General features: G+C 72.7%; 51 protein-coding genes, 1 tRNA gene and 1 riboswitch (1 of these 53 only partly in view). Of the genes, 16 read left to right on the top strand and 36 right to left on the bottom strand.

The features are described from left to right. Window positions 1-165 precede the first annotated feature (165 nt). Window positions 166-2436: a glycosyl hydrolase family 18 protein gene (locus ACZ3YO_RS07905; RefSeq protein WP_465566249.1), complete on the top strand. Its 2271-nt coding sequence runs from the start codon at window positions 166-168 to the stop codon at window positions 2434-2436. Window positions 2437-2592: 156 nt separating this feature from the next. Here the strand turns inward: ACZ3YO_RS07905 and ACZ3YO_RS07900 are convergent, their stop codons facing one another. From ACZ3YO_RS07900 to ACZ3YO_RS07850, 11 genes are all read right to left on the bottom strand, one after another. Beyond that, window positions 2593-3303 (bottom strand): spermidine synthase family protein, encoded by a 711-nt coding sequence (locus ACZ3YO_RS07900; protein WP_465545136.1) that lies wholly within the window; start codon window positions 3301-3303, stop codon window positions 2593-2595. Between the two features lie 70 nt (window positions 3304-3373). Next, window positions 3374-4429: a YeiH family protein gene (locus tag ACZ3YO_RS07895; RefSeq protein ID WP_465566325.1), complete on the bottom strand. Its 1056-nt coding sequence runs from the start codon at window positions 4427-4429 to the stop codon at window positions 3374-3376. A gap of 13 nt (window positions 4430-4442) precedes the next feature. Then, on the bottom strand, window positions 4443-5009 hold the full coding sequence (locus ACZ3YO_RS07890) for a cysteine dioxygenase family protein (RefSeq protein WP_465566246.1): 567 nt from the start codon (window positions 5007-5009) through the stop codon (window positions 4443-4445). Window positions 5010-5165: 156 nt separating this feature from the next. Next, window positions 5166-6080, bottom strand: coding sequence for a LysR family transcriptional regulator (locus tag ACZ3YO_RS07885; protein WP_405362515.1), 915 nt, complete (start codon window positions 6078-6080; stop codon window positions 5166-5168). Between the two features lie 167 nt (window positions 6081-6247). After that, window positions 6248-7117, bottom strand: a complete 870-nt coding sequence (locus ACZ3YO_RS07880) for an amino acid ABC transporter permease (protein WP_465566242.1) — start codon at window positions 7115-7117, stop codon at window positions 6248-6250. Continuing rightward, window positions 7114-7758: an amino acid ABC transporter permease gene (locus tag ACZ3YO_RS07875; RefSeq protein WP_465545130.1), complete on the bottom strand. Its 645-nt coding sequence runs from the start codon at window positions 7756-7758 to the stop codon at window positions 7114-7116. The genes ACZ3YO_RS07880 and ACZ3YO_RS07875 overlap by 4 nt, the downstream gene beginning before the upstream one ends. A gap of 10 nt (window positions 7759-7768) precedes the next feature. Then, window positions 7769-8656 carry a glutamate ABC transporter substrate-binding protein gene (locus tag ACZ3YO_RS07870; RefSeq protein ID WP_465566238.1) on the bottom strand — a complete coding sequence of 296 codons (888 nt, stop codon included), beginning with the start codon at window positions 8654-8656 and terminating at the stop codon, window positions 7769-7771. A 9-nt stretch (window positions 8657-8665) separates the two neighbouring features. Continuing rightward, window positions 8666-9394 (bottom strand): amino acid ABC transporter ATP-binding protein, encoded by a 729-nt coding sequence (locus tag ACZ3YO_RS07865; protein WP_465566322.1) that lies wholly within the window; start codon window positions 9392-9394, stop codon window positions 8666-8668. A gap of 56 nt (window positions 9395-9450) precedes the next feature. Beyond that, window positions 9451-9696, bottom strand: a complete 246-nt coding sequence (locus ACZ3YO_RS07860) for a LapA family protein (RefSeq protein WP_465566235.1) — start codon at window positions 9694-9696, stop codon at window positions 9451-9453. A gap of 116 nt (window positions 9697-9812) precedes the next feature. Then, window positions 9813-11585, bottom strand: coding sequence for an ABC transporter ATP-binding protein (locus ACZ3YO_RS07855; RefSeq protein WP_465566232.1), 1773 nt, complete (start codon window positions 11583-11585; stop codon window positions 9813-9815). A gap of 157 nt (window positions 11586-11742) precedes the next feature. After that, complete coding sequence (locus ACZ3YO_RS07850) at window positions 11743-13515, bottom strand: ABC transporter transmembrane domain-containing protein (protein ID WP_465566229.1); 1773 nt, start codon at window positions 13513-13515, stop codon at window positions 11743-11745. A 425-nt stretch (window positions 13516-13940) separates the two neighbouring features. Here ACZ3YO_RS07850 and ACZ3YO_RS07845 point away from each other — a divergent pair, with 425 nt between their 5' ends. Then, the gene (locus tag ACZ3YO_RS07845; RefSeq protein WP_465566225.1) at window positions 13941-14804 is read left to right on the top strand and encodes an aldo/keto reductase; all 864 of its coding nucleotides are present in this window, start codon (window positions 13941-13943) and stop codon (window positions 14802-14804) included. Window positions 14805-15071: 267 nt separating this feature from the next. On the opposite strand, the gene ACZ3YO_RS07840 is transcribed toward ACZ3YO_RS07845, so the two are convergent. Then, window positions 15072-15968 (bottom strand): MarR family winged helix-turn-helix transcriptional regulator, encoded by an 897-nt coding sequence (locus ACZ3YO_RS07840; RefSeq protein ID WP_405362509.1) that lies wholly within the window; start codon window positions 15966-15968, stop codon window positions 15072-15074. Between the two features lie 435 nt (window positions 15969-16403). Here ACZ3YO_RS07840 and fabG point away from each other — a divergent pair, with 435 nt between their 5' ends. Further along, window positions 16404-17171 (top strand): 3-oxoacyl-ACP reductase FabG, encoded by a 768-nt coding sequence (fabG, locus tag ACZ3YO_RS07835; RefSeq protein WP_465566223.1) that lies wholly within the window; start codon window positions 16404-16406, stop codon window positions 17169-17171. Window positions 17172-17477: 306 nt separating this feature from the next. On the opposite strand, the gene ACZ3YO_RS07830 is transcribed toward fabG, so the two are convergent. Next, window positions 17478-17666 (bottom strand): I78 family peptidase inhibitor, encoded by a 189-nt coding sequence (locus ACZ3YO_RS07830; RefSeq protein ID WP_396320087.1) that lies wholly within the window; start codon window positions 17664-17666, stop codon window positions 17478-17480. A 101-nt stretch (window positions 17667-17767) separates the two neighbouring features. Here ACZ3YO_RS07830 and ACZ3YO_RS07825 point away from each other — a divergent pair, with 101 nt between their 5' ends. Beyond that, window positions 17768-18040 (top strand): DUF6343 family protein, encoded by a 273-nt coding sequence (locus ACZ3YO_RS07825; protein ID WP_465566221.1) that lies wholly within the window; start codon window positions 17768-17770, stop codon window positions 18038-18040. Window positions 18041-18104: 64 nt separating this feature from the next. On the opposite strand, the gene ACZ3YO_RS07820 is transcribed toward ACZ3YO_RS07825, so the two are convergent. From ACZ3YO_RS07820 to ACZ3YO_RS07750, 15 genes are all read right to left on the bottom strand, one after another. Further along, window positions 18105-19547 (bottom strand): aspartate aminotransferase family protein, encoded by a 1443-nt coding sequence (locus tag ACZ3YO_RS07820; RefSeq protein ID WP_396320085.1) that lies wholly within the window; start codon window positions 19545-19547, stop codon window positions 18105-18107. Beyond that, entirely contained in the window at window positions 19537-21447 is a 1911-nt protein-coding gene (gene dxs / locus ACZ3YO_RS07815) for a 1-deoxy-D-xylulose-5-phosphate synthase (protein ID WP_465566217.1), read from the bottom strand. Before dxs ends, ACZ3YO_RS07820 begins: the two co-directional genes overlap by 11 nt. Window positions 21448-21538: 91 nt before the next feature. Beyond that, window positions 21539-22564 carry an adenosyl-hopene transferase HpnH gene (hpnH, locus tag ACZ3YO_RS07810; RefSeq protein WP_396320083.1) on the bottom strand — a complete coding sequence of 342 codons (1026 nt, stop codon included), beginning with the start codon at window positions 22562-22564 and terminating at the stop codon, window positions 21539-21541. 2 nt (window positions 22565-22566) lie between these two features. Further along, window positions 22567-23259: a 5'-methylthioadenosine/S-adenosylhomocysteine nucleosidase family protein gene (locus tag ACZ3YO_RS07805; RefSeq protein ID WP_465566214.1), complete on the bottom strand. Its 693-nt coding sequence runs from the start codon at window positions 23257-23259 to the stop codon at window positions 22567-22569. Next, window positions 23256-25349 carry a squalene--hopene cyclase gene (gene shc / locus ACZ3YO_RS07800; protein ID WP_465566211.1) on the bottom strand — a complete coding sequence of 698 codons (2094 nt, stop codon included), beginning with the start codon at window positions 25347-25349 and terminating at the stop codon, window positions 23256-23258. The genes ACZ3YO_RS07805 and shc overlap by 4 nt, the downstream gene beginning before the upstream one ends. 7 nt (window positions 25350-25356) lie before the next feature. After that, the gene (locus tag ACZ3YO_RS07795; protein ID WP_465545108.1) at window positions 25357-26445 is read right to left on the bottom strand and encodes a polyprenyl synthetase family protein; all 1089 of its coding nucleotides are present in this window, start codon (window positions 26443-26445) and stop codon (window positions 25357-25359) included. Between the two features lie 125 nt (window positions 26446-26570). Continuing rightward, window positions 26571-28004, bottom strand: coding sequence for a hydroxysqualene dehydroxylase HpnE (gene hpnE / locus ACZ3YO_RS07790; RefSeq protein WP_465566208.1), 1434 nt, complete (start codon window positions 28002-28004; stop codon window positions 26571-26573). A 142-nt stretch (window positions 28005-28146) separates the two neighbouring features. Next, window positions 28147-29004, bottom strand: a complete 858-nt coding sequence (gene hpnD, locus ACZ3YO_RS07785; protein ID WP_396320159.1) for a presqualene diphosphate synthase HpnD — start codon at window positions 29002-29004, stop codon at window positions 28147-28149. A gap of 41 nt (window positions 29005-29045) precedes the next feature. Next, the gene (gene hpnC / locus ACZ3YO_RS07780) at window positions 29046-29999 is read right to left on the bottom strand and encodes a squalene synthase HpnC (RefSeq protein ID WP_465566205.1); all 954 of its coding nucleotides are present in this window, start codon (window positions 29997-29999) and stop codon (window positions 29046-29048) included. A gap of 363 nt (window positions 30000-30362) precedes the next feature. Further along, window positions 30363-31172 carry an ABC transporter ATP-binding protein gene (locus ACZ3YO_RS07775; RefSeq protein WP_396320077.1) on the bottom strand — a complete coding sequence of 270 codons (810 nt, stop codon included), beginning with the start codon at window positions 31170-31172 and terminating at the stop codon, window positions 30363-30365. After that, window positions 31165-32106, bottom strand: a complete 942-nt coding sequence (locus ACZ3YO_RS07770) for an ABC transporter permease (protein WP_465566201.1) — start codon at window positions 32104-32106, stop codon at window positions 31165-31167. The genes ACZ3YO_RS07775 and ACZ3YO_RS07770 overlap by 8 nt, the downstream gene beginning before the upstream one ends. 190 nt (window positions 32107-32296) lie before the next feature. Beyond that, the gene (locus ACZ3YO_RS07765) at window positions 32297-33142 is read right to left on the bottom strand and encodes a glycosyltransferase family 2 protein (RefSeq protein ID WP_465566318.1); all 846 of its coding nucleotides are present in this window, start codon (window positions 33140-33142) and stop codon (window positions 32297-32299) included. 53 nt (window positions 33143-33195) lie between these two features. After that, window positions 33196-33930, bottom strand: coding sequence for a CDP-alcohol phosphatidyltransferase family protein (locus tag ACZ3YO_RS07760; RefSeq protein WP_465566315.1), 735 nt, complete (start codon window positions 33928-33930; stop codon window positions 33196-33198). Window positions 33931-34021: 91 nt separating this feature from the next. Next, window positions 34022-35083, bottom strand: coding sequence for an iron-containing alcohol dehydrogenase family protein (locus tag ACZ3YO_RS07755; protein ID WP_465566198.1), 1062 nt, complete (start codon window positions 35081-35083; stop codon window positions 34022-34024). Then, window positions 35071-35826 carry a phosphocholine cytidylyltransferase family protein gene (locus tag ACZ3YO_RS07750; RefSeq protein WP_396320073.1) on the bottom strand — a complete coding sequence of 252 codons (756 nt, stop codon included), beginning with the start codon at window positions 35824-35826 and terminating at the stop codon, window positions 35071-35073. Before ACZ3YO_RS07750 ends, ACZ3YO_RS07755 begins: the two co-directional genes overlap by 13 nt. Window positions 35827-36301: 475 nt before the next feature. On the opposite strand from ACZ3YO_RS07750, the gene idi reads away from it, so the two are divergent. Beyond that, a complete protein-coding gene (idi, locus tag ACZ3YO_RS07745; protein WP_465566194.1) occupies window positions 36302-36961 on the top strand; it encodes an isopentenyl-diphosphate Delta-isomerase in 660 nt (219 codons plus the stop codon). Window positions 36962-37050: 89 nt separating this feature from the next. Here the strand turns inward: idi and ACZ3YO_RS07740 are convergent, their stop codons facing one another. Beyond that, window positions 37051-37536, bottom strand: a complete 486-nt coding sequence (locus ACZ3YO_RS07740; RefSeq protein ID WP_465566312.1) for an ATP-binding protein — start codon at window positions 37534-37536, stop codon at window positions 37051-37053. A gap of 336 nt (window positions 37537-37872) precedes the next feature. Between ACZ3YO_RS07740 and ACZ3YO_RS07735 the strand changes: the two genes are divergently transcribed. Next, window positions 37873-37957 (top strand) — tRNA-Leu (locus ACZ3YO_RS07735). Window positions 37958-38322: 365 nt separating this feature from the next. Continuing rightward, the gene (locus ACZ3YO_RS07730) at window positions 38323-39981 is read left to right on the top strand and encodes an APC family permease (RefSeq protein WP_465566191.1); all 1659 of its coding nucleotides are present in this window, start codon (window positions 38323-38325) and stop codon (window positions 39979-39981) included. A gap of 208 nt (window positions 39982-40189) precedes the next feature. On the opposite strand, the gene ACZ3YO_RS07725 is transcribed toward ACZ3YO_RS07730, so the two are convergent. Next, a complete protein-coding gene (locus ACZ3YO_RS07725) occupies window positions 40190-40666 on the bottom strand; it encodes a hypothetical protein (protein WP_465566188.1) in 477 nt (158 codons plus the stop codon). A 59-nt stretch (window positions 40667-40725) separates the two neighbouring features. On the opposite strand from ACZ3YO_RS07725, the gene ACZ3YO_RS07720 reads away from it, so the two are divergent. Beyond that, the gene (locus ACZ3YO_RS07720) at window positions 40726-41178 is read left to right on the top strand and encodes a MarR family winged helix-turn-helix transcriptional regulator (protein WP_465566185.1); all 453 of its coding nucleotides are present in this window, start codon (window positions 40726-40728) and stop codon (window positions 41176-41178) included. 202 nt (window positions 41179-41380) lie between these two features. Here the strand turns inward: ACZ3YO_RS07720 and ACZ3YO_RS07715 are convergent, their stop codons facing one another. After that, complete coding sequence (locus tag ACZ3YO_RS07715; RefSeq protein ID WP_465566182.1) at window positions 41381-42370, bottom strand: class I SAM-dependent methyltransferase; 990 nt, start codon at window positions 42368-42370, stop codon at window positions 41381-41383. Between the two features lie 894 nt (window positions 42371-43264). Then, window positions 43265-44722 (bottom strand): glycine hydroxymethyltransferase, encoded by a 1458-nt coding sequence (locus ACZ3YO_RS07710; RefSeq protein WP_465566179.1) that lies wholly within the window; start codon window positions 44720-44722, stop codon window positions 43265-43267. A gap of 21 nt (window positions 44723-44743) precedes the next feature. Continuing rightward, a riboswitch (ZMP/ZTP riboswitch) is annotated at window positions 44744-44841 on the bottom strand. A gap of 294 nt (window positions 44842-45135) precedes the next feature. Here ACZ3YO_RS07710 and ACZ3YO_RS07705 point away from each other — a divergent pair. The 4 genes from ACZ3YO_RS07705 (at window position 45136) to ACZ3YO_RS07690 (ending at window position 51047) form a co-directional block, all read left to right on the top strand. Further along, window positions 45136-46116 (top strand): ABC transporter permease, encoded by a 981-nt coding sequence (locus ACZ3YO_RS07705; protein ID WP_465566176.1) that lies wholly within the window; start codon window positions 45136-45138, stop codon window positions 46114-46116. A 259-nt stretch (window positions 46117-46375) separates the two neighbouring features. Then, window positions 46376-48130, top strand: coding sequence for an ABC transporter substrate-binding protein (locus tag ACZ3YO_RS07700; protein WP_465566173.1), 1755 nt, complete (start codon window positions 46376-46378; stop codon window positions 48128-48130). A 77-nt stretch (window positions 48131-48207) separates the two neighbouring features. Further along, window positions 48208-49200, top strand: coding sequence for an ABC transporter permease (locus ACZ3YO_RS07695; RefSeq protein WP_465566170.1), 993 nt, complete (start codon window positions 48208-48210; stop codon window positions 49198-49200). 29 nt (window positions 49201-49229) lie between these two features. Further along, window positions 49230-51047: a dipeptide ABC transporter ATP-binding protein gene (locus ACZ3YO_RS07690; protein WP_465566167.1), complete on the top strand. Its 1818-nt coding sequence runs from the start codon at window positions 49230-49232 to the stop codon at window positions 51045-51047. Between the two features lie 24 nt (window positions 51048-51071). Here ACZ3YO_RS07690 and ACZ3YO_RS07685 read toward each other — a convergent pair whose 3' ends face one another. After that, window positions 51072-51383, bottom strand: a complete 312-nt coding sequence (locus ACZ3YO_RS07685) for a methyltransferase domain-containing protein (protein WP_465566164.1) — start codon at window positions 51381-51383, stop codon at window positions 51072-51074. A 392-nt stretch (window positions 51384-51775) separates the two neighbouring features. Here ACZ3YO_RS07685 and ACZ3YO_RS07680 point away from each other — a divergent pair, with 392 nt between their 5' ends. Together ACZ3YO_RS07680 and ACZ3YO_RS07675 are read left to right on the top strand one after the other, a co-directional pair. Continuing rightward, window positions 51776-52408, top strand: a complete 633-nt coding sequence (locus tag ACZ3YO_RS07680; RefSeq protein ID WP_465566161.1) for an AAA family ATPase — start codon at window positions 51776-51778, stop codon at window positions 52406-52408. Between the two features lie 219 nt (window positions 52409-52627). Continuing rightward, window positions 52628-53116, top strand: coding sequence for a flavoprotein (locus tag ACZ3YO_RS07675; protein ID WP_465566158.1), 489 nt, complete (start codon window positions 52628-52630; stop codon window positions 53114-53116). A 46-nt stretch (window positions 53117-53162) separates the two neighbouring features. On the opposite strand, the gene ACZ3YO_RS07670 is transcribed toward ACZ3YO_RS07675, so the two are convergent. Continuing rightward, on the bottom strand, window positions 53163-53738 hold the full coding sequence (locus ACZ3YO_RS07670; protein WP_465566156.1) for a TetR/AcrR family transcriptional regulator: 576 nt from the start codon (window positions 53736-53738) through the stop codon (window positions 53163-53165). A gap of 103 nt (window positions 53739-53841) precedes the next feature. Here ACZ3YO_RS07670 and ACZ3YO_RS07665 point away from each other — a divergent pair, with 103 nt between their 5' ends. Beyond that, window positions 53842-54450, top strand: coding sequence for a dihydrofolate reductase family protein (locus ACZ3YO_RS07665; RefSeq protein ID WP_465566153.1), 609 nt, complete (start codon window positions 53842-53844; stop codon window positions 54448-54450). On the opposite strand, the gene ACZ3YO_RS07660 is transcribed toward ACZ3YO_RS07665, so the two are convergent. Next, window positions 54401-55435, bottom strand: coding sequence for an EamA family transporter (locus ACZ3YO_RS07660; protein WP_465566150.1), 1035 nt, complete (start codon window positions 55433-55435; stop codon window positions 54401-54403). The genes ACZ3YO_RS07665 and ACZ3YO_RS07660 overlap by 50 nt on opposite strands. Before the next feature lie 154 nt (window positions 55436-55589). Here ACZ3YO_RS07660 and ACZ3YO_RS07655 point away from each other — a divergent pair, with 154 nt between their 5' ends. Beyond that, complete coding sequence (locus tag ACZ3YO_RS07655) at window positions 55590-56060, top strand: gamma-glutamylcyclotransferase family protein (protein ID WP_465566147.1); 471 nt, start codon at window positions 55590-55592, stop codon at window positions 56058-56060. 95 nt (window positions 56061-56155) lie between these two features. On the opposite strand, the gene ACZ3YO_RS07650 is transcribed toward ACZ3YO_RS07655, so the two are convergent. Continuing rightward, window positions 56156-56728 carry the 3' portion of a catalase gene (locus ACZ3YO_RS07650; RefSeq protein ID WP_465566144.1) on the bottom strand. Its footprint extends 888 nt past the window's final position, so only the last 573 of its 1461 coding nucleotides appear in the window; its start codon lies off the right edge, out of view; its stop codon occupies window positions 56156-56158.

Below are 56728 nucleotides of genomic sequence, written 5' to 3'. Positions count from 1 at the left end.
TCGGGGAACACAGGATCCTCCGCGGCACCCCGACGGCCCGAGGTCTCCCGCTCCGCGCCGCCCCACGGCCGGAGCGCCCGCACGCTGCTCCACGCACCTGACACCTCCCCACAGGTAACGGGGCGACCCGGCATGCCCGGAGGCCCCGGGACAGGAGCCATATCCATGCGCAGACGTCGGATCAAGCTGCCCCTGCTGGCGGCCGGGACACTGCTCGTCCCGCTGCTCGCCGTCTCCCTCCCCAGCACCGCCGCCCACGCCGCCGGGTCCGCCACCGCGACCTTCACCAAGGGCAGCGACTGGGGCAGCGGCTACGAGGGCGGGTACACCATCTCCAACGGCTCCAGCACCGCGGTCAACGGCTGGACGCTGGAGTTCGACCTGCCGTCGGGCAACACGGTCGCCTCGCTCTGGAACGCGACCTACACCACCGCGAGTTCGCACGTCACGGTCAAGAACCCGAGCTGGGCCGCCACCCTTCCGCCCGGAGGCTCGTACAACTTCGGCTTCAACATCGCCTATTCCGGCAGCTACAAGCCGCTGCTCAACTGCAAGCTGAACGGCCGGCCGTGCGACGGCACCGGCGGGGACCAGACCGCGCCGACCGTTCCGGGCGGTCTCACGGCCGGCAACGCCACGCAGACGACCGTCGACCTGTCCTGGACCGCGAGCACCGACAACGTCGGGGTCACCGGCTACGACGTGTTCCAGGGCGCCACCAAGGTCGCCACCACCGGCGGCGGCACCACCGCGCTCACCGTCCAGGGCCTCACCGCCGGCACCGCCTACCAGTTCACCGTCCAGGCCTTCGACGCCGCGGGCAACCGCTCGGCCGCCGCCGGCCCGGTCAGCGTCACCACCAAGCCGCCCGTCGACCCGGACAAGCAGGCGCCGACCCCTCCCGGCACCCCGGGCGTCACCGGGTCGGACGCCAACAGCATCTCGCTGACCTGGGCGGCCAGCACCGACAACGTCGGCGTCACCGCCTACGACGTCTACAACGGCACCGCCCTCGCCGCGACCGTCACCACGCCGTCCGCCACCGTCGGCAACCTGGCGCCGGACACCTCGTACACCTTCACCGTGAAGGCCCGCGACGCGGCCGGCAACGTCTCCCCCGCCTCGGCCCCGGCGACCGGCAAGACCAAGCCCGGCGGCACCAACCCCGGCGCGCTGAAGATCGGCTACTTCACGCAGTGGAGCATCTACGCCCGCGGTTACAGCGTGAAGAAGCTCGACACCTCCGGCTCGGCGGGCCGGCTCACCACGCTCAACTACGCCTTCGCCAACATCCACCCGACCACCAAGCAGTGCTTCATCACCAACAAGGCGGCCGGTCCGGACAACGACCCGAACGCGGGCGACGGCGCCGGTGACGCCTGGGCCGACTTCGGCAAGGGCTGGGACGCCGGCAGCTCGGTGGCCGGCACCACCGACACCTGGGACCAGCCGCTGGCCGGCAACTTCAACCAGCTGAAGCAGCTCAAGTCCAAGTACCCCAACCTCAAGATCCAGATCTCGCTGGGCGGTTGGTCGTACAGCAAGTGGTTCTCCGACGCAGCCGCCACCGACGCCTCCCGCAAGGCGCTGGTCAGCTCCTGCATCGACATGTACATCAAGGGCAACCTGCCGGTCATCGACGGCCGCGGTGGCGCGGGCAGCGCGGCCAACATCTTCGACGGCATCGACCTCGACTGGGAGTGGCCGGCCTCCGGCGGGCACGACGGGAACATCTTCCGGCCCACCGACAAGGCCAACTACACGCTTCTGGCCCAGGAGTTCCGCCGTCAGCTGGACGCGCTCGGTGCCACCACCGGCAAGCACTACACGCTGAGCGCCTTCCTCCCGGCCGACCCGGCGAAGATCACCGCGGGGATCGACGTCCCCGGCCTCTTCGGCGCCTTCGACTTCGCCACCGTCCAGGGCTACGACTACCACGGTGGCTGGGAGATGAGCACCAACCAGCAGTCCGCGCTCAAGCTCGCCGCCGGCGACCCGTCCACCCCGGACCGGCAGTTCAGCTCGGAGATCGCGATCAACGCCTACGTCAACGGCGGCGCCCCCAAGAGCAAGCTCACCCTGGGCATCCCGTTCTACGGACGCGGCTGGACGGGTGTGCCGCGCGGCACCACCAACGGCCTCTTCCAGAGCGCGACCGGCCCCGCGCCGGGCAGCTACGAGGCCGGGTTCGAGGACTACCACAAGCTCAAGGACCTTGCCACAAGCGGCGGTTACACCCTCTACCGCGATCCGGTGGCCGGCTTCGCCTACCTCTACAACGGCTCGGTGTTCTACACCTACGACGACCCGACCGAGATCGCCCGGAAGACCGCCTGGATCAAGTCCCAGGGGCTGGCCGGCGCGATGGTCTGGGCCTTCGACGGTGACACCGGCAACGGCGAGCTGATGGCCGCGGTGGACAACGGCCTGAAGTAGCACGCCGGTTCGGCCGGAAACGGCGCCTGGCCCGTCACCTGCTCAGTCGTCGCGGCGGGCCAGGTGCACCACGTCAACGGCGCCTGGCCCGTCACCCGCTCAGTCGTCGCGGCGGGCCAGGTGCACCACGTCAACGGCGCCTGGCCCGTCACCCGCTCAGTCGTCGCGGCGGGCCAGGTGCACCACGTCCGGCACACCCCGGGCGACCGGGATCTCGTGGGTCACCACGTCCGAGAAGCCCGCCGCGCGCAGCGCCTGCTCGAAGGCCGGGGAGGGCTGCGCGCTCCAGACCGCCAGCACCCCGCCCACCTGCAGCCGGTGCCGGAGCACCGCCAGCCCGTCCGCGCCGTACAGCCCGGCGTTGGAGTCGGTGACCGTCCAGTCCGGGCCGTTGTCGATGTCGAGGCAGAGCGCGTCGTAGCGCTCGCCGTCCGCCCCCGCCAGGTACTCCAGCAGGTCGGTGTGGAGCACCGCCACCCGCTCGTCCTCCAGCGCGCCCGCCGAGAAGGCGGCCAGCGGGCCTGTCCGGTGCCAGTCGATGATCGCGTTCTCGCGCTCGACGATCGCGATCCGCCCCCACCGCCGCTCGGCCACCGCGTACGCCAGCGAGAAACCGACGCCGAGCCCGCCGATCAGCACCGACGGCCGCTCGACCACCACGCCCGTCCGGTCCAGCTCGTCCAGCGCCGCCTGGATCAGCAACCGCTCGGAGCGCCCGTCGGCGGTGTCCATCAGGAAGCAGCCGTTGGCGATGATCTCGAAGTGCCGGCCGCGCTGCCGCAACACCACCTCGCCGAACGGGCCCTCCCGCCGGTCGAGCGTGACGACGGCGTCGTTGCCGTCCCGTGCGGGCAGTGCGGTGGCCATCCGGATTCCTCTGCGTACTCGGGTGTGCGGACTACCCGCCCGACAATAGCGGAGGCCGGCCACGGTCCGGTCATGTCGTGAGCAGCACCCCCGCGTAGCTGACCCCCGCCACCATCACCCAGGAACCGAGGCCGAGCAGCGCGATCCGCCCGCCCGTGCGCATCAGGGTGGGCAGGTGCACGGCGCTGCCGAGGCCGAACAGGGCGGCCGCCAGCAGCAGCTCCTGGGCGTCCCCGGCGAGTGTGAGCGCCCGGTCGGGCAGCACCCCGGTGGAGCGCAGCGCGATCATCACCAGGAACCCGGCCACGAACAGCGGAACGATCGGCGGCCGCTTGCCGGCCGCCGCGGCCGTGCCCTCCGCGCTCTCCGCGCCCTTGCGCGCCCGCCGCACCGCGACGGCGACCCCGGCGACCAGCGGCGCCAGCAGCACCACCCGCATCAGCTTGACCAGCACCGCCTCGCGCAGCGCCCCCGCCCCGCCGGTCTGCGCGGTGGCGACCACCTGCCCGACGTCGTGCACGCTGGCGCCGACCCAGCGCCCGAACTCGGCCTCGCCGAGCCCGAGCGGCTGCTGGAGCAGCGGGAGGACGGCGATCGCGAGGGTCCCGCAAAGGGTGACGAGGGCGACGGAGGCGGCGACGTCCTCCTCCTCGCTGCCGGCGGCCTGGCTGACCGCGCCGATCGCCGAGGCCCCGCAGATCGAGTACCCGGTGGCGACCAGCAGCGGCTGGTCGCCGGGCAGGCCGAGCCGGCGCCCCAGCCACCAGGTTCCGGCGAAGGTGGCCGCGACCACGGCGAGCACCATCGCGACGGTGGCCCAGCCGAGCCCGAGCACGTCGTCCAGGCTGAGCTTGAGGCCGAGCAGCACGATGCCGAGCCGCATCAGCCGCCGCCCGGCGGTGGAGAGGCCGGGCCGGGCGACGCCGCGGACCACCGGCCGCAGCCCGGGCAGGTGGGCGGCGGCGATGCCGAGCACCACGGCGGCGGTGAGCTTGGGCACGGCGGGGACGGCCTGGTGGACGCCGAGCGCGGCGGCCACGCCGAGGGCGGCGAGCAGCAGGCCGGGGGTGTCCCCGCCGAGCGGGGGCAGCAGGCGGGTGCGGACGCGCCGCTCCCGGACGGTCAGTGCCACGGCGCGATCACCGCTGGTCGTCGGCGGGGAGCCGGTAGACGCGCCGGATGCTGGTACCCAGCCGGGCGACGTCGGCGCCGTAGACGTGGATCGAGATGGCGGTGGACGTACAGGCGTTGCGGACCAGGTGGATGTCGCCGGGCGGGGCGAAGGCGGCGACGGTGCCGGCCGGCCCGACCACGTGCTCGGTCTCGACCAGGTGCGCGGTGCGCCCGTCGGAGACCAGCCGGTAGCGGGTCTCGCTCTCCTGGCCGCGATGGACCCCGGCCACGCACCAGGAGACGTGGTCGTGGATCGGAGTCTGCTGGCCGGGCAGCCAGACCAGGGCGACGACCGAGAAGCTGCCGTCGCTCTCGGCGTGCAGGACGTGCTGGCGGTAGCGGTCCGGGTCGCCCTCGCGCTGGGTGTCGGTGAGCAGGTCGTCGTCGCCCAGGTGCGGGGCGAGGCGTTCGCCGACCAGGTAGGCGGTGAGTTCGGGTGGCAGGCCGCGGTCGACGACCGCGCGGATCTCGCCGACCAGGGCCGTCATACGCTCGGTGAGCCGGTCACTGCCGACCGTGGCGGAGGGTGTCATGACAGCAGGTTCGGGCCGGGCGACCTATCACGTCCAACGAGGGTTTGTTAGCTCTACCCCAACGCGGGCTTATCGATCAGTGCGGCTCAGCAGCCACCCGGCAGCCGCTCGACAGCCGTCCCGCTGCCGTCCCGCTGCCTGCCCACAGCCCGCCGCTCAGCAGCCCACCCGCGCCGCGGCCGCCGACCGCAGGTGGTCGAGCACCAGCGCCGTGGCCGGAATCCGGCGGTGCTCGCGCAGCACGTACGCGCAGACCTGCCGGCGCAGGTGCGGCTCGACGGCACGCCCGGTGACCTTGCGGTGGCACATGAAGGAGAGCACCAGCGCGGGCATCAGCGCGATCCCGACCCCGGCGGCGACCAGGCTCTGCACGGCGAGGTTGTCGTCGGTGGAGAAGACGATGTCGGGGGCGAAGCCCTCCTCCGCGCAGACGTGCAGCAGGTTGGCCCGGCAGCGCGGGCAGCCGGCGATCCAGCGCTCGCCGTCCAGGTCCACCAGCCGGACGGCGTGCCGGCGGCCCAGCGGGTGGCCGACCGGCAGCAGGACGGTGAGGAGGTCCTCCATCAGCGGAATCTCGTCCACCCCGTCCGGCACCTCGGTGGTCGCGCCCGGGTAGCGGAAGGCCAGCGCGATGTCGCACTCACCGCGCAGCAGACGCTGCACGGAGTCCGGTGGCTCGGCCTCCAGCAGTTCGACCCGGACGCCGGGGTGCTCGGCGAGCAGCCGCGCCATCGCCTCGGGTATCAGGGTGGCGTTGGCGCTGGGGAAGGCGCAGACCCGGACGCGGCCGGCGCGCAGCCGGGCGAGCGCGGCGAGTTGCTGCTGGGCGGCGGAGAGGCTGCCGAGGATCAGCTCGGCGTGCCGGGAGAGCGCCTCGCCGGCCTCCGTGAGCCGCAGACCGCGCCCGGCCCGGGTGAACAGCGGCACCCCGACGGAGCGCTCCAGCGCCTTCATCTGCTGAGTGATGGCGGGCTGGGTGTAGCCGAGTTCGCGGGCGGCCGCCGAGTAGGAGCCCGCCCGGACGACCTCGTGGAAGGTCCTGATGTGCCGTGAGTCGAATACCGGCTCCACTGCCCCTCCGCCCGCCCGCGCCCGTGCCGTCCGGCAATCATAAGCAGACTTTGGAGGCCGCTGACATTACCCCGAGCGCACCTATGGTTTACGGACGAACCGCCCGCCCCGCCCCTCCCACCGTCGAGCGCCCGCTGCCACTGCTCACTACCCTTGCTGCTTGCTGCTTACCGCTGGACGGACGGCGGCAGCCCCATCACCACCTCGGCCTTGGCCACCGGCGCCCCGCCGCGCACGCTCGGGCTGCGCCTGCTGCGGCGCTCGACCCAGCGGGCCAGCCAGGAGAGCAGCAGGCACATGCCGATGTAGATCGGCGCGATCACCATCACCACCGGGATGAACGGCAGGTCGTAGTCCGGGTTGGTGGCGACCAGCTTGCCCGCGTGCAGGAACTCCTCGTAGGTGATCAGGAAGCCCAGCGAGGTGTCCTTGAGCGCCACCACCAGCTGGCTGATGATGGCCGGCAGCATCGCCCGGTTGGCCTGCGGCACCAGGACGTACGCCATCACCTGGGTCTTGCGCATGCCGAGCGCGTACGCCGCCTCGCGCTGCCCGGCGGGCACCGCCAGCACGCCGGCCCGGAACACCTCGGCCAGCACCGAGCCGTTGTAGAGCACCAGGCCGGCCACCAGCGCCCAGAGCGGCTCCACCTTGAGCGCGACGAAGATGAAGAAGATCATCACCAGCACCGGCATGGCCCGGAAGAACTCCACCACCAGTGTGGAGAGCCGGCGCACCACCCGGTGGTCGGAGAGCCGCCCGGCCGCGAACAGCGCGCCGAAGGGCAGTGCGAACAGCACCGTCCAGCCGAAGGCCTTCAGCGTGTTGGCCAGCCCGCGCAGCAGAAGGTCCTGGACTCCCTGGTACTCGAAGGCCGTCCACTTCTCGTAGGTGAACTGCTGGGTGTGGAACAGCATGTAGACGATCCACCCGATCAGCGCGGCGATCGCCACCAGCACGACCAGGCCGTACGTCCGGTGCCGGGCGAGCGCCCTCGGGCCGGGGATGTCGTAGAGCGCCGAGGATTCCGCCGTCATCGCGCCACCGCCACACGTCGTTCCAGCAGGTTGAAGACGGCGCTGACGGCCAGGGTGATGATCAGGTAGCCGACCGCGATCCAGACGAAGGTCCAGACGATGCCGTACCCCAGCTCGTTGATGGTCCGGTAGGTGCCCAGCAGTTCGGTCACGCTGAACGCGCCGGCGATCGCGGTGTTCTTGGCCAGCGCGATCATCACGCTGCCGATCGGCCCGACCACCGACCGGTACGCCTGCGGCAGCACCACCAGGCCCATCGTCTGGCCGAAGGTCATCCCCAGACTGCGGGCCGCCTCACCCTGGCCGGTCGGCACCGTGTTGACGCCCGATCGCATCGCCTCGCAGACGAACGCCGAGGTGTAGCAGCCGAGCGCGAGCACCGCGAAGACGAAGAACGGCAGGGTGATGTCGAACCGCGGCAGGCCCAGCACCACGATGAAGAACAGCAGCGTCAGCGGGGTGTTGCGCAGCAGCGTCACCCACGCGGCGCCGAAGACCCGCAGCGGCTTCACCGGCGAGACCCGGAAGCTCGCGATCAGCACGCCGAGCACCAGCGCCAGCACGGCGCTCACGACGAACAGCGAGAGGGTGCCGAGGAACCCGTGCCAGTAGGTCGACCAGTTGTCGATCAGCGTCCTCACAGCGGCCCTCTCAGTACCGGTCGATCGGCGGCGGGGTGGGTGCCGTGACCCCGGAGAGGCCGAGGGTGGCGTCGTAGGCCTTCTTCCAGTCGCCGTTCTCCTCGTGGTGCGCCAGGGCGTCGTTCAGCGCGCCGCGCAGCACGGTGTCGTTCTTCGGCGTCCCGATCCCGTACGGCTCCTGGGAGAACAGCGGTCCGACCACCTTGAGCTCGTCGGGCACCTTGGCCGCGTAGCCCATCAGGATCGTGTTGTCCGTGGTCACCGCGGCCACCTGGGAGGTGATCAGGTTGTCCACGCAGGCCGAGTAGCTGTCGTAGCCGATCAGCCTGGCCTGCGGATAGTCCTTCTGGATCCGCTGGTACGGGGTCGAGCCGGCCGCCGAACAGACCTTCCTGCCGCTGAGGTCCTGAGGGCCGTGGATGGCGTTGTCGTTCCTGCGCACCAACAGCGACTGGCCGGCCAGGTAGTACGGGCCGGCGAAGCCGACCAGCTTCCTCCGGTTGTCGTTGATGGTGTACGTGCCGACGTAGTAGTCCACCTGACCGTTCTGCAGCGCGGTCTCACGGTTGGCGGAGGCGATCGTCCTGAACTCGATCTTCTCGGGGGTGAAGCCGAGGTCGGCGGCGACCATCTTGGCGATCTCGATGTCGAAGCCCGAGTACTGCCCGGTCGCCGGGTTCTTCTGCCCCAGGTAGGGCTGGTCCTCCTTGGCGCCGACCACCAGGTGGCCACGACCGCGGGCGGCGTCCAGGGTGGGAGAGCCCGTGATGCCGGTGCCGCTCTCCAGCTGATAGCTGGGCAGCGCGCTGGGCTGCGGGCCCTTCGGCGGCGGGGTGCCGGCCTTGCCGCAGCCGGCCAGCAGCACGGTCAGGACCGCGAGGGTCACGATCTTCTTCACGGCGCGGCCTCAGTGCTTCAGGATCTTCGACAGGAAGTCCCGGGCACGCTCGCTCTCGGGGGCGCCGAAGAAGTCCTCCGGGGCGCGGTCCTCGACGATCCGTCCGTCGGCCATGAAGACCACCCGGTTGGCCGAGGCCCGGGCGAACCCCATCTCGTGGGTGACCACCACCATGGTCATGCCCTCGTGTGCGAGCCGGCGCATGACGTCCAGCACCTCGGTGATCATCTCGGGGTCGAGGGCGGAGGTGGGCTCGTCGAAGAGCAGCGCCTTCGGGTCCATGGCGAGCGCGCGGGCGATCGCCACCCGTTGCTGCTGACCGCCGGAGAGCTGGGCCGGGTACTTGTCGGCGTGCGCGACCAGCCCGACCCGCTCCAGCAGCGCCCGGGACTTCGCGTCGGCCTCCGCCCTGGGCCGTCCGCGGACCTTGATCTGCGCCAGGGAGACGTTCTGCATCACGGTCTTGTGCGCGAAGAGGTTGAAGGACTGGAAGACCATCCCGACCTCGGCGCGCAGCCGGGCCAGCCCCTTGCCCTCCTCGGGCAGCGGCCGGCCGTCGATCGCGATGGTGCCGGACTCGATCGGCTCCAGGCGGTTGATCGCCCGGCAGAGCGTGGACTTGCCCGAACCGGACGGCCCGATCACCACGACGACCTCGCCGCGCCCGACCGTCAGCTCGATGTCCTGCAGCACGTGCAGGTCCCCGAAGTGCTTGTTCACGCCGCGCAGCTCGATCAGCGGCGTGAAGGAGGACGCCCCGCGCGCGGGATCGGGAGCCGCCTCGCGGGCGTCGGTCACTTTCCGCGCCGCCCCTTCATCAGCCAGCCCACTACCCCGCCCGCCAGCAGGGTGGCCAGCAGGGCGATCCAGAGCGGCGCGGTGACGGTGAAGACCCAGAACTGGATCCTGACCTTGTCGAGGTTGGCGAACAGGAACCACACCGCGAGCACGACGAGGACGCCGATCCCGATGTACCGGGTGGGAATGCCACCGATCTCACTGCGCTTGGCCCCGGACGAGCCGTCTGAAATCTTGGTCACACGCGCAGTCTGCGGGCCGATCGGTTGATTTGTGCGGCTCACGCGCCCGGGGTTAACCCGCACGGGGCAAGCCTGCCCCGTGCGGGTTTGCGCCGGTCAGCGGGTGTCGGCCACGGCTACGGCTCGTCCCGCCAGGAGCGCCAGAGGGCGGCGTACGGGCCGCCGGCCGCCACCAGCTCCGGGTGGCTCCCGTACTCGCTGATCCGCCCGCCCTCGACCACCGCGATCACGTCCGCGTCGTGCGCGGTGTGCAGCCGGTGGGCGATGGCGATCACCGTCCGGCCCTCCAGTACCCGGGAGAGCGAACGCTCCAGGTGCCGGGCGGCCCGCGGGTCCAGCAGCGAGGTGGCCTCGTCGAGCACCAGGGTGTGCGGGTCGGCCAGCACCAGCCGGGCCAGGGCCAGCTGCTGCGCCTGCGGCGGGGTGAGGGCGGCGCCGCCCGAACCGACCTCGGTGTCCAGGCCCTCCGCCAGCGCGTCCACCCACTCGCCGGCGTCCACGGCGTCCAGCGCGGCGCGCAGCTGGGTGTCGTCGGCGTCCGGCGCGGCCAGCCGGAGGTTGTCCCGCAGGGTACCGACGAAGACGTGGTGCTCCTGGTTGACCAGCGCGACCTGGGCCCGGACCCGCTCGGCCGGCATCCGCGCCAGCGCCGCCCCGCCGAGCGTCACGGTGCCCCGGCCAGGTGCGTAGATCCCGGCCAGCAACCGGCCCAGGGTGGACTTGCCCGCACCGGACGGCCCGACCAGCGCGACCCGGCTGCCCGGGGCGACGTCCAGGCTGATGCCGTGCAGGACGTCGGCGCCCTCGCGGTAGCCGAACCGGACGTCCTTCGCCTCGACCCGGCGGCCGTCCGGCCGGGCCTCCTCGTCGCTCTCCTGCTCGGGCACCTCGCGGACCCCGACCAGCCGCGCCAGCGAGGCCTGCCCGATCTGCAGTTCGTCGTACCAACGCAGGATCAGGTCGACCGGGCCGGTGAGCGCCTGGGCGTAGAGCACCCCGGTGGTCAGCTGGCCGACGGTGATCCAGCCCCGCAGCGTGAACAGCCCGCCGAGCACCAGCGTGCCGAGCACGGCCAGGGTGTAGACCGCGTCGATGGTCGGGAACCAGACCGAACGCAGCCAGAGGGTGTACCGCTCCCAGGCGAGCCACTCGCCGAGCTTGCGGTCGGTCAGCCGGACCCGCTCGTCGCCGAGGCGCAGCGCCTCGACCGTCCGCCCGGCGTCGACCGTCTCGGCCAGCACGGTGTTCACCGCGGCGTACCCGGCCGACTCGTTCCGGTAGGACTGCGGGGCCCGCCGGAAGTACCAGCGCGAGGTGGCCAGCAGCAGCGGCAGGCCGATCAGCGAGGTGAGCGCGAGCAGCGGCGAGGTGACCACCAGGGCGCCCAGGACCAGCAGCAGCGAGACCACCGCCACGGCCAGCTCGGGCACCGCCTCGCGGACCGACTTGTCCAACCGGTCGATGTCGGTGGTGCCGCGGGAGACCAAGTCCCCCGTGCCGGCCCGCTCCAGGACCCCGGTCGGCAGGGTCACCGAGCGGACCAGGAAGTCCTCCCGGAGGTCGGCCAGGACCCGCTCGCCGAGGATGCTGCCACGCAGCCTCGACCACCAGGTGAAGGCCGACTGCACGACCAGCGCCAGCAGGTACCAGCCGACGGCGACCGCGATGGTCGACTCGGCGGTGCCGGTGGCCAACGACTCGACCAGGGTGCCGAGCACCCACGGCCCGACCAGCCCGGCGACGGTGGCCACCGAGTGCAGCGCCACCACCGAGGAGAACCCGGCCCGGTGCCGCCGGGCGAGCAGCCGCAGGTAGGCGCGGACGGCGGCCGGGGAGCCGACCGGAAGGGTGGTGGCCGGCCCCTGTTCCTGTTGGACGGGGGGCTTCATACGGTGCTCCTCGGTTGGTCTGGTGGCCGGACGGGTGCGGCGCTCCCCGGCGGTGCCGCCCTCCGCGGAGCCGGGTGCGGCAGCGACGGGCGCGGCAGGGTCGGGTGCGGGTTCAGGTGCGGGAGCGGGGTCGGGATCGGCTGCGGGGTGGTGGCGTTCACACGCTCTCCCCGACCGTGGCCGGCTCCTCCTCGCGGGTGACCACGGCGCGGTAGGCGGGCTCGGTCTGCATCAGCTCACGATGCCGACCGGCGGCGACGGCCCGGCCGCCCTGGAGCAGCACCACCCGGTCCGCCCGGTCGAGCAGCAACGGGCTGGTCGCGAACACCACGGTGGTGCGCCCCTCGCGGTTCTTGCGGAGCCCGGCCGCGATCCGGGACTCGGTGTGCGCGTCGACCGCGCTGGTGGGCTCGTCCAGGACGAGCACCGGAGGGTCGGCCAGCAGCGATCGGGCGAGTGCCAGCCGCTGGCGCTGGCCGCCGGAGAGCGAGCGGCCTCGCTCGGTGATCCCGGCCCGCATGGCATCCCCTCCGCAGTCGGGCGAGCCGTCGACCAGGGCGTCCAGGACGTCCTCGGCACGGGCGGCGGCCAGCGCCTCGGCGGGCGTGACCCGGCCCGAGGCGGGGACGTCGAGCAGGGCGGCCAGGGTGCCGGAGAGCAGCACCGGCTCCTTGTCGTGGACGAGCACCGCCGCCCGTGCCTCGGCCAGCGGGACGGCGTCCAGCTCGGTGCCGCCGAGCCGCGCGGACGGCTGCGGCTGATCCCCGTCGGCCGGAGGCACGTGCCCGCCGAGCCGCTCGGCGAGCTCGCCGGCGACGTCCGGGTCGCCGCAGACCACGGCCGTCAGCTCGCCGGCCCGGGCGGTGAGCCCGGAGGCCGGGTCGTACAGGTCCGACTGCCCGGGCCTGGTTAGCTCCGCGTCCGGGGTGCCGGTGGTCCGGCTGAGCGAGAGCACCCGGACGGCGCGCCCGGCGGAGACCCGGGCGACGCTCCATGCGTGTGCCGCCTCACCGAGGATGCGCAGCGGCGCGGCCAGGAACGCGGTGGAGCCGTAGACGGCGATCAGGGTGCCGATGCCGATCCGCCCGGTGGCGGCCAGATGGGCGCCGTACCAGGTGACGCCGACCACGAACAGGCCCGGCAGCAGCACCTGTTGGGCCTGCATCAGCGACCAGACCCGGGCCGAGCGGACGGCGGCGGCGCGGACCTTCTGGGAGGCCGCCCGGTAGCGGGCGAGGAACAGCTCCTCGCCCCCGATGCCGCGCAGCACCCGGAGCCCGGCGACGGTGTCGGCCGCCAGCTCGGTGGCCTTGCCGCCGAGCGCGCGCTGCTCGGTGTAGCGCCGTTCGAACGGGCCGAGCAGCGGCCAGACCGCGGCGGCCAGCACCGGGACGCCGAGCAGGACGGCGAGGCCGAGCACCGGCTCGGTGACCAGCACCGCGGAGCTGACGGCCAGCCAGACGATCACCGCGCCGCGGACCCGGGCGACCAGCTCGACGTACCAGCCGATCTTCTCGACGTCGCCGCTGCCGACCGCGACGATCTCGCCGGTGGCGATCCGCCGGGACAGCCCGGTGCCGAGGTGCGAGGCCTGGCGGGCCACCAGCTGGCGGACCTGGGTGGCGGCGTGGATCCAGTTCCACACCGCCTGGCGGTGCAGCAGGACGGTGCCGACCGCGGCCACGGCGGCGAGGGTGAGCGCGGCGGCGCCGGCCCGCCAGATGCCGCCGGCGTCACCGTCGACGGCGGCCTGGACGCCCAGGCCGAGCGGCACCGGCAGGGCTGCCTGACAGCCCATCTCGAGCAGCGCCCAGCAGGTGGCGAGCACTTGGCCGCGCCGCTGGCTGCGCTGGAGCCAGCGCAGGAAGGCGAGGGGGGAGGAGAGGTCTGGGCCGCCGGGATCGGCCAGCGGCAGGGTCTTGAGCGGCATGACGCTCCGTTGCGGGTGGTACGGGCGGGTGGCGCAGAGGGCGCGGGGTCGCGCGCGGATGCGAGGGGGCGAGGTGCGGCCGGTACGGTCACGGCCGGGCTGGTCAGGAGGTCATGACAGGGAGCCTGCCAACCCGAATGTGACCTACGCAACAGGTTTTCGGCGGCGCGCGCCCCCGCTCACGCCCCCACCACAGCCGCCCCGAAGCCGCCCCGGGCCCGCCTGCCACCCCCGCGCCACCCGCCCACGGCAAGCTCACGGCCTGCCCACGGCCTGCTCACGGCCTGCTCGCGGCCTGCTCGCGGCCTGCTGCACGCGCCGGTACACCGCGTCAGAAAATTCTTTTCCGGTCGGGGAACAAACCGGGACACCGCACAGGTTGCCCCAGTGGAAGCAGATGGTCGACCAGGAGGGCACCCCGTCCCGTGAGCAGCATCCCCACCGTCACCCTCAACGACGGCTCGCAGATCCCGCAGCTGGGCTTCGGCGTCTGGCAGGTCCCGGACGCGGAGGCCACGGCGGCCGTCCGCAGCGCCATCGAGACGGGTTACCGCTCGATCGACACCGCGGCCATCTACGAGAACGAGACCGGCACCGGCCAGGCCGTCGCCGAGGCCCTCGCCGGCGGCGTGGCCCGCGAGGACCTCTACATCACGACCAAGCTGTGGAACTCGGGCACCCGCGACTGGACGGGCGAGCAGGGCCGGGACGCGGTGCTGCGCGAGTTCGACGCCTCGCTGGCCAAGCTCGGCCTCGACTACGTGGACCTCTACCTGATCCACTGGCCGCGCCCGATGCACGGCAGCTACCTCAACGTCTGGAAGGCCTTCGAGCAGCTGCTCGCCGACGGCCGGGTGAAGTCGGTCGGCGTCTCCAACTTCGGTACCGAGCAGCTCACCCGCCTGCTCGACGAGGCCTCGGTCAAGCCGGTGCTGAACCAGGTCGAGCTGCACCCGTACTTCCCGCAGGACGAGCTGCGCGCCTTCCACACCGAGCACGGCATCGCCACCGAGGCCTGGAGCCCGCTGGGCCAGGGCAAGGAGCTGCTCTCCGAGCAGGCCCTGGTGAAGATCGCCGAGAAGCACGGGCGCACGGTCGCCCAGGTGGTGCTCCGCTGGCACCTGCAGAGCGGCGTCATCGCGATCCCGAAGTCGGTCACCCCGTCCCGGATCAAGGAGAACCTGGACGTCACCGGCTTCGAGCTGGACGCGGCCGACCTCGCCGCGATCGCCGGCATCGCCACCGGCAAGCGGATCGGCCCGGACCCGCAGGAGTTCGACTGGAACTGACGCGCCCGCCCGGCAGCGTGTCCGGCACCCCCGTCGGGCACGCTCCGGCCGGCCCCGGGGCCGTTGAACAGGGTCGAGCCGGACGGCGTCGAACGGAGCCGTCCGACAGAACCGTCGAACGGGCGCCGTCGAGCCGAGGGGTCGTCAAGCACCGAGCGGCAGTCAGGCACCGAGGGCAGTCAAGCCTGAAGGCCGCCTTCCCCCTTCCGGGTCGGCGGCCTTCAGTGCGTTGGCGAATCGTTTTGGCGGGAGCTCGGAGCGCGAAGCCTAGAGCCGACCCGCCTTGGCGATCAGCGCGAGCGCGGGCTCGTGCTCGTGCTCGTCCAGCGGAGCCAGCAGCAGCCGCTGGACCTGGGCGACGCCCGCGGCCGAACGGTGCAGCAGATCCTGACCCGCCGGCGAGAGCGACAGCAGGTTGCGCCGCCCGTCCGAGGGGTCGCGCCGGCGCTGGACCAGACCGCGCCGGACCAGCCGGCTGACCATCTCGGCCATCGTGGCCTTGTCCAGCGAGGCCAGCTCGCCGACCGTGCGCTGGTCGGCGCCCGGCTCCAGCTCGAGCGCGTCGAGCACCGCGTACTGCGGCGCCGTCAGCTCCGAACCGACGTGCTCCGACCAGAGCTTGGTGTGCACCTGCTGGCTCACCCTGATCAGGTAGCCGATCGCCCGCTGGGCGTCCAGCATCGGCCGCGCGTCGGTGAGGACGGCGACCGCAGCGGGCTCCAGCCTGGCTATCTTGGCCATCACGCGGACGATTTCCAGCTGCTCCTCGGCCGTGAGCGGCTCGAAGAGCGTGCGCTGCACACGGACCACACCGCCGGTGGCCTCGCGCACCGCCTGGGCGCCACTCTGCGAGAGAGCGAGCAGTTTGCGCCGGCCGTCGGCCGGGTCGCGGCGTCGCAGCACCAGGCCACGCCGGACCAGCCGGGCGACCATCTCGGCCATCGTGGCCTTGTCCAGCGAGGCGCGCTCGCCGACCGTCCGCTGGTCAGCACCCGGTTCGAGGGCGAGGACCAGCAGTACGGCGAACTGCGGAGCCGTGAGATCGGCTCCGACGTGTTCGGACCACAGACGGGTGTGAACCTGCTGTGCAACGCGGATGAGGTGACCGGGCGACTGCTGCAGTCGCGCGGACACGCGGGTCGTCGGGATCTCCCCCAGCACCATGTATCCGTCCCGATGTCACACCCGGTGTGTGTGGGACACCCGGGTGGGGCAGTAACGGCGAGTGGGCGTCCCGCTGTGAGGGAGGGCGCTCCAGCCGTGCAGCCGGTGGCTGCTGGCGGACACTATACAAACGGCGGGCCCTCGCTGGCAGGCGGGGGCGGATAGTAGACGCAGGTTCGGCAACATTGGCATATTTACGCGCCGTGCCGACCCGGCAGTAACCCGTTCGCAGGAGAAAGCCGACCGGTCGGTCCTTACCCTCGGTCACCTGCGACTTCCGCCCTGGCCGCGCCCCTTACTCGCCGGTAGGGTATGGCCACCCGGCGGTCCGCCCCGGGACGAGCCCCCCACCCGGCCGCCCACGGGACCGCCGGACGAGGCTCCGAGCCAGACCGAGCAGGACCTCAGCGACATCCGAGAGAGACGAGAGCGAGCATGACCGAGCAGACCACCGCCCCCAGGGTCGCCGTCGTGACCGGCGCCGCACGCGGACTGGGCGCCGCCACCGCCGAGCGCCTGGCGGCCGACGGCTACGCCGTCGCCGTCCTCGACCTGGACGAGGCGGCCGGCAAGGACACCGTCGACCGGATCACCGCGGCCGGCGGGCGGGCCGTCGCGGTCGGCGCGGACGTCTCGGACGCCGCCCAGGTGCAGGCCGCGGTCGACCGGATCGCCGCCGAACTCGGCGCCCCGGTCGTCCTGGTCAACAACGCCGGCGTGCTGCGCGACAACCTGCTCTTCAAGATGTCCGAGTCCGACTGGGACACGGTCATGAACGTCCACCTGCGCGGCGCCTTCCTGATGACCCGCGCGATCCAGAAGCACATGGTGGACGCCGGCTTCGGCCGGATCGTCAACCTGTCCTCGTCCTCCGCCCAGGGCAACCGCGGCCAGGCCAACTACTCGGCGGCCAAGGCCGGCCTCCAGGGCTTCACCAAGACCCTGGCCATCGAGCTGGGCAAGTTCGGCATCACCGCCAACGCGGTCGCCCCCGGCTTCATCGCCACCGACATGACCGCCGCCACCGCCGCGCGGGTCGGCATGGACTTCGAGGACTTCAAGACCGCCGCCGCCACGCAGATCCCGGTCCAGCGGGTCGGCCTGCCCGAGGACGTCGCGCACACCATCTCGTTCCTGGCGAGCGAGGGCGCCGGCTTCGTGTCCGGCCAGGTCATCTACGTGGCCGGCGGCCCGCTCGACTGAGGCACCGAACCTACACAGGGTTACCACGGAGTGGGAACCGGCCCGGCCGGTCTCCCACTCCGTTCGCTTTGCCCGCCCTTGGGAAAAGATTCCCCAACACCGTACTGAAATTCGACGGGAGAATATCGGAAAACCGCCCCCGGGCGCGCGGATTCCAGCCGCATCGACGCATTGTCGGAGAATTCCGAATTCCCCGGAGAATGCCGCCGACCTGCTGGATCACGGCGACCGGCCCGCAAACGCCGAGTGCACTGCCGGAGAGCCTGACCACCCGCCGCGAGCGCCCGCGCCAGGCCGCCACGGCCGCTACCCCTCCCAGCTCCGTTCCACGACCCCGTCGCGCACCGCGAGGTTGAGCCGCCCCTCCCGGTGGTCCATGGTCATCATCGCCCCCGGGAGCAGCACCCGGACCGACGCCCAGCCGTGCCGGCGGGCCAATTCCTCGGCCCGCTCCACCCGCAGCCCCGCGTAGCCCTCCGCGTCCGTCTCCGTCATGGCCCCTCCCCGTCTCGTGCCCCGGACGTACGCTGGAATCGTAGACCGGAAGGCCGCGTGAACCGCGGCGGAAGCCGGACTTCAGGAGGAGGTGACCGGGCATGCGCGCCACCACTCCGCGCCGGTGGCGGAGCGGCACCGAGCCCACCACCGCCCGCAGCGACCTCAAGCTGCGCTATCTGCTCGCCCTGACCTTCACGCCGCTGTTCGCCCTCACCACCGTGGCCTTCGCGGTCTGGGCCGCGAACGCCCCCGTCGTCGGTGCCCCCAGCCGGGGGACCCTCACCGGCTTCGCGGTGGCCTGCGGGATCCTCACCGTGTTCGCCGTCGTCGATCTCGTCGTCGTCATCCGGCGCCGCCGGACCGAGCTCTGACGCGGTATCTCCCACGGAGTGGGAAGCCGGCCGGGCCGGCCTCCCACTCCGCCGACGCGGTGGCTCAGCGGTTGCCGACCGCCTGCTTCACCAGCGTCCGTCCGAAGTCCCACATCAGGCCGCTCCCCCGGTGCGCATCGTCCATCACGTCGGTGAAGGCGTCGACGAACCGGTCCACGTCCCGCTCGGTGATGATCAGCGGCGGGATCAGCTTGATCACCTCCAGGTGGTCGCCGGAAACCTGGGTGAGAATCCGGTGCCGCTGGAGCAGCGGGACGACCACCATCTGGGCGAACAGGCCCTTCCGCGCCGCCTGGAGCGCCGTCCAGCCGGTCCGCAGCTTGAGCGACTTCGGGCGGCCGAACTCGATGCCGATCATCAGCCCGCGGCCGCGGACCTCGGCCAGCAGCTCGTACTTGTCGACCAGCGCGGCCAGCCGGTCCCGGAAGAGGTCACCGACCCGGCGGGCGTTCTCCACCACCTTCTCGTCCCGCATCACCTCCAGGGTCGCCAGTCCGGCCGCCATCGCCTGGGCGTTGGAGCCGAAGCTGGCCGAGTGCACCAGCACCCGGTCCATCGAGGAGTACACCTTCTCGAAGATCCAGCTCTTGCCGAGCGTCGCCCCGACCGGCACGTAGCCACCGGAGAGCGCCTTGGCCGCGCAGACCAGGTCGGGCAGCACGCCCTCCTCGTGCTGGTAGGCGAAGAACTCGCCGGTCCGGCCGATCCCGGTCTGCACCTCGTCGCAGATCAGCAGCGCCTTGTGCTCGTGCAGCAGCTCCTGCGCGGCGCGCAGCCAGCCGGGCGGCGGCGCCTGCACGCCCTTGCCCTGGATCGGCTCCACGATCAGCGCCGCGACGTCCCCCTTCTTCAACTCCTTCGCCAGCGCCACGAGATCGCCGAGCGGGATGGCGGTGTCCGGCAGCAGCGGGTCGAAGCCCTTGCGGAAGCCGCTCTCGCCGTTGACCGAGAGCGAGCCGGTGGTCAGCCCGTGGAACGCGTGGTCCGCGTAGAGGATCCGGCGGCGGCCGGTGGCGTAGCGGGCGAACTTGAGGGCCGTCTCGACCGCCTCGGTACCGCTGTTGCCGAAGAAGACCCGGTCCAGCCCGGGCGTGTAGGAGAGCAGCCGCTCGGCGAGCAGGCCGGGCAGCGGCGAGCAGTCGAAGCGGACGAGGTCGGGCAGGTCGAGGTCCATCACCTGCTGGACGGCCGACCGCACCACCGGGTGGTGGCGCCCCAGCGCGAAGATGCCGAAGCCGGCCAGCATGTCGAGGTACTCGTTGCCCTCGGCGTCGTAGAAGTACGGGCCCCGGGCCCGCTCGTAGTACTTGTCGAAGCCGATGGTGTGCAGCATCCGCGGCAGCTGCGGGTTGAGGTAGCGGCTGTGCAACTCGTAGCGCTCCGCGCCGCGTTCGGCGATCAGGGCGGCCAGGTCGAAGTGGGCCCCGGAACGAGCCCCGGTGCTGGCTTCGGTACGTGCTTCGGGTGCGTCGGGGTCAGCCGGCATGGCGCTGGTTCGCTCCTCGGGTCGGTAGCAGGTTCTTGGCGAAGGCGGCGGTCTGGGCGGCGACCCCGGTGCCGGTCAGGCCGGTCTCCTCCAGGATCTCGCCGCGGGCGGCGTGCCCGAGGAACTCCTGCGGCAGGCCGAGCACCCGGACCGGGACGTCCACCTCGGCGTCCCGCAGCGCCTGGGCGATCGCGGCGCCGACGCCGCCGGTCCGGCCGTTGTCCTCGACCGTGACGACCAGCCGGTGTGCGGCGGCCAGCACGGGCAACGCCGGGTCGACCGGCTTGACCCAGCGCGGGTCGACGACGGTCGCGGTGAACCCCTCGGCGAGCAGCAGCCGGGCCGCGTCCAGCCCGGCGGCCGCGGTGGTGCCGACGGCGACCAGCAGGATCTCCGGCAGCTCCCCGGTCCGCAGCAGCACGTCCACGCCGCCGATCCGTTCGACGGCGGGGACGGCCGGCCCGATGTCGGCCTTCGGGAAGCGGACCACGGTCGGCGCGTCCGCCACGTCCACCGCCTCGCGCAGCTGCGCGCGCAGCTGGTCGGCGTCGCGCGGTGCGGCCAGCCGCAGGCCCGGGACGACCTGGAGGATCGACATGTCCCACATGCCGTTGTGCGAGGCACCGTCCGGCCCGGTCACCCCGGAGCGGTCCAGCACGAAGGTGACGCCGAGCCGGTGCAGGGCGACGTCCATCAGCACCTGGTCGAAAGCCCGGTTGAGGAAGGTGGCGTACACGGCGACCACCGGGTGCAGCCCGCCGGTGGCGAGCCCGGCGGCGCTGGTGACGGCGTGCTGCTCGGCGATCCCGACGTCGAAGATCCGCTCGGGGTACGCCTTGGCGAACTTGGCCAGGCCCACCGGCTGGAGCATCGCGGCGGTGATCGCGACGACGTCCGGCCGCTCCGCGCCGAGCGCGAGCATCTCGTCGCCGAAGACGGACGTCCAGGAGACCCCGCCGCTGGGCGAGATCGGCAGGCAGGTGTACGGGTCGATCGGGCCCACCGCGTGGAACCGGTCCGCCTCGTCCTGCTCGGCCGGCTGGTAACCGCGGCCCTTGACGGTCAGGCAGTGCACGATCACCGGCCCGCCGAAGCCGCGCGCCTGGCGCAGTGCCTGCTCCACGGCGGCGAGGTCGTGACCGTCGATCGGCCCGAGGTACTTGAGCCCGAGGTCCTCGAACATGCCCTGTGGGGCGAAGGCGTCCTTGAACCCCTTCTTGGCGCCGTGCAGCGCGTCGAAGATCGGTTGCCCGACCAGCGGGGTGCGCTGGAGCGCGCCCTTGCCGAGGGCGAGGAAGCGCTCGTACCCCTGGGTGGTGCGCAATGTGGCGAGGTGGTTGGCGAGGCCGCCGATGGTCCTGGCGTAGGAGCGCTCGTTGTCGTTGACGACGATGACCAGCGGCCGGTCCCGCGCCTCGGCGATGTTGTTGAGCGCCTCCCAGGCGAGGCCGCCGGTGAGCGCGCCGTCGCCGATCACCGCGACGGTCTGCCGGTCGGGCTGGCCGAGCAGCTGGGCCGCCTTGGCGAGCCCGTCGGCGTACGAGAGGGCGGTGGAGGCGTGCGAGTTCTCGACGAGGTCGTGTTCGGACTCGGCACGCGAGGGATAACCGGAGAGCCCGCCCTTGCTGCGGAGTCCGGAGAAGTCCTGGCGGCCGGTGAGCAGTTTGTGGACGTAGCTCTGGTGGCCGGTGTCCCAGACGATCCGGTCGTAGGGCGAGTCGAAGACCCGGTGCAGGGCGATGGTCAGCTCCACCACGCCGAGGTTCGGGCCGAGATGGCCGCCGGTCCTGGTGACGGCGTCGATCAGGAAGTCGCGGATCTCGTCGGCGAGGAGCGGGAGGTCGGCGGCCGGGATCTTCCTCAGGTCGGCCGGGGACTTGACGCTGGAGAGCAGTGACATGTGTTCACCTCAGGACTCGGAGCTGTGTGGCGGCCCCCCTGGGCGGGGTCGTCCGGCACGGGAGGCTGCTCCCGTGCCGGACGGGGTGCGGTCAGTGACCGCGGTTGGCGCCGATGGTCTCGGTGACGGCGCGCAGCGACTCCTTGAGCGAGCCCATGGTGGCGAGGACGGCGGTCGGCTCGTAGCCGCAGTGCGCCATGCAGTTGGCGCAGCGGGCGTCCTTGCCGCGGCCGTACTTCGACCAGTCGGTCTTCTCGATCAGTTCGCGGTAGGTGGGCACGTACCCGTCGGCCATCAGGTAGCAGGGGCGCTGCCAGCCGAAGAGCGAGTAGTTGGGGATGCCCCAGGCGGTGCACTCGAAGTCGACCTTGCCCTCCAGGAAGTCCAGGAAGAGCGGGCTGTGGTTGAGCCGCCAGCGCCGCCGGTTGCCGCCGGCGAAGGTCTTGCGGAAGAGCTCCCTGGTCTGCTCGACGCCGAGGAAGTGCTCCTGGTCGGGGGCCTTCTCGTAGGCGAATGCCGGGGAGATCATCATCTCGTCGACCTTGAGGTCGTCGTTGAGGTAGTCGAGCACGTCGATGATGGTCTGCGGGGTGTCGGTGTTGAAGAAGGTGCTGTTGGTGGTGACCCGGAAGCCCCGCCGCTTGGCTTCCTTGATCGCCTCGACCGCCTCGTCGAAGGTGCCCTCCTTGGCCACCGAGGCGTCGTGCCGCTCGCGCAGCCCGTCGATGTGCACGGTGAAGGTGAAGTACGGCGAGGGCTTGAACTTGTCCAGCTTCTTGCGCAGCAGCAGCGCGTTGGTGCAGAGGAAGACGTACTTGCGGCGCTCGACCAGCTGGCGCACGATCTCGTCGATCTGCGGGTGCATCAGCGGCTCGCCGCCGGCGATCGAGACCATCGGGGCACCCGACTCCAGCACCGCGCCGACCGCCTGGGCCACCGGCATCCGCTGCTTCAGCACGCCCGCCGGGTGCTGGATCTTGCCGCACCCCTCACAGGCCAGGTTGCAGGCGAAGAGCGGTTCCAGTTCGACGATCAGCGGGAACTTCTCCCGCCGCTTGAGCTTCTGCTGCATGAGGTAGGTGCCGACTCGCACGGTCTGGCGCAGCGGCATGGCCATGGCTAGCTCGCCTCCTGAGGGAGCGTCGAGGATGTGGGGTGGTTGCTGGTGCCGGGCGCCGGGCGAGGCCGGACCGGCTGGTTCGTTTCGTGCCAGTCGACCAGGGCGGGCACGGTGGCCCGCAGCGTCCGCCAGGCCCGGACGCCGGCCGGCAGGGTGCCCGGGCGCAGCAGTTCGTGCTCGGGGGTGTCGACCACCACCCGCAGCACGGCCGCGGGCAGGGCCGGACGGAGCTCCTGGAGGGCGGCGAGGACGGCGGCGGCCTCCATGTCGACGGCGAGCGCGCCCTGCAGGTGCAGGGCGCGCCGCTCCAGGCCGCGCACCACGTGGTCGGCGGTGTGGTGCACGCCGGTGTGGGCCGTCAGGCCGAGCACCTTGAGGGCCCGGGTGAGTTCCGGGCCGGAGTCGACGGCGAAGAGGTTCCCCTCGGCATCGCGCACCCCGTTCGCGACGATGACGTCACCTGGCGCCATTCCCGGTGCGACGGCCGCGCCGAAGCCGGCCACCACGACGGCGCCGTAGCCGCCGGGGGCCGAGGTGAGCAGCCGTCGGACGGCGTGCGAGGCCCGCCGGCGGCCCACACCGGTGCGCACCAGCACCGGTGGGCCCCCGGCCGCGCCGTGCCAGTCCCCTCCGCGCAGGGCCCAGACCTCGGGGCCGAGCGCGCAGAGCACCAGCAGGGGAGCACGGTTCACCGGGACGCCCCGATCGCCGGGGTGCCGGTCGTGTCCCGGCCGGTGGCGGGGCTTCCGTGCAGGTACCGGCCGAGCGCGGTGACCGGGAAGACCAGCCGGTACAGGTGGTAGTTGATGGAGAAGTCCCACGGGAAGCCCGTCCCCGTGAACTGCGGCTCGTCCCAGGTGCCCTCGGGCAGCTGGGTGCGGACCAGCCAGTCGACGCCGCCCTCGACCGCCGGGTTGGCCCGGCCGTCCGGGCCCTCGCCGGCCGCGAGCAGCGCCATCAGCGCCCAGGCGGTCTGCGAGGCGGTGGAGTCACCGCGCCCGGCCCAGCGGGCCGGGTCCTCGTAGGAGCGCATGTCCTCGCCCCAGCCGCCGTCGGTGTTCTGCCGGTCCTCCAGCCAGCGGACGGCGCGGCGGATCGCCGGGTGCTCGTCCGGGACGCCGGCGGCGACCAGGGCGGGCAGCACCGAGCCGGTGCCGTAGATGTAGTTGGTGCCCCAGCGGCCGAACCAGGATCCGTCGGCCTCCTGGTTGCGCAGCAGCCACTCCACGCCCCGGCGGGTGCGCGGGTCCTTGCCCTTGCCGACCTCGGCGAGCATCTCCACCACATGGGCGGTGACGTCGGCGGACGGCGGGTCGACCACCTCGCCGAAGTCGCAGAACGGCAGCTTGTTCGGCAGGGTGCTGGTGTTGTCGACGTCGAACGCGCCCCAGGCGCCGTTCTTGGACTGCATGCCGAGGTTCCAGCCGACGCCCCGGTCGACGGCTCCGGTCACCTTGGCGGGGTCGGGGTGGGCGACCCGGCGCAGCGCGAGCACCACCTCGGCGGTGTCGTCGATGTCGGGGTAGGTGTCGTTCTCGAACTCGAAGGCCCAGCCGCCGGGGGCCAGCGAGGGCCGCTGGACGGACCAGTCCCCGCGCCGGGTGATCTCCTCGGCGAGCATCCAGTCGACGGCGGAGACCAGTGCGGGGTGGTCGGCCGGCACGCCGGCGTCGGCGAGGGCGATGGTGGCCAGGCAGGTGTCCCAGACCGGGGACTGGCAGGCCTCCAGCCAGCGGCGGCCGTCCTCGGTGTGCACCGTGAAGCGGTCGAAGGAGGAGAGCCCGGCCTGCATGACCGGGTGGTCGAGCTCGTAGCCCTCCAGGTGCAGGGCGATCAGCGAGTAGACCGCGGGCGGCTGGATGCCGCCCCAGCAGCCGTCCGCCTCCTGCCGTTCGACGATCCAGCGGCAGGCCTGGGAGAGGGCGAGCCGGCGCAGCGGGCGCAGCGCCCGGTGGTGGTAGGCGTGCAGCACCTTGTCCAGGCGTTCGAACAGGCCGTCCCAGGTGGTGGCGGGGGCGAGCGGGCGCTCGGGGAAGGGGCGCTCGGGGTCGGTGTGCAGCTCGGTGAGCGGGAAGGGCGCCGGGCGGACCGGGCGGTGGGCCGAGACGATGGTCAGCGGCACGATGGTCTGCCGGGCCCAGCAGCCGAAGGCGTAGATGTTCAGCGGGAGCCACTTGGGCACGAAGATGATCTCGGGCGGCATCTCCGGCAGCCGCTCCCAGGGCCACCAGCCGAAGAGGGCGAGCCAGATCCGGGTGAAGACCCGGGCGGCCGCGATGCCGCCGGCGGACCGCACGTAGCGGGCGGCGGCGAGCATGTGGGGGGCGTTCGGGTCGTCGCCGGCCAGCTTGAGGGCGACGTACGCCTCGACGGTGGTGGAGAGCTCGGCCGGGCCGCCGTGGAAGGTGGACCAGGTGCCGTCCTCCCGCTGCTGGGAGCGGATCCACTCGGCGGTGGCCTTGGTCTGGTCCTCCGTCCGGATCCCGAGGAACTGTCGGAGCAGTAAGTCCTCGGCGTCCATGGTGACGTTGGTTTCGAGGTCGCCCTTCCACCAGCCTTCGGAGCTCTGCAGTGAGAGCAGGTGGGTGGTGGCGCGGGCCAGCGCCTCCTCGGCCGAGGCCGGCCCGTGTTGCTGCTGGTCGGGGCGGTCGGCCGGTCCGGCCGGCTCGGCCCCCGCGGGCTGCCACCGCCCGGCGCTCAGCAGCGCCGGGGGGCGGTCGCCCACCGCGACCGGCTCGGAATCGTACTCAGGGTCGAGCCGGCCGTCCGCGGTTGCTGTCAACGTAACGTCACCTCTCTCGTACCACCACGAATTCGGCGAGCGCGACGAAGTGCTCGCGCACCGCGTCGGGCATGGGCACCTCGTCCAGGGCGGCGAGGGCAGTCGTGTGCTGGCGGCGGGCCTCCTCCTGGGTCCAGGCGCGGCCGCCGGCCTCCTCGATCAGGGCGGCGCGGGCGGCCAGCTCCGGCTCGCTCTCCTCGCCGCGGCCCTTCGGGTCGGCGAGCTCTCCGGCGAGCCGGCGGGAGGCGGCGCCGCCCTCGGCGAGGGCGGCGGCGACCGGCAGGGACTTCTTGCGCTGGCGCAGGTCGCCCCAGTGCGGCTTGCCGGTGACCTCGGTGGCGCCCCAGATGCCGAGCAGGTCGTCCACGGCCTGGAAGGCCAGGCCCAGGTGGTGGCCGTAGCGCTGGAGGGCGTCCGAGACGCGGTCGTCGGCGCCGGCCAGGACGGCGCCGATGGCGGAGGCGGCGGCGAGCAGGGCGGCGGTCTTGCCGCCCTCCATCTCCAGGCATTCGGCCACGGTGACGCTGTCGCGCTGCTCGAAGGCGACATCCATGGCCTGGCCGTCGATGAGCCCGCGGGTGGCGGTGGTGAGCAGCCGGACGGCGCGTGCGGCGTCGGTGGCGCTCGCCCCGCCGGTCAGGCCGGCGTCGAGCAGCACCTCCGTACCGAGTGTCGCCAGGGCGTCGCCGACCAGGATCGCCTGGGCCGGACCGAAGACCGTCCAGGCGGTGGCCCGGTGCCGTCTGGTCTCGTCACCGTCCATCAGATCATCATGGAGCAGGGAGAAGTTGTGCACCAGTTCAACAGCCACCCCGCCGGGCACTCCGGCCTCGGCCGGGGCTCCGACGGCCTGGGCGGAGAGCAGCGCCAGGGCCGGGCGGACGGCTTTGCCGCCGTCCCCCGCGGACGGTGTGCCGTCCCGGTCGATCCAGCCGAAGTGGTAGGCCGCGACGGTGTCCATCGGTGCCGCCAGACGGGCGACGGCGGCCTTCAGCGGTGGGGTGCAGAGCGTGCGGCTGCGGGCGAGCAGCTCCGGCACCGAGACCGGTTCGGCGTGCGCCGTGCCTCCGACGGCAGTGCCGGTGCGTGACTCCACGTGCGTTCCCTCTCCCTGGTGGTGCCGGGCCGCACGGGACGGCCGGGCGCTGGCGATGTCGATGAGACCGGTACGGGCGGCGGGGCCGGCGGCTCTCGCGGGGTCACCGGCGGCGGGGCCCTGCGTCACCTGGGCCACCTCCCGTCGGCGCGGTCCACCGGAAGGCGGGTGCCGGCGCCGGCGAGCGCGGCGTCGGCCGCGGCGTGGCCGCTGCGGACGGCGCCTTCCATGGTCGCGGGCCAGCCGGTGGCCGTCCACGCGCCGGCCAGCAGCAGGCCGGGGACCTTCGTCCGGGCGGACGGGCGCAGGACAGCGGTGCCCGGGGCCGGGTCGAAGGTGGCGGTGCGCTCCCTGGTGACGAAGAAGTCCAGCACCTCGGCCCCGCCGGCGGCGGGGAGCAGCCGGGCCAGCTCCGGCAGGTAGCGGCGGCGCAGCTCGGCGACGGGCAGGTCGATCTCGTCCTGCACGGCGGACTGCGAGAGCGCCAGGTACTGGGCGCCGGGGTGGTCCCGGCCCGCTTCGGTGCCGGCCAGGCCGGAGTGCGCGGTGCGGTCGAACACCCACTGCACCGGGGAGCCGAGCGCGGCGAAGAAGGGGCGGCGCAGCACCTTGCGGTCGTAGATCACGTGGACGTTGAGGATCGGCGCGGTGCCGAAGCCGGCGAGCCGCTGCTGCCCGTCGACGGCGTCCGGCGGCAGCAGGGCGGCCGCGGTGTCCTGGGCACCGGCCAGCACCACGGTGTCGGCGGTGAGCAGCTCGCCGCCCTCCAGCCGGACGGCGTGCTGCGGGGCGGCGGGCTTGAGCTCGGCCGCGCGGGCACGCAGCAGCACCTTCACGCCGGCCCGCTCCAGCTCGGCGAGCGCCCGGTCGTGGTGGATCGTGCCGAGCGGGACGGCGGCCATGCCGATGTCGGAGGCGCCCGGGTCGGAGAGCAGGCCGGTCTTGAAGACCATCGCGGCCAGGGCCAGGGACACCTGGTCGGCCCGGGCGTTCAGGGTGGCGACACCGACCAGGTCCCAGAGTGCGGCGATGGTCCGCGCGTTCTGCCCGTTGCCGCGCAGCCAGTCGCCGAAGGAGACGGCGTCCAGCGCGGGATCGGCGAGGTCGAGGCCCTGGAGGGCCAGCGCGCCACGGACCACCCGGGCCCGGTCGGCCGGGCCCAGGTGCGGATAGCGGGCCAGGCTGCCGGCCAGGTGCAGCGGGACGGGCAGGCCGGCCCGGCGGAGCCGGCCCAGCGTGCGCGACGGCGCCCCGGCGGGCCCGGAGACACCGAGCACCGGGACGTCGAGCCGGTCCTGGAGGTGGACCAGCCGGGCCGCGCCGAGCCGCTCGATCAGGCCGCGGTAGGCGGTGCAGCAGCGCAGGTAGACGTGCTGGCCGTTGTCGACGGTCAGCTCGCCGCGCTGGAACGAGAAGGCCAGCCCGCCCAGCCGGGGTCGCCCCTCGACCAGGGTGACCCGGTGGTCCGCCTCGGCCAGCCGCAGGGCGGCGGTGATGCCCGCCAGGCCGCCGCCGACCACGACAGCGGCCGGGCGCGCGGCATCGGCTCGCCCGGTCATCGGCCCTCCCCCTCGTGTCCTGCGCCCGGCCCTGTCCTGCCCGGAGCGCTCGTGGTCGACTTCGTGCCCGTCACGGTGGACAACACAGGACCACCCAGCAGTGATTCCCCGCTGACACAGCGTGACAGAACTGCGGTGAGAATCAAGAACGCCCCCCGGCGAGCCCGGAAAGCGCGACGTACGCCTTCTCCCAGCCCGGGAGCGAGACCCGGCCGCGCAGGACCGACTCCGGGTCGGCGGCGATCCGGCCGAGCAGCCGGTGGTAGATGCCGGCCATCGCCGCGGTGCAGGCCCGGCTGCGGCGGTCGAGCATCGGCAGCAGCCGCAGGCCCTCCTCGAAGGCGGCCTGGGCCCGGGCGGCCTCGAACGCCACCAGGCCGGTGAAGTCCGCGCCGACCGGAGGCTTGGGCAGCGCGAAGCCCTGCTCGCAGCCGAACCGGACGAGGTCCTCGGAGGGCAGGTAGGTGCGGCCGTTCAGAGCGTCCTCGCGCAGGTCGCGCAGGATGTTGGTGAGCTGCAGGGCCAGGCCCAGGGTGTCGGCGTAGTGCGCGCCGCGCTCCGGGTCGTCGCAGCCGTACACGCCGAGCGAGAGCCGGCCGATCGCGCCCGCGACGCAGCGGCAGTAGACCTGCAGCTCCTCGTACGTCTGGTACTCGGCGCCCTTGAGGTCCATCTCGACGCCGTCGATGAGCTCGTCGAAGCCGCCGAGCGGGATCGGGAAGCGCCGGGCGGCGTCCGCCAGGGCGATCTTGATCGGGTCGGTGTCGTCCTCGGCGACCGCGCCGGCGCGGACCTCGTCCAGCAGCTCGCGGGTGCGCAGGAGCGCCTCGGCCTTGCGGTCGGCGGGGAGGTCCCCGTCGCCGATGTCGTCGACCCGGCGGGCCAGGGCGTACAGGGCCGACATGGCCAGCCGCTTCGGCTCCGGCAGCAGGCGGATGCCGTAGCTGAAGTTGCGGGCCTGCAGTCCGGTGACTGCCTCGCAGTACCGGTACGCCGCCATGACCTGCGCCGACGCCAGTGGTGATGCCGCCACTCGGGCGTTCACCTTCCCTTCGCGAAGATGGCCGCCGCCTTCGCTGCGAGGCGGCGCTTGTCGGGCTTCGCCTGCTGGGCGAGCACGTCGTACCCGGCGTCCTCGATGGCTGCCAGGGCCGCGTACCCGCCGGCGGTGAATCCCGCCAGGAGCAGTCGAAGCCTCCCCCGAACCGTACCTACCAATGGCGCGCCGCGGTCGAGCAGGGTGCGGGCCCGGGCGACCTCGAAGGCGACCAGCTCACGCACGGCGCCGCTCGCGGTCGGGGCGGCGAGCTCCTCCTCGGTGACGCCGAAGCGGGCCAGGTCCTCGGCCGGGAGGTAGATCCGGCCGCAGGCGAGGTCCTCGGCGACGTCCTGGAGGTGTTCGACCACCTGGAGGGCGCTGCAGACGGCGTCGGACAGCTCGATCCGCTCCGGGGTGGAGACGCCGGCGATCGCGAGCACCAGGCGGCCCACCGGGTCGGCGGAGAGCGTGCAGTAGCCGAGCAGGTCCTGGTAGGTGGCGTAGCGGGCAGTGGTCTGGTCCACCCGGTTGGCCTCGATCAGCCGGCGGAACGGCTCCGGGGTCAGCCCGTGCCGGTCCACCAGCGGGACGAGGGCGCGCAGCAGCGGGTGGCGGGGGCCCTCGGCGGCCCCGGGGTGCAGCGCCGCCTCGAACGCCCGGTCGAGGTCCTGCTCCAGCCCGTCGAGCAGCGCGAGGCGGAACGCCACCTCCGCAGGACCGGGCGGGCCGCTCTGGGCCGAAGGAGTGACCGGGGTCGTCGCCGGAGCCCCGCCGGGGGGCCGCTCGGCGATCCCGAGCAGGCGGGCGGCGCCGGCCGGGTCGGCCAGGTCGCCGTCGCCGGCGTCGTCCACCAGACGGGCGAAGCCGTAGACCGCCATCAGGTCGTCGCGCCAGGCGGCGGGCAGGAAGAACGGGGCGACCGGGAAGTTCTCCGCGCTCGCCTTGTCCAGCGTCACCCCCGCTGAACGGTCCGCTGGCTCACTACTGGGCTGGGCCGAAGCCGACACTGCTGTCACTCCCCCGTTCTACACCGCTCCGTACGACCGGCCCGAGTCGGACACGCGTCCGATACCGGGAGTCCCGTCCGACACACCACCCCCGTGACTTACAGCCTGACACCACCGACCTCGCCGGGAAAGACCGCCCCACCCGGCGCGCGGGCCGCTCACCCGCGCAGCGGCGGGCCACCCGGGGTACCCCCCGGGGCGCGCGAGGGGCGCGCGGCCGGCCGGGTGTGCGGGCACGGGGGCGCACGCACGACGGAGGGCCGGCGGCCGGGCTGACCCGGTCACCGGCCCTCCGTTCGGGCCAGGCAGGCGTTACGGGCGCTCGCCGCGCTCGTAGCGGCCCACGACCTCCTCGGTCGGGCCGTCCATCACCAGCTCGCCGGCCTCGATCCAGATGGTCCGCTCGCAGACCTCGCGGATCGAGTTGTTGTCGTGGCTGACCAGGAAGACGGTACCGGCGGACCCGCGCAGCTCGTCGATCCGCTTCTTGCTGCGCTGCTGGAACGCCTGGTCGCCGGTGGCCAGCGCCTCGTCGATCAGCAGCACGTCGTGGGTCTTGGCCGCCGCGATGGAGAACCGCAGGCGGGCACCCATGCCGGAGGAGTAGGTGCGCATCGGCAGCGAGATGAAGTCGCCCTTGTCGTTGATGCCCGAGAACTCGACGATGTCGTTGTAGCGCTCCCGCACCTGGGCGGGCGTCATCCCCATCGCCAGGCAGCCGAGCACCACGTTGCGCTCGCCGGTCAGCTCGTTCATCAGCGCCGCGTTGACGCCCAGCAGCGAGGGCTGGCCGTTGGTGTAGATGCCGCCCTTCTCGGTCGGCAGCAGGCCGGCGATGGCGGCCAGCATGGTCGACTTGCCGGAGCCGTTGGAGCCGATCAGGCCGATCGCCTCGCCCTTGTAGGCGGTGAAGCTGATCCCGCGCACGGCGTGCACCTCGCGCACGCCCGCGGAGCGCTTGCGGCTGATGATGCGGCTGATGGCGGAGGTGGCGCTGCCCTTGCCGGAGCCCGCGCCGTGCACCCGGTAGACGATGTGCACGTCGTCGACGACGACGGTGGGCTCGCGGGCCACCTCGGTGTCCTGCACGGTCTGGCCCTTTCCCAGGTCGGTGTCAGCCACGGCCGTACTCCTCCTCGGCCTTCCAGAAGAAGACGTATCCGATCACGAACATCCCGACCGCCCAGCCGATGCCGTACACCCACTGGTGCGGCGGGAACTGCTGGTGCTGCAGCTGGTGCTTGTTGTAGATGACCGGCGCGAAGGCGTGCCGGACCAGGTCCATGTAGACCGAGGCCGGGTTGAGCTGCATCACCTTCTGCCAGAACGGCGGCCAGGTGCTGATCTTGTCCTGGATGCTGAACATCACGCCGGAGAGGAACATCCAGGCGCGCATCGCGAACGGGATCAGCTGGGAGATGTCGCTGGTCTTGGCGCCGATCCGCGCCATGACCAGGGCCACACCGGTGTTGAACATCGACTGCAGGAGCAGCGCCGGGACCACCGCCAGCCAGGTCCGGCCCGGCGCGATCCCGCTCGCCAGTACGACGCCGACCAGCACGACCATCGAGATGAGCAGCTGCTGGAGCTGGATCACCGTGAAGGCGATCGGCAGCGAGGCGCGGGGGAAGTGCAGCGCGCGGATCAGCCCGAGGTTGTCGGAGATCGCCCGGGTGCCGGACTGCACCGCGTTCTGGGTGAACTGGAAGACGAAGACGCCGATGCAGAGCCAGGCGGTGTACGTGCCGGTCGGGAAGTTGTCCTTGCTCTGCAGGATCACGCCGAAGACCAGGTAGAACACCGCGCAGTTGAGCAGCGGGGTCACGACCTGCCAGAGCTGGCCGAGCTTGGCGTCGGTGTACTGGGCCACCAGGCGGGCGGTGGCGAACGCCCAGATGAAGTGCCGCCGGGCCCAGAGCTGCTTCGTGTAGGCGACGAGGCCGGGCCGTCTGCCGCTCACCGCCAGACCGTACTTGTCCGCAAGCTGCTTGGGGGTCAGGCCCGCGTCTGCCCCCCTCGGGGCCGAGAGGCTGACGGGTTCACTCACTGTCGACACATTCGTCCTTCGCGCGGGATCGTCGGGGCGGGCCGGTCGGCGGGGGGTCCGCCGGCCTTGCGCCGAGGGGGATCCACTCGGATCACGGGGGAGTCCGGCCGGTGTGTGGCCACCGGCCGCTGCGATCGGACGACCGTACGACGTCTGAACCGTACGGTTCAAATCACCGCACAGCCGCCCAACCATACGATCAGATGACCGGTGGCCGGCCCAGCCTGGTCAGTTGCCAAACGGTACGCCATCGCATGGGCCGCCGCGTACCGCAGGGTTCGCGCCAGCCCGCCCGGAACCCGCCCCACCAGGCCTTCAGCGCCTCCGGGGAGGGGCGGCGGGCCAGGGTGAGCAGGAACCAGGTTCCCAGGTAGAGAGGCACGAACAGGGCCGGAAGGTTCCGTCGGGCGAGCCACACCCTGTTGCGGGCCACGTTGTGGAAGTACGAGGCGTGCCGGGCCGGCGAGGTGGTCGGGTGGTGCAGGACCACGTCCGCCCGGTAGTCGATGGCCCAGCCGGCGTCCAGCGCGCGCCAGGCGAGGTCGGTCTCCTCGTGCGCGTAGAAGAACTCGGCGGGCAGCTGGCCGGCCTGCTCGAACACCGCGCAGCGCACGGCGCTGGCGCCGCCCAGGAAGGTGGTCACCCGGGACGAGCGCAGCGGGTCGCTGGCGCGCAGCCGGGGCACGTGCCGGCGCTGGGTGACACCGGTGTCCGGGTCGGCGATCCGGAAGCTGACGATGCCGAGCTCCGGGTCGGCGGTGAAGGCCTCGCGCAACAGCCGGGCGGAGTCGGTGCCCGGCAGCCGGCCGTCGTCGTCCAGGAAGAGGACGGCGTCGACGTCCCGGCCGTTCTTGCCGAACAGCTCGATGCCGACGTTGCGGCCGCCCGGGATGCCGAGGTTCTCCGGAAGCTCGACGGCGCGCACGTCCGCCGGGAGCGGCGGCAGCGGGGCGCCGTTGGCGACCACGGCCAGCTCGACCGCGGGGCCCTCCTGGGCGCGGACCGACTCGATCAGGGCGTTCAGCTCGTCCGGGCGGTTGCCCATCGTGATGATGACCGCGCCGAGCCGGAAGGTCTCGGTGGTCGTGTCCACGGCGCTCACCGCAGCCTGCTGGAGAGGACGATGCTCAGCAGGTGCAGCACGGTCTGCAGCATGGCGATCGCGGCCAGCACGACCACCGCGAGGCGGGTGAAGAACAGCCCGCCGTGCACCGCGTCCGCGACGCCGGCGGCGAGGATGAACAGCGAGGCCTCGACCGCGCCGACCAGCCGGTGGAACTTCAGCAGGGACGCCGCCCGGCGGGCCTTGGCGATGCCGGCCGAGCGCGGCACCGAGGCGCTGTCCTCGACCGCCGTCATGCCGCTGCGGGCGCGGGCCACGTCGACCAGGTCGGTCTCGGACTTGATCAGGATGGCGCCGAGCGCGGCCAGCGTGCCGAGGAAGGCCCACTCCCAGTGGGAGCCGCCGCCGCGGTGGAGCAGGTCGGTGGCGCGCAGCCCGAGGCCGGTCAGCAGGGCCGCCTCGGACATGTAGTGGCCGACCCGGTCCAGGTAGACGCCGGTGAGCGAGGTCTGCCGGCGCCAGCGGGCCACCTCGCCGTCCACGCAGTCCAGCAGCAAGTAGACCTGGATGAGCAGGGCGCCGAGGACCGCGCCGGCGAGGCCGGGGACGACCAGGGCGACACCGGCCAGGATGCCGGTGAACATCATCAGGTAGGTCAGGCCGTTGGGCGTGATCGCCGTCACGGTGGAGAGCACGCGGGTGATCCGCAGCGAGATCTTCCGCATGTAGAGGCGGCCGGCCCAGTGCTCGGCGCTGCGGCGCTGGAGCATGCCCTCCGGGTGGATCACCGCGCGCAGTTCCTCGATCGAGGGGCGGCGGGTCAGGTCCACCGGGGCCGGGGAGGAGCCCTTCGTGGAAGGGTCAGCTGTTGACGGCTTGGACATAGTCGGCGTACGCGTCCCTGATTGCGGAAGGGGAGAGGTCGAGGTGTTCAAGGATGGTGAAGCGACCCGGGCGGGTGTTCGGAGCGTAGTGCACCGCTTCGGTGAACTCCGCCTCGGTGAAGCCGATCTGAGCCGCGGTCACCGGCAGTCCGTGGCGCGCCAGGCGCTCCACGATCAGGCCGGTCAGCTCGCGCTCGCCCCGCAGGAAGCTGGCGAAGGCGGCCCCGAGGCCGACCTGCTCGCCGTGCTGGGCGGACCGCTTGGGATACAGCACGTCCAGGGCATGCGAGATCTCGTGGCAGGCGCCCGAGGAGGGCCGGGTGCTGCCCGCGATGTTCATCGCGATGCCGGACAGTACCAGGGCTTCCGCGAGTGCCGTGAGGAGGTCCTGATCCTGAAGGTTTCCTGGGTGCCGCAGCAGGTTCTCGCCCGCCGAACGGGCCATCGCGACGGCCAGTCCGTCCACCGGTTCGCCCGTCTCGGCGTGCGAGAGCTCCCAGTCGGCGCAGGCCGAGATGTTGGAGATGACGTCGCCGATGCCGGCCGCCACGAACCGCGACGGGGCCTGCCGGATCACGTCCAGGTCGACCACGATGCCGATCGGGCTGGGCACCCCGTAGGAGCCCCGGCCGGCGTCGTTGTCGAGGGTGGAGACGGGTGAGCAGATGCCGTCGTGGGCGAGGTTGGTCGCGACCGCGACCAGCGGCAGGCCGACCCGGGCGGCGGCGTACTTGGCGGCGTCGATGATCTTGCCGCCGCCGAGGCCGACGATGGCGTCGTAGTGGCCGCCGCGCATCGCCTCGGCCAGCCGGACCGCGCTGTCCAGGCTGCCGTCGTCCACGTTGTACCAGTCGGCACCGGGCAGGGCCGGCTCCAGCCGCTCGCGCAGCACCGCCCCCGAGCCGTTGCTGATCGCCACCGCGATCCGGCCGGAGGCGGAGAGCCGCTGGTCGGCGAGGATGCCGCCGAGCGCGTCCAGCGCGCCCGAGCGGATCTCGACGAAGACCGGCGACGGCACCAGCCGGGTCAGTACTGGCACGCGATCTCCCGCGCCTTCGCCAGGTCCTCGTGGTTGTCGACCTCGACCCAGGAGACCTCGCCGATCGGCTGCACGTCGATCCGCAGACCGCGCTCGACCATCTCCTGGTAGCCGTCCTCGTAGTACAGCTGAGGGTCGCGCTCGTAGGTGGCGCGCAGCGCGTCGGTGAGGTCGGCGGCGGCGGCGGGGTTGATCACGGTGACGCCGATGTACTCGCCGGTGGCCTCGGCCGGGTCCATCAGCTTGGTGATGCGCCGCATGCCGGCGGCCGGGTCGACGACGACCTTCATCTCCTCGTCGGCGAGCTTCTTCACCGTGTCGAGGGCGAGCAGGATGCCGGGCTCACGGCCCTCGGCGGCCAGCCTGGCGTTGCCCTCCAGCATGGTGCGCTGGACCGAGGCGGGGTGGACGGTGTCGCCGTTGGCGAGCAGCAGGCCCTCGGCGAAGAGCTCGCGGGCGCACCAGAGGGAGTAGGCGTTGTTCCACTCCTCGGCCTTGTCGTTCTCGACCAGGGTGAGCTTGACGCCGTACTTCTGCTCCAGCGCCGCCTTGCGGTCGTACACCGCCTCCTTGCGGTAGCCGACGACGATCGCCGCCTCGCGCAGGCCGACCTCGGCGAAGTTGCCGAGGGTGAGGTCCAGGACGGTCCGCTCCCCGTCGACCGGCACCAGCGCCTTCGGCAGGGTGTCGGTGTACGGGCGCAGCCGGCGGCCGGCGCCGGCTGCCAGAACGAGGCCGATCATGCGGGGGTCTCCTGATCCGTCGTGCTGTGCTGATCCGTCGGGCCGTGCCGGTCCGTCGGGCCGTGCCGCTCCGTGGGCGGTGCTCTGCCGCGGGCCGTCGGGTGGCACGCCGATGCCGGTGAGAATGCGGGCACCGTGTCGTATGTGATGGTAGGCGACCGCGGCGACCGGCCCGAACGCGGCCGGGGGGGCGGCGTCCGGGCCCGGGGGGGCGGTGAGCACGGCGGTCGGGGGCGGCCGTGAAGGAGGGGTGGCGCCGAAGTGTCGGTTCTCCGTACGTATGCCGCCGAATCGAACGCGCGCCGAACGAATCCCGAACGGATCGGCTAGTCCGGCGCCCATTCCGACACCAGGAATGTGCCGGGATCGGTCATGATCCGCCCGGTTGTGTGTGGGACCCCTGCGGACCGCCACCCGTACGGCAGACTGGGGCACGACGCCACCGGTGCTCCCATTTGCCCCCGAAAGAGGCCTCATGCCCCAGAGTCTGCCGACCAACCCGACGCACTTCACCTCCGAGATCGACACCGGTCTCGACGTGGAGACCGACGTGACGGCCGACGTGACGTCCACCCCCCAGGCCGGGGCGTCCGAGGGGACCGGGATCCTGCTGGAGCTCGTCGACGACGAGGGCGTCACGATCGGCACCGCCGAGAAGCTCTGGGCCCACCAGCAGCCGGGCCGGCTGCACCGGGCGTTCTCGGTGTTCCTCTTCGACCGGCAGGGCCGGCTGCTGCTCCAGCGCCGCGCCCTGGGCAAGTACCACTCCCCCGGCGTCTGGTCGAACACCTGCTGCGGCCACCCGTACCCCGACGAGCCGCCGTTCGTGGCCGCCGCCCGGCGCACCGCGGAGGAGCTGGGCGTCGCGCCGGCGCTGCTCTGCGAGGCCGGCACCGTCCGGTACGACCTGCCGGACGAGGCCTCCGGCCTGATCGAGCGGGAGTGGAACCACCTGTTCGTCGGCCTGGTCACCGCGCCGGTGCAGCCGACCCCGGAGGAGGTCGACGACGTCGCCTTCGTCACCGCGCAGGAGCTGCGGGAGCTGCAGGCCGAGCGGCCGTTCTCGGTTTGGTTCCAGACGGTCTTCGAGGCGGCGCTGCCCGGCATCCGCGAGATCGCCGGCCGGGACTGGTAGCCGGAGCGGGGGCCGGGACCGGCCGCCGGGACGGGCGGGACCGGCAGCCGGCCGCCCCCTCTCCCCGGCGTCACTCCACGCCCTGCGCGTTACTCCGTGTCCTTGCGGGGGATGGGCAGTGAGGCCCAGATGACCTTGCCGCCCTCCCCCGTCCGCTCCACGTCGCAGACCCCGCCGGCCTGCAGCGTCACGCTCTTCACCAGCAGCAGTCCGCGCCCGCCGGTCCGCCCGGTGTCCGTCTCCAGCGCCTTCGGCCGGTACGGGTCGCCGTCCTCGACCGACACCCGCACCCAGCCGCCGCGGACCGCCAGCTCGGTGGTCACCTCCGGGGACAGCTCGGCGGCGTGCGTCACGGCATTGCTCACCAGTTCGGAGACGATCAGCAGCACGTCGTCCACCAGCTCCTGGTAGCGCACCCCGGCCATGCCCTGGGCGAGCAGCCGGTCCCGCACCGCGTGCCGGGTCCGGGGCACCGAGGCCTCCGCGGCCGGTACCGCGAACCGCCACACCCCCTCGGCCGGCCCGGCCGCCCCCCGTCTCGGCTCGGCCTCCGCCGCCCCGCTGATCTGCTCCAGCTCCACGTCCAGCCGCCCTTCGTCCGCGACCCCGGGAATCAGGCGTTCCGCTCATGGCGCCCTCGGTCCACAGAGGCTAGGAGAGCCGCCCCCGGCTCCGTGGCACCGTCGACAACTTGGCCGTGTCGGATCACCCGCGACCGGTTCCGACCGTCAGCCGGTCGAAACCCGACCGCTTCTCGCCCTTGAACCACCGATTCGCTCACCTTCGCGATCCATCCCTGCCACCCCGGCGATCCCCGGCGGGGAAACGCAGGTGAGAAGCACTCCGGAAGCCTGGTAATGTTCTCTCTGTCGCCGAGGGGGCGAGAGAAAAGCCCCCGAAGCACACACCCCGTCCGGGTGGCGGAATGGCAGACGCGCTAGCTTGAGGTGCTAGTGCCCTTTATCGGGCGTGGGGGTTCAAGTCCCCCCTCGGACACCGCGATTCCCCGTGGGAACTCGAAAGAGTTCCCACGGGGAATTTCTCTTTTCCGGCCGCCCGGGCCCCCGGCCCCGTGGGCGTTTTCCCCGGCGTTTCCCCGGCTGGGTTATCGGCGGGTTGCCGGCGGGAGCCCCGCTCCCCTCCTTCCCGCCCCCCTCGTGAGCCCCCGTGGCCGCTGACCTGCGGACATCTGGATCCGATAGTCGGACACGAGATGGCAACGATCGAACGATCTGAGCTTTATCTGAGGCTTTGGTCCGTTTTCGCACCATAGTCTGCTGTGCGTTTGTCCGGACCCATGAGCTGAGCCCGGAACCGGACGAGGACCTGACGAGAACCCGACGAGACAGAGGACCGAGACGTTGAGCGCGCCTGAGCCGACGACGGCATCCCATCAGCACTATCGCCGCTCGCTCGGCACCATCAGCCTGACGGCCGTCGGGCTGGGCTCGATCATCGGGTCGGGCTGGCTGTTCGGTGCGGAGCGGGCGGCGCGGCTCGCCGGGCCGGCGTCGATCGTCGCCTGGGTGATCGGCGCGGCGGTGGCCCTCACCATCGCGCTGACCTACAGCGAGCTGGGCTCGATGTTCCCCAAGGCCGGCGGCATGGTGCGGTACGGGCAGTACTCGCACGGCTCGCTGGCCGGCTACCTCGCCGCCTGGGCCAACTGGATCGCGATCGTCTCGGTGATCCCGGGCGAGGCGACCGCCTCGGTCCAGTACATGAGCTCCTGGCACTTCGGCTGGGCGCGGGGCCTCTACGACGGGAAGGAACTGACCCTCAGCGGGGTCGCGCTGGCCAGCGTGCTGCTGGTCGGCTACTTCGCGCTGAACTGGTTCGCGATCACGCTGTTCGCCAAGACCAACACCGCGATCACCGTGTTCAAGGTCGTCGTCCCGACGCTGACCGCGGGAGCCTTGCTGCTGGCGCACTTCGACACCGCCCACTTCACCGACCACGGCGGCTTCACCCCGAACGGCTGGAGCGCGGTGTTCACCGCCGTCGCCGTCTCCGGCATCGTCTGGGCGTTCAACGGGTTCCAGTCCCCGCTCAACCTGGCCGGTGAGGCGCGCAACCCCGGCAAGTCGCTGCCCAAGGCGGTGATCGGCTCGATCCTGATCTCCCTGGTGATCTACGTCGCGCTGCAGGTCGCGTTCCTCGGCGCCGTCCCGGCCGCCGACCTGTCGAACGGCTGGAGCGGCCTCGGCTACACCTCCCCGCTGGCCGACCTGTCGATCGCCTGGGGCATGAACTGGCTGGCCCTGCTGCTGTACGCGGACGCCTTCGTCTCCCCCAGCGGCACCGGCATGATCTACGCCGCCACCACCTCGCGCATGATCCACGGCGTGCAGGAGAACGGCCACCTGCCGAAGCTGTTCGGCCGCGTGGACGCGAAGACCGGCATCCCGCGCCCGGCCCTGCTGCTCAACCTGCTGATCGCCTTCCTCTTCCTCGCCGTCTTCCGCGGCTGGGGCTCGCTCGCCGAGATCGTGTCCGTCGCCACCGTGATCTCGTACATCACCGGCCCCGTGGCCGTGATGGCGCTGCGCCGCCTCGCCCCCGAACTCCCCCGCCCCGTCCGGCTGCGCGCGATGCCGGTGATCGCCCCCGTCGCCATGGTCTTCGGCTCCCTGGTGCTCTACTGGGCCCGCTGGCCGCTGACCGGCAAGGTCATCCTGCTGATGGCCGCCGGCCTGCCGATCTGGGCCTGGTACGAGCTGCGCAAGCCGTGGGCCGAGCTCAAGCCGCACCTCAAGGCCGGCGCCTGGATGATCGCCTACCTCTTCGTGATGGCCGCCGTCTCCTGGGCCGGCTCGACCGACTTCGGCGGCCAGGGCTACCTGCCCGAGGGCTGGGACCTGCTGGTCGTCGCCGCGATCGGCCTCGCCTTCTACCGCTGGGGCGTCGCCAGCGCGTGGGCCAACCCCTCGCTGGCCGACGTCAAGCGCGAGCTGGCCGACGCGGCCGAGGCCGACGGCACCGCCATCCCGCACCAGGGTGGCGAGCCCTCGCGGGTCTGAGGCATCTGACGTCTGTCACGCAAAGCGCCGGTCGAGTTCTCTCGGCCGGCGCTTTGCCGTGGCGGCGGGTGTGCGAGGGGCGGGGTGGAGCGGCACCGGGGTTCGGTACGGCGACTCCGGGTCCGGGTCCGGGTCCCACTCCGGCTCCGGGTCCGGGTCCCACTCCGGCTCCGGGTCCGGGTCCGGCGGCGGGGCGGGGCGGGGGCAGTCAGGCCGGGGTGGCTGCCGGGGTGCGGGTCGGGCGGGCGAGGCGGGCGGCGAGGCCGAGGTGGAGGAGGGCGAGGAGCGTGCCTCCGGCGGCCATGCCCGGGTTGTCGGCGGAGACGCCGATGGCCGCGTCGGCTGCCTGGACCGCGCCCGAGACCAGGAGCAGCGGGGCGAGGCCGCGGCCGGTCCGGCTGATCAGCAGCTGGTGCACGAGCGCGGCACCGAGCGGGAGGGCACGGGCCGCGTACGCCTGGACGTAGAGCTCCGCGAGGGGGCCGGCCGGGCCGGTAGAACCCGGCAGGGCCAGCTCCGGGGAGAGCAGGCCGACGACGCTGGACGCCATGGAGAGCGCGGCGCCGGCCGCATTGGCGATCACCAGGGCTCGCACGCCCCGGCCGGCGGGAGCGGTTGCGGCAGCAACGGCCGCGCGAGCGGGGGCGGAGAGGGCAGCGGGGGCGGAGACGGAACGACGCAGCATTGGATCAGACCTCAAATCGTTCGAACCGTGAATGGTTTCTGCATGCTAGCGTTTCTCACGTGAACGATGTCAACCCCTCGCCGCTGACGGCGTCCCTGGTCTTCCGGCTCGGCACGCTCGGCAGCGTCGTCACGGCGCGGTTCACCGAGGCGCTGGCCGAGCTCGGACTCAAGCCGAAGCACGTCGGTCTGATGGTGGCCCTGGACTCCGGCGCGCCGCCGTCGCAGCTGGAGCTGGCCCGGGCCATGGCGGTCGCGCCCAGCCTGGTGGTCTCGCTGGCCGACCACCTGGAACGAACCGGCGCCGTGGACCGCGTCCGCGACCCGGCGGACCGGCGCCGTCAGGTGCTCGCACTGACCGACGCCGGGCGGGCCCTGCTCGGCGACTGCACCGCGCTCGCCCATCGGCTGGACGCGGAGCTCACCGCCTCGCTGGGCGGGTCCGAGCGGGAGGCGCTGCGGCGCACGCTCGGCGTGCTGGGCGCGGAGGCCGGGCTGCCGACGCGCGACTGAGGGCGGCCCACCCCTCAAGACCCTCACCGGACCGCCGCCCGGCCTGCGCCGGGAACCCGCGGAGGGCCACGTTCGGGAACCCGCGTCGGAGCACGCTGAGGAACACGCGCAGGAACACCTCAGGAGCAAGCAGCCCAGGAACGCCGAAAGCCGCGCGGCCTTCCGGACCACGCGGCTTGCGGTGCAGGTGGAGAAGGGGGCGTCAGCCCCGGCGGGCGCGGCGGATGGCGGAGGTGACCACCGGCGGGAGGAGGTCCCCCGCGACACGCTTGGCCACGTTGGTCGGCCGCCGGCGCTCGGCGGCACGGGCCCGACGGGTGGCGAGGTCCTCGGCGGCCTCCTCCTGGGCGCGCAGTTCCTCGCGGCGGGCCTCCTCGGCCTCGCGGCGGGCGGCCTCGGCGGCGAGCCGGTCGTGGTGCCGGGAGGGGCGGAACGGTTCGATGCCGTCCGAGGTGCCGTTGAGCCGCAGCACCTGCTGCCCGTTCAGGGTCTCGGCGCTGAGGTGACAGCCCTCGGCCAGGCCGATCCGGTCCAGCAGGTCGCGCTGGGCCGGCTCGGGGTCGCCCCAGGTGCCGTAGAACTTGCACTCGGTGAGCACGATCGGCTTGAGGCCGTGGTTGAACACCGCCTCCCAGGTGGCGGCGGCGACACCGGGGGTGTGGGCGGAACGGTAGTCGTCCAGGACCACCACGCCCTCCGGCTGGAGCGCCACCCGGGCCACCTGGAGGTCCCCCACCACGTGCTCGTACAGGTGCGAGGCGTCGATGTGTATGAAGCGGAACGCACCGGCCGGGATGCGGCCACCGGCCAGGCTGGAGGTCGGCGCCTGGATGATCTCCGGCAGCGACTTGTGAAAAGAGAGGTAGTTGGACTCGAACGCGGACCGGGTCAGCGTCTTGCGGTAGGACATGGTCATCTCGGCGGCGTTCTCGTCGTCCGGAGCGTCCGAGTCGAAGAGGTCACACACCGTGAACGTCTCGGCGGGTTGCAGGTGGCCGCCGATCACGATCGCGCTGCGCCCCAGGTAGGCGCCCATCTCCAGGAGGTTCCCGGTGACCCCCGCCTTCTCCTGGCGGGCGAGGAACCATTCGAAGAGGTGGCGGTCGTGATCCCAGAACCAGCCGGGGACGTCATCGAGCACAGCAGGCTCGGCGGGCCGGTGCTGCTCAGTGCTCAACGCGGCGTCGCTCACGAGGTTGCTCCTTACACGCTACGGACGACCATGGGGGACGTTCTCAGGGCACGGATACGCGGGGCGGGAGGCGGAGGCCTCCTCCCATCATCCGGAGCAGCCGTCGACACGGCACGGCGAGAACCCGCTCGGTTTTCGTGCCACCGCTGGTACCCCGCGCCCGATTGGGCTGCAATCTACCTGCCACCGGGCGGAGTTGAGGAGAGTTTGCACGGAAAACACTCACAGTCGATCGCCGGTAAGGCCTCTGCCGGGCAGGCGACCCGGACGGCGGTGGAAGACCTCGGAGACCGGCCCGGATGTCGATTCGGGCGGCGGGTCCGGCGGCGGGTCCGGCGGCGGGTCCGGCGGCGGCCTGGGTGCCGGGTCGGAACAGGCGCCCGACCGGCCGTCGAACAGGTGCCCGCATCGTCCCGGGCCGGCGGGCGCGGCGGACGTCGGCGGCGCCACGGCGGATGTCAGCGGCGCCGCGGCCGACGCGCCACGCGAGCCTGTCGCCGGCTCGTACCTGCCGCTGCTCGCCGAGGACCCCTTCGAGGAGCGGATCGGCGGCTCGGTGGTGCTCCCTCGGCGAGCCGGCCCGGGGTGGCCACGGCGATCACGCCGTCGAACCGCCCGCTGCACCTGATCACGGCCGAGGTGGTGCCGGCACACGCCGCCGGCCGGATCGGTCGCCGGCAAGCCGGGCGGGGACGCCCCGCTGACGGCCCGGCCGGGCGCCGGCCGGATCGGCTCGACGACGGCCGCTTCCACCCGTCTGCCCACTCGGCGGCGACAGGGCCTCCGGCCTCGGCCGCGGACCGGGCCGGCATGCCGGGAGGAGTTCCCGGTACAAGTCACTGCAGTACTGCGCCTGTTGGGGTGCGCGCGGCGAAGCGCGCACCCCCAGGCGGGTCACACCAGGTCGACGCCCGGGTAGAGCGGGAAGCCGGCGAGGAGGTCGGCGGCGCGCTTGGCGATGCCCTCGCTGAGGGCGGCGTCCAGGGCGTACTGGGCCTTCGAGGGGGCGCCGGTGGAGGTGGTGGTGGGGGTGGTGCCGCGCAGGACGGTGTCGATCAGGGCGGCGACCTCGTCCATCTCGGCGGTGCCGAGGCCGCGGGTGGTGAGCGCGGGGGTGCCGAGGCGGACGCCGGAGGTGTACCAGGCGCCGTTCGGGTCCTGCGGGACGGAGTTGCGGTTGGTGACGATGCCGGAGTCCAGCAGCGCGGCCTCGGCCTGGCGGCCGGTCAGGCCGTAGCCCGAGACGTCGGCGAGGACGAGGTGGTTGTCGGTGCCGCCGGTGACCAGCTTGCCGCCGCGGCGCAGCAGCCCCTCGGCGAGGGCCTGCGCGTTGTCGACGACCTGGCGGGCGTAGACCCGGAACTCGGGGCGGCGGGCTTCCGCGAAGGCGACCGCCTTGGCGGCCATCACGTGCGGGAGCGGGCCGCCGAGCACCAGCGGGCAGCCACGGTCGACGTGCTCGGCCAGCTCGGAGGTGCAGAGCACCATGCCGCCGCGCGGGCCGCGCAGGGACTTGTGGGTGGTGGTGGTGACGATGTCGGCGTGCGGCACCGGGTCGTGGTCGCCGGTCAGCACCTTGCCCGCGACCAGGCCGGCGAAGTGCGCCATGTCGACCATCAGGGTCGCGCCGACCTCGTCCGCGATCTCGCGCATCTTGCGGAAGTCCACCAGCCGCGGGTAGGCCGAGTAGCCGGCCACCAGGATCAGCGGGCGGAACTCCTTCGCGGTGGCGCGTAGCGCGTCGTAGTCGATCAGACCGGTGGCCGGGTCCGTGCCGTAGCTGCGCTGCTCGAACATCTTGCCGGAGATGTTGGGCCGGAACCCGTGGGTGAGGTGGCCGCCGGTGTCCAGGGACATGCCGAGCATCCGCTGGTTGCCGAGCTCCTGGCGCAGCTCGGCCCAGTCCCGCTCGGTGAGGTCGTTGACGTTGCGGACGTCGGCGCGCTCGAGCGCCGGGCTCTCGACCCGCTGGGAGAGGACGGCCCAGAAGGCGGTCAGGTTGGCGTCGATGCCGGAGTGCGGCTGGACGTAGGCGTGGTCGGCACCGAAGAGTGCGCGGGCGTGCTCGGCGGCGATGGTCTCGACGGTGTCGACGTTGCGGCAGCCGGCGTAGAAGCGACGGCCGGCGGTGCCCTCGGCGTACTTGTCGCTGAGCCAGTTGCCCATGGCGAGCAGGACGGCCGGGGAGGCGTAGTTCTCGCTGGCGATCAGCTTGAGCGAGGCCCGCTGGTCCTCGATCTCCTGGCCGATGGCGGCGGCGATCCGCGGCTCGACCTCGCGGACGGTGTCCAGCGCGCTGCGGAAGGCGGTGTTGGCGGTGGCGCTGGCGGCGGTGTGGGGGTGCTGGGCCAAGGCAGTCTCCTCGTGACGAGTTCGGACGGCCCAGGCGCTCGGCAACTGTGACGTGAAGGTCCACGGAGCCGCTCCCCGATGGTTGATTCCATCCCTGCGCGCCAGTCGCGGCTCACCCGGATGCTATCAACACCGGACGGACTGTGGCAGAGATCTCAGAATGCGGGACGAGCCAAGCATTTGCCCTGCTATGTCCGTTCTTCTGCAACAGTGGTATTGCAGCGGAATGAAGCCGTCACATTCCCCGAAACATTGCGCCGGAGTTCGGGCCGGAATGATTTGCGGAAGTCCACCGACATCCGGTCTGATGGCGCTCGGCCGACCGCCGGGAAACCCCCGAAGGCCGGCCCGGAAATGCACACCAGCGCACCCTCACCCACGGGGCGGCGGAGAATTCGGGGAGTACGCCTCTCATGGCAGTGGTCGAGACAGTCACGGAGTCGGCCGGGGCGGCACGCCGGGCCGCGCCCGCCCCGCAGAACCTCCTCCGCCGGATCCGCCGCGACCGGGTCGGCGCGGCCGCGCTCGCCGTCGTCCTGCTCTTCCTCCTGCTCGCGCTCGCCGCACCGCTGATCGCCGCCCTGTACGGCAGGAACCCGGCCGAGCACTACGGCCAGAACGCGCCCGGCCTGCTCAGCGACGGTGGACTGCCGATCGCGCCGAACGGCGGGATCTCCGGCGACTTCTGGTTCGGCCTGGAGCCCGGGCTCGGCCGGGACGTCCTCACCCAGCTGCTCTACGGCATCCGCACCTCGCTGCTGATCGCCTTCGCCGCCGCGGCCGTCACCACCGCCCTCGGCGTGCTGGCCGGCGTCGCGGTGGGCTACCTCGGCGGGATCACCGACCGGCTCTTCGGCTTTCTCGCCAACGTCCTGCTGGCCTTCCCGACGCTGCTCCTGCTGCTCGCGCTCAGCCCGGTCATCCAGTCCCGGCTGGTCGATCCTGGCGGTGCCGAGCCGGAGTGGATGCAGTTCCTGGTACTGATCCTGGTGTTCTCCGCGTTCGGCTGGATTCCGCTCGCGCTTTCCCTTCGCGCCTCCGTCCGGTCACTTCGGGAAAGGGATTTCGTGCAGTCCGCCCGGGCCCTGGGCGCGAGCGGATTCCATATCGTCTTCCGCGAACTCCTGCCGAATGTGCGGGCGCAGCTGCTGGTGCACGCCACGATGGCGGTGCCGACGTTCGTCGCCACCGAGGCGGTGCTCTCGTTCCTCGGCGTCGGCATCGACGAACCGGTCCCGGACTGGGGCCGGATGATCGCCCGCGGCTCCGAGGTGTTCCAGGCCGACCCGACCTACATGTTCTTCCCGGGCGTGGCCCTGCTGCTGTTCGTGCTCGCCTTCAACCTGCTCGGCGACGCCGTCCGGGACGCCCTGGACCCGCGCGCCGGGCGCTGAGTCCTCTCGTTCCGTTTCGCCTGCCTCCCGTTCCGCCTGCCTCCCCGTTCCGTTTCGCCTGCCTCCCGTTCCGCCTGCCTCCCCGTTCCGCCTGACCACCCCTCCCACCTGACCACCCTCGCGCCTGGCGGCCCCTTGCGCCTGGCCGCCTTCTCCCCCGAACGCTCCCTTCACCCGACCGCCCCTTTCACGCGACCGCCCCCGCACCCGCCGGGACACACCTAGCCGCCCCGCACCCCGGGGCAAGGAGAGACTCGCCATGCGCTGGATCAAACCGTCCCTCGCCGTCGTCGCCACCGCCGTGCTGGCGACCTCCTGCTCGGCCGGCGCGGGCCCCAGCTCCGGCACCGGCGGCGCCGCCGCCGCCAAGGACGCCTCACCGCTGACCGCCGCGCTCGGCACCGAGAAGGAGAGCGCGGGACCCGCCCCCGCCGTTCCCGGCGCCCGCCCGGGCGGCACGGTCAACGTCTACAACACCACCGAGTTCCGCCACCTCGACCCGCAGAAGGTCTACGCGGGCGCCGCCTACAACACCTCGCTGCTCTGGGGCCGCCAGCTGACCCAGTACCAGGTGGTCGACGGAAAGGCCCGGCTGGTCGGCGACCTCGCCACCGACACCGGCACCTCCGCCGACGGCGGGCGCACCTGGACGTACCGGCTGAAGGAGGGCGTGGCCTGGGAGGACGGCCTGCCGATCACCTCCCAGCAGGTCAGGTACGGCATCGAGCGCACCTTCGGCAAGGGCTACGAGGTCGGCCCGCCGTACTGGCCGCAGTGGCTCACCGGCGAGGCCAGCTACGACGACGCGCGCAAGAAGTACGGAGGCCCGCAGGACGGCGACCTCGCCGCGATCGAGACGCCGGACGAGCGCACCATCGTCTTCCACTTCCCCCAGCCGCAGGCCGACGTGCCGTACATGGCCGCGCAGTCCTCCTCGTCCCCGGTGCGCAAGGACAAGGACACCGGGACGGAGTACGACCGGCTGCCGTTCGCCAGCGGCCCGTACCGGATCGTCGAGCACGTCCAGAACACCCGGATGGTGCTGGAGCGCAACCCGCACTGGAAGCCGGAGACGGACCCGATCCGCAACCAGTACCCGGAGAAGTTCGTCTTCACCTACGGCAAGGAGGCGCTCAACATCAACCAGGAGATCCTCTCCGGCCGGGACGGCGGCGCCGACGCCACCACGGTGTCCACCCAGCTCTCCCCCGAGCTCTACCAGACCGTCGACACCGATCCCAGGGCCAAGGAGCTGGTGGTCTCCGGCCGGCAGGGCGCCTTCGTCACCCAGCTGGTGATCAACAACGAGCGGGTGCCCGACGTCGAGGTCCGCAAGGCGCTCCACCTCGCCTACCCGCGCCAGCAGGCCCGCCAGGTCCAGGGCGGCAGCCGGGCCGGCGAACTGGCCACCACGCTCAGCTCGCCCGCACTGGTCGACTGGCAGAAGTACGACCTGTACCCGGCCAAGCCGGAGGGCGACCCGGAGGCCGCCAGGGCCGCCCTCGCCAAGGCCGGGCAGGCCTCCCCCTCGCTCACCTACGCCTACGCCAACACGCCCGTCGGGCAGCGCGTGGCCCAGGTGCTGGTCGACGGCTTCGCCAAGGCCGGCATCACCATCGTGCCCAAGCCGGTCGACCCCAAGGCGCTGCTGGACGAGGCGCACCGCGCCGACTCCCCCTATGACCTGTTCGAGGAGACCAGCTCGGTCGACTGGCCGACGCCGTCCACCCTGATCCCGTTCTCCTTCGACGGCCGCGCCAACAGCGATCTCAACTCCGCCCGCTACCGCAACGGCGAGGTGGACAGGGAGATCGACCGGATCAACCAGATCGGCGAGCCGCGCGCCAAGGCCGGGGAGCTGTACGCGCTGGAGCAGACCGTGATGAAGGACGTGCCGGTGCTGCCCTTCGCCTACCCGAACATGAACCAGTTGCGCGGCAGCAACGTCGGCGGCGCGTTCATCCACCCGATCTACGGATCGGTGAGCCCGGCCTGGCTGTACCTGAAGTCCTGACGCCCCGAAGTCCCTTGGTGGCCCCGCCTGCTGCCCGCGGGTGGGGCCGCCCCGACGCACCCCGATTCGGACCGGCCATGCTCTCCTTCGCCCTGCGGCGGACCCTCCAGGCCCTCGCCGTCCTGGTCGCGGTCTCCGCCGCCGCCTTCGTCCTCTTCTACGCCGCCCCCGCCGACCCGGCCCGCGCCGCCTGCGGCCCGCGCTGCGACTCCGGCCAGGTCGCGTCGGTCCGCCAGAGCATGGGCCTGGACCAGCCGCTGCTCACCCAGTACACCGACTACCTCGCCGGGGTGGTCGCCGGGCGGGAGATCAGCGACGTGGACGGCTCGGCCATCCACTGCGAAGCGCCGTGCCTCGGCTACTCCTACCGGCTCCACCAGCCCGTCACCGAGGCGCTGGTCGACCATCTGCCGGTCACCTTCTCGCTGACGGCCGGCGCGCTCGCCGTCCTGGTGCTGCTCGGCCTCGGCACCGGTTTCGTCTCCGCGCTGCGCCACGGGACCAGGACGGACCGGCTGCTCTCCGGCTTCACCCTGGTCGGCGCCAGCGTACAGATCTACTTCCTCGGGTACGTCGCCCAGTGGGCGCTGGTCTACACCACAGGTCTGCTGCCGCTGCCCTCCTACACCCCGCCGGCCGAGGACCCGGCCGCCTGGGCGGGCGGGATGCTGCTGCCCTGGCTCGTCCTCGGATTCGTCAACTCGGCCGTCTTCGCGAGGCTTTCGCGCTCCCAGCTGCTGGAGACGATGAACGAGGAGTACGTCCGCACCGCGCGCGGCAAGGGCCTCGGCCGGCTGCGCACCCACCTCAAGTACACCTCACGCGGCGCCGCCGGGCCGCTGGTGCAGCTGCTCGGCCTGGAGACCGGCGCGCTGCTCGGCGGCGCGGTGATCACCGAGACGGTGTTCGGGCTGAACGGCGTCGGCACCTTCGCCGCCGATGCCGTCGCGGGGCAGGACCTGCCGGCCGTGGTGGGCGCCGTTCTGCTCGCCGCCTGTTTCGTGGTGCTCCTCGTCGCGCTGGCCGACCTGGCGGTGGCCTGGCTCGACCCGCGCATCCGCCTCAGCTGACCCGCCCCTCTGCCGTTCCGGAGTCCTCCATGACCGCCTCCACCACCCCGTCCGCCCTGCCTGCCCCGACCGCCCTGGCCGCCACCTCGGGCGCGTCCGTCACCTCCGGCGCGTCCGCCGTATCGGCCGATCCGGTGCTGAGCGTCCGCGACCTGTCGGTGACCTTCGCCGACCCGCGTGGCGGCGCGCCCATGCACGCCGTCCGCGGCCTCTCCTTCGACCTCGCCCGCGGTGAAGTCCTCGGCCTGGTGGGCGAGTCCGGCTCCGGCAAGTCGGCGACCGGCCTGGCCGTGCTCGGCCTGCACGACCCGCGCACCACCACCGTCACCGGCTCGATCCGGCTGGCGGGGGCGAGGACGGCGTCGGGGTCGGGGTCGGGGTCGGGGTCAACGGCGTCGCGTGGCAGGGAATCTCGCGGGCAGGAGCTGGTCGGCGCGGCCGAGTCCGTGCTGCGCGAGGTGCGCGGCGGCCGGGTCGCCCTGGTCTTCCAGGACGCGCTCACCTCGCTCAGCCCGTTCCACGGCGTGGGCGCGCAGCTGGCCGAGATGTACCGCCTGCACCACCCCGGCGCCGGCCGTGCCGTGGCCCGGCAGCGGGCGGCCGCGATGCTGGACCGGGTCGGCATCCCGGCCGCCCGGTCCCGCGACTACCCGCACCGGTTCTCCGGCGGCATGCGCCAGCGGGTGATGATCGCGATGGCCCTGATGAACGACCCCGACGTGCTGATCGCCGACGAGCCCACCACCGCGCTCGACGCCCGCGTCCAGCGGCAGGTGCTCGACCTGCTCGGCGAGTTGCAGCGCGAGCACGGCACCGCCGTGCTGCTGGTCAGCCACGACCTGGGCGTGGTCGCGGGGACGACCGACCGGACGCTGGTCCTGCGCGGCGGGGTGGAGGTGGAGTCCGCGCCGACGACCTCGCTGCTGGCCGCGCCGCAACAGCCCTACACCCGGGCCCTGGTGGGTGCGGCGCTCACCCGGGACACCGTACCGGGCACCCGGCTGCCGACGGTTGACGATCCGTCACCATCGCTCGCCTTCGCCTTCGGGGGGCGGACGGCTCCGGCGGGCGGGTGGCTGGTCGAGGTCGAGGACCTCGCCGTCCACTTCCCCGGACGGCGGCGGCTCCCCCGCCTGCGCGCCGAACCCGTCCGGGCGGTCGAGGGCGTGAGCCTACGGATCGCCCCCGGCGAGACGCTGGGCCTGGTCGGCGAGTCCGGCTCCGGCAAGTCCACCACCTCCCGGGTGCTGGCCGGCCTCCAGCCCGCCACCACCGGCCGGATCCGCTACGACGGCGTCGACGCCACCACCCCCGACCGGGCGTTTCGGCGCCGGCTCAGCCGCGAGGTCCAGCTCGTCTTCCAGGACCCGTACGCCTCGCTCAACCCGCGCCGCACCGTCGGCCGGACGCTCGACACGCCGCTGCGGCTGCACACCGCGCTCTCCGCCGCCGAACGGCGGGAGCGCTCCGCCGAGTTGCTGGAACAGGTCGGCCTGCCCGCCGCCCACCTGGACCGCTACCCGCACGAGTTCTCCGGCGGCCAGCGCCAGCGGATCGGCATCGCCAGGGCGCTCGCCCCCGAACCGCGGCTGATCATCGCCGACGAGCCGGTCTCCGCGCTGGACGTCTCTGTCCAGGCCCAGGTCCTCAACCTGCTGATGGAGCTGCGCGAACGACTCGGCATCGCCTTCCTGTTCGTCTCGCACGACCTCGCCGTGGTGCGGCACTTCTGCGACCGGGTCGCCGTGATGCACCGCGGGCGGCTGGTCGAATCCACCGGCCGGGAGCAGTTGTTCACCGCCCCGCACACCGACTACACCAGGGAGCTGCTGGCCGCCGCGCACTGAGGACGGGCGGGGCGGGCCGGAGCCTCACCCGTCCGGCGCCGCGCCGTGCCCGGTAATGGTGTGCAGGACCACCGGGAACAGCCGCACCTGCCGGCGGGCCACGCGCGCCAGCTCGATCAGGGAGTCCAGGTGGAACTCCTCGTCGAGCTGTGCGCCGTAGGAGAACAGCAGGTGGGAGCTGAGGACGAGGTCGAAGGACCGGTCCGCGAACGGCAGGCGGGGCAGGGCGGCCGCGACGTAGCGGCCCGGGCGCGCGGCGGCGTCCGCGGCGAACGTCCGCGCGGCCTCGGCGCGCAGCCGGGTGTAGCTCTCGACGTCCTCGAACCAGGTCCACATGAAACTCGACGCGTTCTCCGCGAGGAACGCGTGCTTGTAGGCGATCTCCTTGGTCCCGGGTTCTCAGTCGGTCGCCGCGGCCACGGCCTTCGACCACAGTGCCACCGCCTCGTCGATCTGCCCGGCGGTACGACCAGCGCCGGATTCTCGACTCCAGATGAAAATCCACCCGCTGAGCGGCGGGAAAAACGATGACCCGCCCCAGGCTCTTCCGCCCCTCGCGCCCTCCGCCGAAAGTCCGGCGCGGTGATCGGGCCCCGCGACGGACTGGGCCGAGATCCGACGGCCGGACCGGGCCGGGCATATGCCACCCGAGCAGCAGCCCACCACCGGACGGCCGGCCCGGGACCACCGGGGAGGCCGGCCCGGACAACCGCCTAGGCTGTCGGCCCATGCTGATCTGGATCAACGGGCCCTTCGGCGGCGGCAAGACGCAGACCGCGCACGAGCTGCGGCGCAGACTGCCCGGGAGCGTGATCTGCGACCCGGAGCAGGTCGGCTTCGGTCTGCACCGGATGACGCCGAAGCCGCTGCGGGGCGACTTCCAGGACCTCCCGGCCTGGCGGCAGGGCGTGTTCGAGGTCCTGGACCGCACGCTCACCGACCACCGGGGGACGGTGATCGCACCGATGACGGTGGTCGAACCGGCCTACCTCGCGGAGACGGTCGGACGGCTGCGCGAACGTGGCCACGACGTACGGCACTTCGCGCTGCTGGCCGAGCGTGCGGAGGTGCTCCGGCGGCTGCGCGAGCGGGGCTTCGGGCACGCGGTGCAGCTGGTCGCCGGGAAGGACGCGCCGCTGCGCCGGGAGAGCTTCGCCGTGGCCGGACTCGACCACTGCCTGGACCGGCTGCGCGGCGCGGAGTTCGGCGAGCACCTGCCCACCGACCACCTCACCGTCGCCCAGGTCGCCGACCGGATCGCCGCCTCCGCCGGACTGACGCTCGCACCCAACACGGACGGCGAGCTGCGCGGCCGACTGCGGCGGGCGTGGACGGGGATCCGGCACATCCGGTTCGACTGAGGCGGGTGGGCCCGTGCGTCGACGGGCACGGCGGGTCGGCATGTCGGCGGGTCGGCGGGTCGGCATGTCGATGGGGAGGCGGGTCGGCGGGGTCGCGGGTCGGCGGGTCGGCGGGTCGGCATGCCGGCGTGTCGATGGGGCGGCGGGCCGCCCGGCGGCCGGGCTCGCCGGGCGGGTGGCGATGATGGGCGCGACCGTCACACAGTTGGGAGCCCGCCCGTGCCCTTCCTCTACGTCGTCGTCTGCGCCTCCGGACTCGCCCCCGAGACCGGCAGGCTGATCTCGGCCGCCCAGGCCGAGGGCTGGGAGGTCGGCGTCGTCGCCACCCCCCACGCGCTCGGCTTCATCGACGAGGCCGCCGTCGCCGAGCAGACCGGTTACCCGATCCGCTCGGCCTGGCGGAAGCCGGGAGAGCCGAAGCCGCTGCCGCCGCCGGACGCGATCGCCGTGGCACCCGCGACCTTCAACACCGTCAACAAGTGGGCCGCCGGCATCTCCGACACGCTCGCCCTCGGCATCCTCTGCGAGGCGTACGGGCTCGGCGTGCCGGCGGCCGCCCGGCCGGTGCTCAGCTCGGCACAGGCCGCCCACCCCGCCTACGCCGAGAGCCTGGCGCGGCTGCGGTCGATGGGGGTGCTGATCCGCGAGGACGGCGACCTCACCGGGGTGCTCGACCTGCTGCGACCGGTGCTGCGGCCGGCGCCCTGACCCGGGCCGCCGCCGGGGGCCGACACCGGCGCCGGCAGCCGACCGGTCAGCTCGCGGGGACGATCCGCTCGACCATGGTGTCGATCAGCGCCGCGAGCCCCTCCTCCCCCAACACCTCTGGCAGCGTGAGGTGTTCGATGATAAGCCCGGTCATGGCGAGGTAGAGGACGACCACCGTCTCGCGGTCGCCGGGGAAGCCCTCCCCCAGGTGGTAGGCGATGTTGGCCTCCAGCTGCTCGCGGATCGCATCGGTGAGCCGGGCGCGCAGCGCGGGCCGGCGGGTCGCCTCCAGCCGCAGCTCCAGCATGGCCAGGTAGCCGGCCCGTTCGGAGGTGATCCGGCGCAGCAGATCGTGCATCAGCGCGGTGACGAGCGCGCGGTCGCGCGGGGCGCGCAGCAGTTCGGCGAGCACGGCCGGATCCGGGGTCAGGCGGTGGTGGATGTGGCGGGCGGCCCGGTCGAGCAGGTCGTCCCGGCTGGCGAAGTAGTTGGAGGCGGTGCCGGCCGGGACTCCTGCCTGGGCGTCGACCGCCCGGAAGGTGAGCCCGCGGGCGCCCTCACGGGCGAGGACGTCGATGGCGGCGTCGGTGAGGGCGATGCGGCGGGCCGGGTTCTGCACCATGGCTCTGATCCTCCTTCAGGAAAACTCTTGCAACCACTACGACTGAAGTACTATAACTGTCGTTGTTCAGGGCGAAGGCCCTTCACCAACCCCAAGGACCTGTATGCGCAAGCTCAGCTACTTCGTCGGCGCCACCATCGACGGCTTCATCGCCGCACCCGACGGCGGCTTCGACTTCCTCTTCCCGTACGTCGAGGGCGAGTTCCTCGAGTACCTCACCACCGAGCGCGCCGACACACTGGCAACCCCGGGCCGCGCGGCCTTCGGGATCGCGGAGGCGCCGAACAGCCGGTTCGACACCGTCCTCATGGGCCGCGGCACCTACGAACCGGGGCTGACCATGGGGCTGACCAGCCCCTACGCCCACCTGCGTCAGATCGTCCTCTCCCGCACGCTGACCACCAGCCCCGACCCGGCGGTCGAGGTCACCGACGAGGACCCGCTCGCCCTGGTGCGCGAGCTCAAGCAGGAGGACGGGCTCGGCATCTGGCTCTGCGGCGGTGCCGACCTGGCCGGCCAGCTGCTGCCGGAGGTCGATGAGCTGATCGTCAAGCAGTACCCGATCGTGGCCGGCCGGGGCATCCCGCTCTTCCGCGCCGACTTCGCACCGCGCAACTTCACGCTCACCGACTGCCGCCCGTTCGAGAACGGCACCGTCGTCCTCACCTACGCGCGGACGTCCGACCAGCAGCCCTCCCCGGCGTCCGGCTGACGCTCACCACCAGGCAGACGCCCGCGACCACGATCGCCCCACCCAGCAGGGTGGGGCCGGTCAGCGGCTCGGCCAGGACCAGCCAGCCCAGCAGCACCGCGACCACCGGGTTCACGTACGCGTAGGTGGCGACCAGGGTCAGCGGGGCGGACTGCAGCAGCCAGGCGTACGTGGTGAAGCCGATCACCGAACCGACCACCACCAGGTAGCCGAGCGCCAGCCAGGACCGCCCGGAGAAGGCATCCGGATCCAGCCCGTGCTGCTCGCCCCGCACCACCCCGATCAGCACATTGCCCAGCCCGCCCGCGAGCATCTGGTAGGCGCTCGCGGCGAAGACGTTGCCCGGCATCGGGATGCGCTTGGCGGCGAAGGAGCCCGCCGCCCACGTCAGCGTGCCGCAGATGACCGCGACCACGCCGCCCGGTGCGATGGCCCCGCCGATCGCGGGCGCCGAGAGCACCGCGAGGCCGGCCAGCCCGAACAGCACGCCGGCCAGCTCGACCGGCTTCGGGCGGTCGCCGGTCGACGCGGTGAGCAGCACCATCCAGAGCGGGACCGCGGCCACCAGCAGCGCGGCCAGCCCGGACGAGATCGAGTTCTCGCCGAGCACCACCAGGCCGTTGCCACCGGTCAGCAGCAGCACGCCGACCAGCACGGAGGAGCCCAGCTGCCGGACGCTCACCCGGAGGGCGGACCACCCCTGGCGGAACAGCACGAAGCCGGCCAGCAGCAGCCCGGCGAAGACGAAGCGCGCCCCGGCGGAGAAGAAGGAGGGCATCGTCTCCAACGCGATCCGGATCGCCAGGTAGGTCGAGCCCCAGACCACGTACACGACGCCCAGCGCCAGCCAGACCGCCCCGCCCAGCCGCGCGGCCGAGGCCGTCGCGGGCGACGCCACCGCGTCGACGGGCGTGCCCGCGGAGGAACCGGTGGCGGCGGAGGTGGCGGCGAACGCGGCCGCCTTCCGCGAGACGGGAGGTGTCATGGGTGTCCCCCTTGGACGGTGCTGGCAGTTCACCCGCCATGACAGCGCATCAGCGGGCCCGCGCGCCAGTGCGTATCACCAGGAGGTCGCCGGAGGCGCTACGGTGAGCGCCCCTCGGGGCCCCCGGAGGCGCCGGAGCCGCGACGGCTCACAGATGACGACCGACCGCCGGAAGGTGCCCGTGCCCGCCGATCCGCCCGACACCTCCTCCGCCGGCGCCCTGCCGTTCTTCGTCTACGGCACGCTCCGCACCGGCGGCCGCAACCACGCCGTCCACCTCGCCGGGCGCTGCGCCGACGTCCGGCCCGCCGTACTCGCCGGGGCCGCGCTGCACGACGGCCCGGGGTTCCCGTTCGCCGTGCCGGACGCGACGCCCGGCCGCCGGATCGTCGGCGAGCTGATCACCGTGCGCCCCGGCGCCTACGGCCCCGCGCTCGCCGCGCTCGACCGGCTGGAGGACTGCCGGGCGGACGGCACCGGCGAGTACGTCCGCAAGCGGCTGGCCGTCCGGACGGCCGACGGGCAGGCGCGCGACGCCTGGGTCTACCTGGCCGGCCCGGCCGTCGCCGCCCGCCTGCGCGCGCAGCCGGCACTGATCCCGTCCGGGGACTGGATACGGCGCTGAGGACAGCGCGGCGCTGAGGACGGAGCGGCGCTGAGGACGGAGCGACGTCGGGAGAAGCGCAGCGTCAGGAGCGCGGGCGTCACGGCAGCGACGTGTCAGGCCTTGCCCACGCCCGAGGCGACGCGATCGCCCAGCGCCCGGTCGACATTGCGCCAGTACTGCACCGCCCGCTCCAGCACCGGATCGCCGACCCCGGCCTTGAGGTGGCCGACGATGTTGGAGACCAGCCGGTCGCGCGCCGCGTCGTCCAGCACCTGGCGGACCATCGTGCCCGCCTGCCCCCAGTCGTCGTCCTCGGCGTGCAGCGAGTAGGCCTCGCGCACCATGTCACCGGAGGTCTGCCAGCCGGCGGCCGGGTCGTCGTGGGCCTTCACGTCCGCCGCCGGGCCGCCCTTGGAGTTGGGCGCGTACGGCGCGGCGGTGCGGGCCGGGTCGAACCGCATCGGTCCGTCCTTGGCGAAGGAGTGGACCGGGATGTGCGGCCGGTTCGGCGGCAGCTGCGCGTAGTTGGGGCCGATCCGGTACCGGTGGGTGTCCGGGTAGGAGAAGATCCGGCCGAGCAGCATCTTGTCCGGCGAGACGCTGATGCCCGGCACCAGGTTGGCGGGCTCGAAGGCGGCCTGCTCGATGTGGATGAAGTAGTCCTCCGGGTTGCGGTTCAGCGTCAT

Source organism: Kitasatospora sp. NPDC022785, assembly GCF_055561295.1.
The sequence above is the reverse complement of the archived record's forward strand: the minus strand, read 5'-3'. Positions and strand labels throughout refer to the sequence as shown.

What these genes read in the sequence shown, in the direction of transcription:
- ACZ3YO_RS07905 (WP_465566249.1), top strand. Translation starts at nt 166, where the DNA reads ATGCGCAGACGTCGGATCAAGCTGCCCCTGCTGGCGGCCGGGACACTG.
- ACZ3YO_RS07900 (WP_465545136.1), bottom strand. Translation starts at nt 3,303, where the DNA reads ATGGCCACCGCACTGCCCGCACGGGACGGCAACGACGCCGTCGTCACG.
- ACZ3YO_RS07890 (WP_465566246.1), bottom strand. Translation starts at nt 5,009, where the DNA reads ATGACACCCTCCGCCACGGTCGGCAGTGACCGGCTCACCGAGCGTATG.
- ACZ3YO_RS07880 (WP_465566242.1), bottom strand. Translation starts at nt 7,117, where the DNA reads ATGACGGCGGAATCCTCGGCGCTCTACGACATCCCCGGCCCGAGGGCG.
- ACZ3YO_RS07855 (WP_465566232.1), bottom strand. Translation starts at nt 11,585, where the DNA reads ATGAAGCCCCCCGTCCAACAGGAACAGGGGCCGGCCACCACCCTTCCG.
- ACZ3YO_RS07850 (WP_465566229.1), bottom strand. Translation starts at nt 13,515, where the DNA reads ATGCCGCTCAAGACCCTGCCGCTGGCCGATCCCGGCGGCCCAGACCTC.
- ACZ3YO_RS07840 (WP_405362509.1), bottom strand. Translation starts at nt 15,968, where the DNA reads ATGGTGCTGGGGGAGATCCCGACGACCCGCGTGTCCGCGCGACTGCAG.
- fabG (WP_465566223.1), top strand. Translation starts at nt 16,404, where the DNA reads ATGACCGAGCAGACCACCGCCCCCAGGGTCGCCGTCGTGACCGGCGCC.
- ACZ3YO_RS07830 (WP_396320087.1), bottom strand. Translation starts at nt 17,666, where the DNA reads ATGACGGAGACGGACGCGGAGGGCTACGCGGGGCTGCGGGTGGAGCGG.
- ACZ3YO_RS07825 (WP_465566221.1), top strand. Translation starts at nt 17,768, where the DNA reads ATGCGCGCCACCACTCCGCGCCGGTGGCGGAGCGGCACCGAGCCCACC.
- ACZ3YO_RS07820 (WP_396320085.1), bottom strand. Translation starts at nt 19,547, where the DNA reads ATGCCGGCTGACCCCGACGCACCCGAAGCACGTACCGAAGCCAGCACC.
- dxs (WP_465566217.1), bottom strand. Translation starts at nt 21,447, where the DNA reads ATGTCACTGCTCTCCAGCGTCAAGTCCCCGGCCGACCTGAGGAAGATC.
- hpnH (WP_396320083.1), bottom strand. Translation starts at nt 22,564, where the DNA reads ATGGCCATGCCGCTGCGCCAGACCGTGCGAGTCGGCACCTACCTCATG.
- hpnE (WP_465566208.1), bottom strand. Translation starts at nt 28,004, where the DNA reads ATGACCGGGCGAGCCGATGCCGCGCGCCCGGCCGCTGTCGTGGTCGGC.
- hpnD (WP_396320159.1), bottom strand. Translation starts at nt 29,004, where the DNA reads ATGGCGGCGTACCGGTACTGCGAGGCAGTCACCGGACTGCAGGCCCGC.
- ACZ3YO_RS07765 (WP_465566318.1), bottom strand. Translation starts at nt 33,142, where the DNA reads ATGGGCAACCGCCCGGACGAGCTGAACGCCCTGATCGAGTCGGTCCGC.
- ACZ3YO_RS07760 (WP_465566315.1), bottom strand. Translation starts at nt 33,930, where the DNA reads ATGCTCCAGCGCCGCAGCGCCGAGCACTGGGCCGGCCGCCTCTACATG.
- ACZ3YO_RS07750 (WP_396320073.1), bottom strand. Translation starts at nt 35,826, where the DNA reads ATGATCGGCCTCGTTCTGGCAGCCGGCGCCGGCCGCCGGCTGCGCCCG.
- idi (WP_465566194.1), top strand. Translation starts at nt 36,302, where the DNA reads ATGCCCCAGAGTCTGCCGACCAACCCGACGCACTTCACCTCCGAGATC.
- ACZ3YO_RS07725 (WP_465566188.1), bottom strand. Translation starts at nt 40,666, where the DNA reads ATGCTGCGTCGTTCCGTCTCCGCCCCCGCTGCCCTCTCCGCCCCCGCT.
- ACZ3YO_RS07705 (WP_465566176.1), top strand. Translation starts at nt 45,136, where the DNA reads ATGGCAGTGGTCGAGACAGTCACGGAGTCGGCCGGGGCGGCACGCCGG.
- ACZ3YO_RS07700 (WP_465566173.1), top strand. Translation starts at nt 46,376, where the DNA reads ATGCGCTGGATCAAACCGTCCCTCGCCGTCGTCGCCACCGCCGTGCTG.
- ACZ3YO_RS07695 (WP_465566170.1), top strand. Translation starts at nt 48,208, where the DNA reads ATGCTCTCCTTCGCCCTGCGGCGGACCCTCCAGGCCCTCGCCGTCCTG.
- ACZ3YO_RS07690 (WP_465566167.1), top strand. Translation starts at nt 49,230, where the DNA reads ATGACCGCCTCCACCACCCCGTCCGCCCTGCCTGCCCCGACCGCCCTG.
- ACZ3YO_RS07685 (WP_465566164.1), bottom strand. Translation starts at nt 51,383, where the DNA reads ATGTGGACCTGGTTCGAGGACGTCGAGAGCTACACCCGGCTGCGCGCC.
- ACZ3YO_RS07680 (WP_465566161.1), top strand. Translation starts at nt 51,776, where the DNA reads ATGCTGATCTGGATCAACGGGCCCTTCGGCGGCGGCAAGACGCAGACC.
- ACZ3YO_RS07670 (WP_465566156.1), bottom strand. Translation starts at nt 53,738, where the DNA reads ATGGTGCAGAACCCGGCCCGCCGCATCGCCCTCACCGACGCCGCCATC.
- ACZ3YO_RS07665 (WP_465566153.1), top strand. Translation starts at nt 53,842, where the DNA reads ATGCGCAAGCTCAGCTACTTCGTCGGCGCCACCATCGACGGCTTCATC.
- ACZ3YO_RS07660 (WP_465566150.1), bottom strand. Translation starts at nt 55,435, where the DNA reads ATGACACCTCCCGTCTCGCGGAAGGCGGCCGCGTTCGCCGCCACCTCC.
- ACZ3YO_RS07655 (WP_465566147.1), top strand. Translation starts at nt 55,590, where the DNA reads ATGACGACCGACCGCCGGAAGGTGCCCGTGCCCGCCGATCCGCCCGAC.